The sequence below is a fragment of the Rothia sp. CCM 9417 genome (genome assembly GCF_048513575.1).
Classification (GTDB): Bacteria; Actinomycetota; Actinomycetes; order Actinomycetales; family Micrococcaceae; genus Rothia.
Genome location: NZ_JBLXXT010000001.1, coordinates 171,854 through 228,071, shown reverse-complemented (window position 1 = coordinate 228,071; position 56,218 = coordinate 171,854). Strand labels below are relative to the sequence as shown.

The 56,218-nt window shown below is 55.3% G+C and carries 54 protein-coding genes (1 of these 54 only partly in view); 12 read left to right on the top strand and 42 right to left on the bottom strand.

All coding sequences use genetic code 11. From position 1 onward, the window contains the following. Together ACN082_RS01055 and ACN082_RS01050 are read right to left on the bottom strand one after the other, a co-directional pair. On the bottom strand, window positions 1-997 hold the 5' portion of the coding sequence (locus tag ACN082_RS01055; protein WP_419099002.1) for a glycosyltransferase 87 family protein. The gene continues 197 nt to the left of window position 1, outside the view; the window shows 997 of its 1,194 coding nt (coding positions 1-997); it begins with the start codon at window positions 995-997; the stop codon falls past the left edge of the window. A 42-nt stretch (window positions 998-1,039) separates the two neighbouring features. Beyond that, window positions 1,040-1,879 (bottom strand): HAD family hydrolase, encoded by an 840-nt coding sequence (locus ACN082_RS01050; protein ID WP_419099001.1) that lies wholly within the window; start codon window positions 1,877-1,879, stop codon window positions 1,040-1,042. A gap of 244 nt (window positions 1,880-2,123) precedes the next feature. On the opposite strand from ACN082_RS01050, the gene ACN082_RS01045 reads away from it, so the two are divergent. Then, complete coding sequence (locus ACN082_RS01045) at window positions 2,124-2,822, top strand: metal-dependent transcriptional regulator (protein ID WP_419099000.1); 699 nt, start codon at window positions 2,124-2,126, stop codon at window positions 2,820-2,822. Here the strand turns inward: ACN082_RS01045 and ACN082_RS01040 are convergent. From ACN082_RS01040 to serS, 4 genes are all read right to left on the bottom strand, one after another. Continuing rightward, window positions 2,819-3,679, bottom strand: a complete 861-nt coding sequence (locus ACN082_RS01040; protein WP_419099439.1) for a metal ABC transporter permease — start codon at window positions 3,677-3,679, stop codon at window positions 2,819-2,821. The genes ACN082_RS01045 and ACN082_RS01040 overlap by 4 nt on opposite strands. After that, window positions 3,675-4,424 carry a metal ABC transporter ATP-binding protein gene (locus ACN082_RS01035; RefSeq protein ID WP_419098999.1) on the bottom strand — a complete coding sequence of 250 codons (750 nt, stop codon included), beginning with the start codon at window positions 4,422-4,424 and terminating at the stop codon, window positions 3,675-3,677. Before ACN082_RS01035 ends, ACN082_RS01040 begins: the two co-directional genes overlap by 5 nt. A gap of 8 nt (window positions 4,425-4,432) precedes the next feature. Beyond that, window positions 4,433-5,389 (bottom strand): metal ABC transporter substrate-binding protein, encoded by a 957-nt coding sequence (locus tag ACN082_RS01030; RefSeq protein ID WP_419098998.1) that lies wholly within the window; start codon window positions 5,387-5,389, stop codon window positions 4,433-4,435. 211 nt (window positions 5,390-5,600) lie between these two features. Then, window positions 5,601-6,902 carry a serine--tRNA ligase gene (gene serS / locus ACN082_RS01025; protein ID WP_419098997.1) on the bottom strand — a complete coding sequence of 434 codons (1,302 nt, stop codon included), beginning with the start codon at window positions 6,900-6,902 and terminating at the stop codon, window positions 5,601-5,603. Between the two features lie 145 nt (window positions 6,903-7,047). Between serS and ACN082_RS01020 the strand changes: the two genes are divergently transcribed. After that, entirely contained in the window at window positions 7,048-8,208 is a 1,161-nt protein-coding gene (locus tag ACN082_RS01020; protein ID WP_419098996.1) for a diacylglycerol/lipid kinase family protein, read from the top strand. Here the strand turns inward: ACN082_RS01020 and pheA are convergent. Then, window positions 8,205-9,158, bottom strand: a complete 954-nt coding sequence (pheA, locus tag ACN082_RS01015) for a prephenate dehydratase (RefSeq protein WP_419098995.1) — start codon at window positions 9,156-9,158, stop codon at window positions 8,205-8,207. The two genes, ACN082_RS01020 and pheA, sit on opposite strands and share 4 nt — an antisense overlap. Before the next feature lie 144 nt (window positions 9,159-9,302). Further along, window positions 9,303-12,521, bottom strand: coding sequence for a DUF3427 domain-containing protein (locus ACN082_RS01010; protein ID WP_419098994.1), 3,219 nt, complete (start codon window positions 12,519-12,521; stop codon window positions 9,303-9,305). Window positions 12,522-12,745: 224 nt separating this feature from the next. Here ACN082_RS01010 and ACN082_RS01005 point away from each other — a divergent pair, with 224 nt between their 5' ends. The 3 genes from ACN082_RS01005 (at window position 12,746) to ACN082_RS00995 (ending at window position 15,235) form a co-directional block, all read left to right on the top strand. Continuing rightward, window positions 12,746-13,435 (top strand): DUF6318 family protein, encoded by a 690-nt coding sequence (locus ACN082_RS01005; RefSeq protein ID WP_419098993.1) that lies wholly within the window; start codon window positions 12,746-12,748, stop codon window positions 13,433-13,435. A 331-nt stretch (window positions 13,436-13,766) separates the two neighbouring features. Continuing rightward, complete coding sequence (locus tag ACN082_RS01000; RefSeq protein ID WP_419098992.1) at window positions 13,767-14,417, top strand: hypothetical protein; 651 nt, start codon at window positions 13,767-13,769, stop codon at window positions 14,415-14,417. A gap of 419 nt (window positions 14,418-14,836) precedes the next feature. Next, window positions 14,837-15,235: a hypothetical protein gene (locus ACN082_RS00995; protein ID WP_419098991.1), complete on the top strand. Its 399-nt coding sequence runs from the start codon at window positions 14,837-14,839 to the stop codon at window positions 15,233-15,235. Between the two features lie 102 nt (window positions 15,236-15,337). Here ACN082_RS00995 and ald read toward each other — a convergent pair whose 3' ends face one another. From ald to ACN082_RS00970, 5 genes are all read right to left on the bottom strand, one after another. After that, entirely contained in the window at window positions 15,338-16,423 is a 1,086-nt protein-coding gene (ald, locus tag ACN082_RS00990; RefSeq protein ID WP_419098990.1) for an alanine dehydrogenase, read from the bottom strand. Between the two features lie 133 nt (window positions 16,424-16,556). After that, window positions 16,557-16,982, bottom strand: coding sequence for a DUF3151 domain-containing protein (locus ACN082_RS00985; protein WP_419098989.1), 426 nt, complete (start codon window positions 16,980-16,982; stop codon window positions 16,557-16,559). A gap of 216 nt (window positions 16,983-17,198) precedes the next feature. After that, a complete protein-coding gene (locus ACN082_RS00980; RefSeq protein ID WP_419098988.1) occupies window positions 17,199-18,404 on the bottom strand; it encodes a Fic family protein in 1,206 nt (401 codons plus the stop codon). Between the two features lie 240 nt (window positions 18,405-18,644). Continuing rightward, the gene (fbaA, locus tag ACN082_RS00975; RefSeq protein ID WP_419098987.1) at window positions 18,645-19,670 is read right to left on the bottom strand and encodes a class II fructose-bisphosphate aldolase; all 1,026 of its coding nucleotides are present in this window, start codon (window positions 19,668-19,670) and stop codon (window positions 18,645-18,647) included. Between the two features lie 373 nt (window positions 19,671-20,043). Then, window positions 20,044-21,654 (bottom strand): SLC13 family permease, encoded by a 1,611-nt coding sequence (locus ACN082_RS00970; RefSeq protein ID WP_419098986.1) that lies wholly within the window; start codon window positions 21,652-21,654, stop codon window positions 20,044-20,046. Between the two features lie 379 nt (window positions 21,655-22,033). On the opposite strand from ACN082_RS00970, the gene ACN082_RS00965 reads away from it, so the two are divergent. After that, window positions 22,034-22,912 (top strand): hypothetical protein, encoded by an 879-nt coding sequence (locus tag ACN082_RS00965; RefSeq protein WP_419098985.1) that lies wholly within the window; start codon window positions 22,034-22,036, stop codon window positions 22,910-22,912. A gap of 92 nt (window positions 22,913-23,004) precedes the next feature. On the opposite strand, the gene ACN082_RS00960 is transcribed toward ACN082_RS00965, so the two are convergent. The 6 genes from ACN082_RS00960 to ACN082_RS00935 all read right to left on the bottom strand — a co-directional run bounded on the left by ACN082_RS00960 (window position 23,005) and on the right by ACN082_RS00935 (window position 26,871). Beyond that, the gene (locus ACN082_RS00960) at window positions 23,005-23,691 is read right to left on the bottom strand and encodes a TrmH family RNA methyltransferase (RefSeq protein ID WP_419098984.1); all 687 of its coding nucleotides are present in this window, start codon (window positions 23,689-23,691) and stop codon (window positions 23,005-23,007) included. Between the two features lie 220 nt (window positions 23,692-23,911). Further along, window positions 23,912-24,493 (bottom strand): orotate phosphoribosyltransferase, encoded by a 582-nt coding sequence (gene pyrE / locus ACN082_RS00955; RefSeq protein ID WP_419098983.1) that lies wholly within the window; start codon window positions 24,491-24,493, stop codon window positions 23,912-23,914. Window positions 24,494-24,630: 137 nt separating this feature from the next. Then, window positions 24,631-25,584 carry a hypothetical protein gene (locus ACN082_RS00950; RefSeq protein WP_419098982.1) on the bottom strand — a complete coding sequence of 318 codons (954 nt, stop codon included), beginning with the start codon at window positions 25,582-25,584 and terminating at the stop codon, window positions 24,631-24,633. After that, the gene (locus ACN082_RS00945) at window positions 25,581-25,889 is read right to left on the bottom strand and encodes a hypothetical protein (RefSeq protein ID WP_419098981.1); all 309 of its coding nucleotides are present in this window, start codon (window positions 25,887-25,889) and stop codon (window positions 25,581-25,583) included. Before ACN082_RS00945 ends, ACN082_RS00950 begins: the two co-directional genes overlap by 4 nt. Then, on the bottom strand, window positions 25,886-26,488 hold the full coding sequence (locus tag ACN082_RS00940) for an ATP-binding cassette domain-containing protein (protein WP_419098980.1): 603 nt from the start codon (window positions 26,486-26,488) through the stop codon (window positions 25,886-25,888). Before ACN082_RS00940 ends, ACN082_RS00945 begins: the two co-directional genes overlap by 4 nt. Further along, window positions 26,485-26,871, bottom strand: a complete 387-nt coding sequence (locus tag ACN082_RS00935; RefSeq protein WP_419098979.1) for a GntR family transcriptional regulator — start codon at window positions 26,869-26,871, stop codon at window positions 26,485-26,487. The genes ACN082_RS00940 and ACN082_RS00935 overlap by 4 nt, the downstream gene beginning before the upstream one ends. Window positions 26,872-27,053: 182 nt before the next feature. Here ACN082_RS00935 and ACN082_RS00930 point away from each other — a divergent pair, with 182 nt between their 5' ends. Beyond that, window positions 27,054-27,470 (top strand): hypothetical protein, encoded by a 417-nt coding sequence (locus ACN082_RS00930; protein WP_419098978.1) that lies wholly within the window; start codon window positions 27,054-27,056, stop codon window positions 27,468-27,470. Between the two features lie 30 nt (window positions 27,471-27,500). On the opposite strand, the gene ACN082_RS00925 is transcribed toward ACN082_RS00930, so the two are convergent. Both ACN082_RS00925 and ACN082_RS00920 read right to left on the bottom strand, forming a co-directional pair. Then, complete coding sequence (locus ACN082_RS00925; RefSeq protein WP_419098977.1) at window positions 27,501-28,970, bottom strand: anthranilate synthase component I family protein; 1,470 nt, start codon at window positions 28,968-28,970, stop codon at window positions 27,501-27,503. A 42-nt stretch (window positions 28,971-29,012) separates the two neighbouring features. Continuing rightward, a complete protein-coding gene (locus tag ACN082_RS00920) occupies window positions 29,013-29,342 on the bottom strand; it encodes a rhodanese-like domain-containing protein (RefSeq protein WP_419098976.1) in 330 nt (109 codons plus the stop codon). Between the two features lie 221 nt (window positions 29,343-29,563). Between ACN082_RS00920 and pgm the strand changes: the two genes are divergently transcribed. Continuing rightward, on the top strand, window positions 29,564-31,201 hold the full coding sequence (pgm, locus tag ACN082_RS00915; RefSeq protein ID WP_419098975.1) for a phosphoglucomutase (alpha-D-glucose-1,6-bisphosphate-dependent): 1,638 nt from the start codon (window positions 29,564-29,566) through the stop codon (window positions 31,199-31,201). Between the two features lie 59 nt (window positions 31,202-31,260). Here pgm and ACN082_RS00910 read toward each other — a convergent pair whose 3' ends face one another. Continuing rightward, entirely contained in the window at window positions 31,261-31,758 is a 498-nt protein-coding gene (locus ACN082_RS00910; RefSeq protein ID WP_419098974.1) for a hypothetical protein, read from the bottom strand. Between the two features lie 242 nt (window positions 31,759-32,000). Between ACN082_RS00910 and ACN082_RS00905 the strand changes: the two genes are divergently transcribed. Beyond that, window positions 32,001-33,488, top strand: coding sequence for a peptide MFS transporter (locus ACN082_RS00905; protein WP_419098973.1), 1,488 nt, complete (start codon window positions 32,001-32,003; stop codon window positions 33,486-33,488). Between the two features lie 97 nt (window positions 33,489-33,585). Here the strand turns inward: ACN082_RS00905 and mnhG are convergent, their stop codons facing one another. The 6 genes from mnhG to ACN082_RS00875 are packed head-to-tail and all read right to left on the bottom strand — an operon-like array spanning window position 33,586 to window position 40,152. Further along, on the bottom strand, window positions 33,586-33,939 hold the full coding sequence (mnhG, locus tag ACN082_RS00900) for a monovalent cation/H(+) antiporter subunit G (protein WP_419098972.1): 354 nt from the start codon (window positions 33,937-33,939) through the stop codon (window positions 33,586-33,588). Continuing rightward, window positions 33,936-34,328 (bottom strand): monovalent cation/H+ antiporter complex subunit F, encoded by a 393-nt coding sequence (locus ACN082_RS00895; protein WP_419098971.1) that lies wholly within the window; start codon window positions 34,326-34,328, stop codon window positions 33,936-33,938. The genes mnhG and ACN082_RS00895 overlap by 4 nt, the downstream gene beginning before the upstream one ends. Then, window positions 34,325-34,906, bottom strand: a complete 582-nt coding sequence (locus ACN082_RS00890; protein WP_419098970.1) for a Na+/H+ antiporter subunit E — start codon at window positions 34,904-34,906, stop codon at window positions 34,325-34,327. The genes ACN082_RS00895 and ACN082_RS00890 overlap by 4 nt, the downstream gene beginning before the upstream one ends. Further along, window positions 34,903-36,519, bottom strand: coding sequence for a Na+/H+ antiporter subunit D (locus tag ACN082_RS00885; RefSeq protein ID WP_419098969.1), 1,617 nt, complete (start codon window positions 36,517-36,519; stop codon window positions 34,903-34,905). The genes ACN082_RS00890 and ACN082_RS00885 overlap by 4 nt, the downstream gene beginning before the upstream one ends. 3 nt (window positions 36,520-36,522) lie before the next feature. Continuing rightward, on the bottom strand, window positions 36,523-37,035 hold the full coding sequence (locus ACN082_RS00880) for a Na(+)/H(+) antiporter subunit C (protein ID WP_419098968.1): 513 nt from the start codon (window positions 37,033-37,035) through the stop codon (window positions 36,523-36,525). A 3-nt stretch (window positions 37,036-37,038) separates the two neighbouring features. Next, window positions 37,039-40,152, bottom strand: a complete 3,114-nt coding sequence (locus ACN082_RS00875; protein WP_419098967.1) for a Na+/H+ antiporter subunit A — start codon at window positions 40,150-40,152, stop codon at window positions 37,039-37,041. A 295-nt stretch (window positions 40,153-40,447) separates the two neighbouring features. On the opposite strand from ACN082_RS00875, the gene ACN082_RS00870 reads away from it, so the two are divergent. After that, complete coding sequence (locus tag ACN082_RS00870; RefSeq protein ID WP_419098966.1) at window positions 40,448-41,779, top strand: uracil-xanthine permease family protein; 1,332 nt, start codon at window positions 40,448-40,450, stop codon at window positions 41,777-41,779. Window positions 41,780-41,857: 78 nt separating this feature from the next. Here the strand turns inward: ACN082_RS00870 and ACN082_RS00865 are convergent, their stop codons facing one another. From ACN082_RS00865 to ACN082_RS00850, 4 genes are read right to left on the bottom strand one after another with little or no spacing between them, the layout of a single operon-like run. Beyond that, the gene (locus tag ACN082_RS00865; protein ID WP_419098965.1) at window positions 41,858-42,667 is read right to left on the bottom strand and encodes a glycerophosphodiester phosphodiesterase family protein; all 810 of its coding nucleotides are present in this window, start codon (window positions 42,665-42,667) and stop codon (window positions 41,858-41,860) included. Window positions 42,668-42,693: 26 nt separating this feature from the next. After that, window positions 42,694-43,527, bottom strand: coding sequence for an HAD-IIB family hydrolase (locus tag ACN082_RS00860; RefSeq protein ID WP_419098964.1), 834 nt, complete (start codon window positions 43,525-43,527; stop codon window positions 42,694-42,696). Window positions 43,528-43,538: 11 nt separating this feature from the next. Continuing rightward, entirely contained in the window at window positions 43,539-44,060 is a 522-nt protein-coding gene (locus tag ACN082_RS00855) for a YbhB/YbcL family Raf kinase inhibitor-like protein (RefSeq protein ID WP_419098963.1), read from the bottom strand. Between the two features lie 58 nt (window positions 44,061-44,118). Beyond that, window positions 44,119-45,063 carry a carbohydrate kinase family protein gene (locus ACN082_RS00850; protein WP_419098962.1) on the bottom strand — a complete coding sequence of 315 codons (945 nt, stop codon included), beginning with the start codon at window positions 45,061-45,063 and terminating at the stop codon, window positions 44,119-44,121. 239 nt (window positions 45,064-45,302) lie between these two features. On the opposite strand from ACN082_RS00850, the gene ACN082_RS00845 reads away from it, so the two are divergent. Further along, window positions 45,303-46,748: a glyceraldehyde-3-phosphate dehydrogenase gene (locus ACN082_RS00845; protein WP_419098961.1), complete on the top strand. Its 1,446-nt coding sequence runs from the start codon at window positions 45,303-45,305 to the stop codon at window positions 46,746-46,748. A gap of 211 nt (window positions 46,749-46,959) precedes the next feature. On the opposite strand, the gene ACN082_RS00840 is transcribed toward ACN082_RS00845, so the two are convergent. The 7 genes from ACN082_RS00840 to ACN082_RS00810 all read right to left on the bottom strand — a co-directional run bounded on the left by ACN082_RS00840 (window position 46,960) and on the right by ACN082_RS00810 (window position 53,776). Continuing rightward, the gene (locus tag ACN082_RS00840) at window positions 46,960-48,117 is read right to left on the bottom strand and encodes an ABC transporter permease (RefSeq protein WP_419098960.1); all 1,158 of its coding nucleotides are present in this window, start codon (window positions 48,115-48,117) and stop codon (window positions 46,960-46,962) included. A 37-nt stretch (window positions 48,118-48,154) separates the two neighbouring features. Further along, complete coding sequence (locus ACN082_RS00835) at window positions 48,155-48,796, bottom strand: ABC transporter ATP-binding protein (RefSeq protein ID WP_419098959.1); 642 nt, start codon at window positions 48,794-48,796, stop codon at window positions 48,155-48,157. Window position 48,797: 1 nt separating this feature from the next. After that, window positions 48,798-49,676, bottom strand: a complete 879-nt coding sequence (locus ACN082_RS00830; protein ID WP_419098958.1) for a hypothetical protein — start codon at window positions 49,674-49,676, stop codon at window positions 48,798-48,800. A gap of 768 nt (window positions 49,677-50,444) precedes the next feature. Next, window positions 50,445-51,371 carry an ABC transporter substrate-binding protein gene (locus tag ACN082_RS00825; protein ID WP_419098957.1) on the bottom strand — a complete coding sequence of 309 codons (927 nt, stop codon included), beginning with the start codon at window positions 51,369-51,371 and terminating at the stop codon, window positions 50,445-50,447. A 4-nt stretch (window positions 51,372-51,375) separates the two neighbouring features. Beyond that, window positions 51,376-52,032: an ABC transporter permease gene (locus ACN082_RS00820; RefSeq protein ID WP_419098956.1), complete on the bottom strand. Its 657-nt coding sequence runs from the start codon at window positions 52,030-52,032 to the stop codon at window positions 51,376-51,378. Continuing rightward, a complete protein-coding gene (locus tag ACN082_RS00815) occupies window positions 52,029-52,703 on the bottom strand; it encodes an ABC transporter permease (RefSeq protein ID WP_419098955.1) in 675 nt (224 codons plus the stop codon). The genes ACN082_RS00820 and ACN082_RS00815 overlap by 4 nt, the downstream gene beginning before the upstream one ends. Next, window positions 52,700-53,776 carry an ABC transporter ATP-binding protein gene (locus tag ACN082_RS00810; RefSeq protein ID WP_419098954.1) on the bottom strand — a complete coding sequence of 359 codons (1,077 nt, stop codon included), beginning with the start codon at window positions 53,774-53,776 and terminating at the stop codon, window positions 52,700-52,702. The genes ACN082_RS00815 and ACN082_RS00810 overlap by 4 nt, the downstream gene beginning before the upstream one ends. Before the next feature lie 189 nt (window positions 53,777-53,965). Between ACN082_RS00810 and ACN082_RS00805 the strand changes: the two genes are divergently transcribed. Further along, a complete protein-coding gene (locus ACN082_RS00805) occupies window positions 53,966-54,769 on the top strand; it encodes an exodeoxyribonuclease III (protein WP_419098953.1) in 804 nt (267 codons plus the stop codon). 73 nt (window positions 54,770-54,842) lie between these two features. Here ACN082_RS00805 and ACN082_RS00800 read toward each other — a convergent pair whose 3' ends face one another. From ACN082_RS00800 to ACN082_RS00790, 3 genes are read right to left on the bottom strand one after another with little or no spacing between them, the layout of a single operon-like run. Further along, window positions 54,843-55,409 (bottom strand): hypothetical protein, encoded by a 567-nt coding sequence (locus ACN082_RS00800; protein WP_419098952.1) that lies wholly within the window; start codon window positions 55,407-55,409, stop codon window positions 54,843-54,845. Further along, window positions 55,396-55,983 carry a hypothetical protein gene (locus ACN082_RS00795; RefSeq protein WP_419098951.1) on the bottom strand — a complete coding sequence of 196 codons (588 nt, stop codon included), beginning with the start codon at window positions 55,981-55,983 and terminating at the stop codon, window positions 55,396-55,398. The genes ACN082_RS00800 and ACN082_RS00795 overlap by 14 nt, the downstream gene beginning before the upstream one ends. Before the next feature lie 4 nt (window positions 55,984-55,987). After that, complete coding sequence (locus tag ACN082_RS00790; protein WP_419098950.1) at window positions 55,988-56,218, bottom strand: helix-turn-helix domain-containing protein; 231 nt, start codon at window positions 56,216-56,218, stop codon at window positions 55,988-55,990.

The following is a 56,218-nucleotide window of genomic DNA, read 5'->3' as shown; positions in this document are numbered from 1 at the left end:
TGCCTGCCCCTCTGTGGCGAGCTAGAACAGCTATCTCCATGAAAGCCCACGTCCAGTGGTGGAGCCACGAAACAGGTGAGAGTAGGCAGGTGGCAACACCGATTAGAGCGGTGGCTGCCAGGAAATCGTCAGTCTTGATGAAGCGATCTGCCAACCAAAAGGTTGCGATTAGGAGTCCCACCAGAAGGGGCGCAAGCAGGAACAGAGAGTGGGTCTCGAAGAGCCGCTCGCTGATCCCCTGCAGTGAGCTATTGCCAGAGGTCGCAAAATTCTCGCCTAAATCAACAACTGTTTCTAGCTCTAACAGCCGCGAACTGAAGTAGTTGAAGGTGGTAGCGGGAAGAAAAACAGCGCTCACCACAAGGGTTACAAGGCCGGTAGCCGATGTGACCAGGGCAGGTTTCCAGCGGGCGGTCAGCACAAAAAAGAGAATAAAGAGGGCTGGTGTGAGCTTGATTCCGGCAGCTATGCCCAGAAGCACCCCGCGCGGTAGGTAGCGCGACGGAGGGCGAGTCATGTCAGCTAAGCAGAGAGCGACCAAGATGAGGTTGATCTGCCCGAAGATAAGGTGCTGGGCAACAACATTGGAGAACAAAGAACCTGTGAAAAGAACGGTAAACCATAGCAGGTAAGACTTAATCGCCAGGTTGGGTCGGACATACCTCAGTGAGCTTGCCAGGATAAAGCCGAGGGCTAGTGCGTTGAGGAAGGTCCACACGCCTAAGCCCAGAGGCTCAGGGAGCCAGCTTAGCGGGGTCAGTAGGATAGCGGCAAAAGGGGTGTAAACAAAGGGGAGACCCTGGGGTACATACTCACCGACGATGTTCTCCGCATAGATGTTGGCACCCTCGAACAGGTAGGACCCAACACCCCGGTAAACACCGTAGTCAACCGGCCCATAGACCAGTGTAGAAGACAGCAGAGCGATTCGCGCTCCGGCAACAGCGAGAGCCAACAGACAGATAGCGATTAACCCGTATCTGCTTCTAAGCGTCATGGTTCCACCGTATGCTCCGGGTAAAGCACTGCATTTTCTCTCTTAGAGTAACTCCCGGATGATAGGCACCACGCCATCGTCATAGACCGATAAAGTCACATCTGTAGCGAGCTCCGCGACCTCGGGCAGGGCCTGACCCATAGCCACACCACGGGCAGCCCATTGAATCATTTCGCGGTCGTTGAGGCCGTCGCCAATAGCGATGGTGTGCTCTGGCTTGACGCCCAATCCTTGCCTGATCTCTTCGAGGGCTGTTGCCTTAGAGACATCTTCTGGAGAGATATCTAGCCAGGCGCTCCAACCTACAGCGTAATTGACCCCGCTGAGGCCCAGGTTGCTAATGACTTCCTTAAAATCGGCAGGAGTGTCCTCAGGTGAACAAACAACTACGCGCACCGCTGAGTCCATAGCGGCCATCTGGGTACGGCTTACTTTAGTGGTCTTAACCCCAAAGGACCAGTCTTCAAAATTATCAGTAGCATAAACGGTGCCGTCGGGGGCCTCCAAAGCCAAAGATGCCTGAGGCAGACGCTCCTTGATGGTTGTAATGGCTGAGGAAGGATCAAAACTGACCTTGTTAACGACCCGATAGCCCCCCTCTGCCCCTGGATCTATGCTCACAGTAACAGCCCCATTGGAGCATACGGTATAACCCCTATCAAGGCCTATGAGCTGAGCAATAGGCAGGGTAGCGCCTAGGGAGCGGCCGGTGGAGATCACTACATGGTGCCCGGCCTCAGCTACCTGTCTGGTCGCTTCTTTGACGGCTTCACTCATCTTCCCATCGTGGTTAACCAAGGTCCCATCCACGTCAAGGGCCACCAGGTAGTGGACCCCCGGCTCTTTCCGCCAGTCAGACTTCCGCAAGGGCAGGGTTTTCATATCTTTAATGCTGTCTATCACTCTATCTCCGTCTCTCAGGTCAGGTTCTTGCACCGGGTGCATCGCCTTGCCACTGGGTAGGCCCCCTATCAGCTGGCCCCAGCCACTAGCTATGCCAGCAAGGTTCATGGCCTCTTTAGCCGCCCACCCCTGACCAGACTATACAGAAAATCTCTCCTGTGAAAATAGAAGCAAGGCAGGGCCTAAAGGTTTATGGGGGGCCAGAGGCCTTAAACTAGAGAACATGTCTTTAGCTGACCTTTCTGAGAGCACCCAAAACTACCTAAAAATTATCTGGAGCATTACCGAACATTCTTCAGAACCGGCTAGTACCTCCGTAATAGCCTCCCGAGCCGGAGTACGGCAATCGTCTGTCTCGGATGCCATCAAACGCCTGCGCCAAGCCGGGCTGGTCCAGCACCAACCCTACGGCGCTATTGAGCTCACCGAAGAAGGCCATCGCTACGCTCTCTCTATGATTCGCAGGCACCGCCTCATAGAAACTTTTCTGGTAGAGACTCTGGGCTACAGCTGGGATCAGGTTCACGATGAGGCAGAAGTACTGGAACACGCAGTCTCAGATACCCTCATCGAACGCCTGGATCAATTTTTAGGGCACCCCAGCCGAGACCCTCACGGGGACCCCATCCCCTCCGCTTCAGGGGAGATGACCCACCCACCGATGGCTCCGCTGAGCCACTACGCAGGTTCCCAGGAGTATAGGCAAGAACTGCCCTTAACCCTTAAGGTTGAGAGAGTCTCCGACGCTAACGCTCAGACTCTCAGGGCCTGCACCCATCAAGGGGTCATTCCCGGTACTCTTCTGACCTTACGTGAGACAAACACGGGAGGCCAGCTAACCGTTCATAACGGTCAGGGCCTCCCGCTCAGACTCAGCCCAGCAGAGACAGAGGCGATCTTCGTGTCTCTGCCAGCAAGCTAGGCTACAGTTGCCATTTTGCGAGCCCGCCAGTGAGCCAGAATTCCGTGCCTAGGGGCAAACAGGTAGGTGATCCCAAAAATCGTTCCTAGAGCTAGGACTACGGTACCTCCTACGGAAACATCAAATAGGTAGCCGCAGAAGAAACCCAGTAGAGCCCCGCTTACCGATACCGCGATAGAGATAATGAACATGGAATTGAATTTATCGGTCAGTAAGCGGGCAGTAGACCCTGGAATGACCAGTAGAGCCACCACCAAAACAACTCCCACGATCTGAAGAGCCAGTACCGAAGTCACTGCCAGGGCCACCAACAAAATAGCTGAAAGGGCACGCGGGTTGAGCCCGATAGCGTGAGTGTAACCAGGGTCAAAGGCGTAGAGAATCAAATCCTTACGCTTAATCATAAGAATCGAGATCACCAGAGCAGCAAGCACTACTACCTGCACTAGATCTAGCCATGACACTCCCAGCACATTGCCAAAGAGCACTGAGTGCAGATCAACCTGAGAAGGGAAGGCAGATAGTAGGACCAGCCCGAGGGCAAACATGGTGGTAAAGACGATGCCTATAGCAGCATCTTTACGAACCCGCCCCCCAGATGAGACGGATCCGATTAAAGCCACAGCAGTAAGAGCTGCCAGAACCGCACCAATGGCATAGGGGATACCCAAAATGTAGGATATCGCTACACCCGGTAGAACCGCATGCGAAATACCATCACCCATGAGTGAAAGCCCCATCAGCACTAGCCAGCAGGACAGCAAGGCACAGACCGTGGCGGCTACCACCGTTACGAGTAGCCCCCGTTGCATAAAACCATAGCTCAGAGGCTCGATAATGAGTTCGTACATGCTAATTTGCTCCTGCCTGATTAAGGGGGTCTACTCCAAAAGCCCGAATAAGGTTCGACGGTTCTAGCACCTCTTGGGGGCTACCTCGTGAGATAACCCTATTGCGCAACAAGACAGCGCTATCCGCTAAATCCGCTAAATTAGCTAGGTCATGGGTGGAAATAAGAATACTGGCACCCGAATCGCGGAGTTCTTTGAAGAGACTAATCAGCATAGCTTCACTCTTTTTATCGACACCGGCAAAAGGCTCATCCAGGAGCAGGATCCGGGCCCCTTGGGCTAAGCCTCGAGCAACAAAAGCTCGTTTTTTCTGCCCGCCGGAAAGGTTGCCAATCTGGCGGTGGGAAAGCTGCTCAAGCCCTACTCTCTCCAAAGCCTGATCAACAGCCTGGACATCCTCTTTTTTGAGCCGCCGGGTCAGCCCCAAGCGCCCATAGCGACCCTGGCTGACGATATCCCGAACCGATAGCGGGAAGCTAAAATCAATGTCCTCGCTCTGGGGTACGTAACTGACCAAGCCCTGGCGGCGGGCCTGGCGGGGGCTCAGCCCAGCAATACGGACTGACCCTGATGCGGGTACCAGACCCATAATGGACTTAAAGAGCGTGGACTTACCCGATCCGTTCATGCCTACCAGCCCACAAATATGCCCAGCCGCCAGACTCAAGGAAGCATCACTCAGGGCAGCTACCTGCCCGTAGTGCACGGTGACATTGGAGATTTCTAACATATCCTGTGTGTTCTCTACCATGACCAGCCCTAGTCCTTTGAGCCCAGGGCATCAGCGATGAGCTGGGTATCATAACGGATCAAGTCAAGGTAGGTCGGCACCGGCCCACCTTCCTCAGAAAGAGAGTCAACATAGAGTGTTCCGCCGAATTTAGCATGGCTTTCAGCAGCGACCTGCTCCATGGAACGCGCGGAGACAGTTGATTCGCAGAAAACAGCGGGCACATTATTAGTAGCGACCTCCTCAACTATCTGGGCAATACGCTGAGCACCAGTCTGCCCGTCAGAGTTAACTGCCCAGAGGTAGGCTTCTGTTAAACCGGCATCGGCCGCCAGGTAGGAGAAAGCACCTTCACAGGTAACCAGCATGCGCTGATTGCTGGGGAGCTGGGACAGGGAATCCACCAGTTCCTGGTGAACCTCCTCCAGTTGCCCCTTGTAAGCCTTAGCGTTGTTTTCAAAGTCATCGGCGTGTTCAGGGGCGACCTCACTCAGGGCCTTGACGATGTTATCCACATAAACCTGAGCAGCTACCGGGCTCATCCAGGCATGAGGGTTAGGGTAGCCAGCGCCGGCATCCTCGGTGATACTGATTGGCTCGATACCTTCAGTCAAGATAGCGGCCGGTGCCTTAGAATCTTGCAGGAATTTATCCAACCAGGACTCTAGGTGAAGACCGTTAGCAATGATCAGATCGGCTTCTGAAGCTTTACGCACATCTGAAGGGGTTGGGTCATAACCGTGAATTTCAGCGCCAGCCTTAGTGAGCGATTCCACCTGAACGTACTCACCCCCGATGTTCTGGGCAATATCCGCAATAACAGTGAAGGTTGCTAGGACGTAGGGCTTTTCCGAGCTGGCCTCCCCTGGTTTTGCGGAGCAGGCTGATAGGCAGATCAGGAGGAGAGCTGCGGCCATAGCGAACAGGCTCCTGCCCCAGCTTCTGCTACTGCTCTTGGCCTTATCTGCGTGAATTGTGGAAGTCATCAGTATCTTTCTTGTCTTAAGGGCGGATCGGGGCGGTTTCCGCTGCTGAACTGCTTTGTTCACAGCTTGTACCGGCCCTATCTTTCACCGCTAACAGCATAAGTTCGTCTAGACGAACTTTTCAACGGTGACACGCCCGCACCCCGGACATCACACAACAGGGCGCCCCCTCCACAGGAGGGGGCGCCCTAAAAACATTTCACGCAAAAACCTACTTGACAGGTATTAACTCAAGACCGCCCATATAGGGGCGTAGGGCCTCGGGGATGCGCACAGAGCCATCAGCCTGCTGGTGGGTTTCTAGGATAGCGACCAGCCAGCGGGTAGTAGCCAAGGTACCGTTGAGGGTAGCCACAGGACGGGTCCCACCCTTCTTGACCTTGCCCTGGGCATCCACGGTATCGGGCATACGCTCACGCACGTTCAGGCGGCGGGCCTGATAGGTGGTGCAGTTAGAGGTAGAAGTCAGTTCCCGGAAAGCACCCTGGGTGGGAACCCAGGCTTCACAGTCAAACTTACGGGCAGCAGACGAACCCAGATCCCCTGCGGCGGTATCAATCACCCGGTAGGACAGCTCGCACTTGGCTAGCATTTCCTCTTCCCAGGCCAGCATCTGCGCGTGCATATCCTCCGCCTGCTCAAGGGGGCAGTAGACAAACATTTCTGCCTTGTTGAACTGGTGCACTCGGATAATACCCCGGGTGTCCTTACCCGCTGAACCGGCCTCACGGCGGTAGCAAGACGACCAGCCCAGGTACTTCTTGGGCCCCTTAGAGAAATCTATAATCTCATCAGCATGGAAGCCCGCAATAGCGACCTCGGAGGTACCCACCAGGTAGAGATCATCGCGTTCAAGACGGTAAATCTCATCGTCGTGCTCAACATTGAAGCCGGTGCCGTTCATGGTTTCAGGGCGCACCAGGGTGGGGGTGGTCAGCATGGTAAACCCGGCAGCGGTTGCCTGGTCCAGAGCCATCCACAGCAGGGCCTGCTCAAGGCGGGCAACGTGACCCTTCAAGAAGTAGAAGCGGGCTCCAGATACCTTGGCACCGCGAACCATATCGATGCCATCCACCAGCTCGCCGATTTCAAGATGGTCGCGGGGCTCAAAACCGTCGGCGCTAAAGTCGCGCGGCTCCCCCACCTGCTTGATGACCACGTAGTCGTCCTCGCCACCGGCAGGGATACCATCAATAATCAGGTTCCCCATGCTCGAAAGCAGCGTGTCCTGGTGGGCCTGAGCGGCCTCCGAAGCCGCCTTAGCCTGGGAGACCTTCTGCGAAAGCTCCTTAACTTCTGCGAGCAGGGCCTGCTTTTCTTCCTTGGCAGCCTTACCAATCTTCTTAGAGAAGACGTTCTGCTCAGCTCGCAGGTTTTCGAACTCTACGATGGCCTGGCGGCGGGCGGTATCCGCTTCAAGGATCTGGTCGATGAGGGTTTCGTCGGCACCTCGGGCACGCTGAGAAGCGCGGAAGGCATCGGGGTTTTCACGCAGGAGGTTAATGTCAATCATGCCTCTAAATCTACCGTAGTTACCCTTCCTTTTGCTGGCGGGGGTCACCTGATAGAACCGATATCCGCCAAGCTTTGCCCCTCTTGTAAGCCAGGGGTGGCAGAGGCGACACCTGACCTGCCATATTTTCAGTATGCTTAGTTCTATGCTATCCCGTTCCGCAACACTAACAGCCCTTGCCATTTCCTCGGCCCTGACCGCCAGCGGTCTCGCTCTTGCTGTTCGACATATCCAGCACAAAAGGCCCGATGTGCTACCGGTCTACCGACCCCTGCACCGTATGATTGAGCCGGGGCTACCCCAGCAGGTCGCAGTTATCTATAACCCCGTCAAGGAGCGTTCTGACTCGGTCAAGAAACTTATTACCGCAGCCCTCGAGCAGGCAGACTGGCCTGGTGCCCGCTTCTACGAGACTCAGGAAGAAGACCCCGGCCACGGTATGGCCAAACAAGCCTTAGAAGAGGGTGCCGAGCTTGTTCTAGCGGTTGGTGGTGACGGTACGGTACGCGCGGTGGCTACCGCCCTTGCAGGAACAGGCGTTCCTCTGGGTGTAGTTCCTCTGGGCACCGGCAACCTGCTAGCCCGCAACCTCAAGTTAGACATCACAGACCTGCGGGCCTGCATTAACCTTGCCTTGCATGGGGAAAACTTGGCCGTAGACATGATTCGTATGAGCTTTGGCAACACGGATCAGCTTGACCCGGTTGACTTCATTATCATGGGTGGAGCGGGGTTCGATGCCCAAATCATGACGGATACCAGTGAAGACCTCAAAGCTAAAATTGGTTGGCTCGCCTATGTAGAAGCCAGCATCAGACACATGTTCACCCGCCGTCGCCCGGCCATCATTACCGTTGACGGAGCGGAACCCATCCGCCGCAAAATACGTTCAGTCCTTATTGCCAATACCGGTAAAATTCAGGGCGGACTTAATCTTGCCTCCTCAGCTGAAGTCTCAGACGGCCAGCTGGAAGTCATAGTGCTCACACCCCGAACGCTCCTGAGCTGGATTCGCATGGCCGGGCAGTTCATCGTGCACCCCCGCCAAGCCATCTTCCCCGTAGTGGAACACTTTGTGGGCACCGAGGCCCAGGTAGACTTCCCGCAGGCGCCCCTACCCGTTGAGGTGGACGGGGACGTGCTGGGGGAAACCACCAGCCTCAATGCCAAAGTGCTCCCCGCAGCCGTGAACATCAAGGTCTACCCCGAGGACCTGCAGATCCGCTCACTCACCGACTTGCTCGATGCCCGCCAAGAACTAGCCGCCCAGCAAAAACGCTGGTGGCGGCAGGTTCTGGGCCTCTAAATATGGTGTTTGAGGGAGTCCGGGCGGCCCCCGGGGAAGAGGGATTCTACCCAACTACGAGCCGCGTCGAAAGAGCTTTCATCGTGCACAGGGTCAACCCTGGCAACCCGCTGATCCGCACGGGGGTAAGAGCCCAAAAATAGCACGCCCGGTGCTACCCGGTGCAGGCCGCGCAGGGCATCGCGTACCCGCGCATCGTAGAGGTGCCCGTCAATATCAATAGAGAAGAAATAGGCGCCCAAGAACTCGCCCGTGGGCCGCGACTCAATCCGCGAAAGGTTAATCCCCCGGGTAGAGAACTGCTCCAGCAGGTCCAGCAGGGCACCGGGCCGATCCTGCGGGAGCGGTATCACCAGGGTTGTCTTATCTGCCCCGGTAGGTTCCGGAGTCACAGCGTCACGGGCCACCAAGACGAAGCGGGTCACAGCCCTTTTGTTATCCCCAATATTGTGGGCCAGCACCTTCAACTCCGGGTGAGCCTCAGCAAGGGCTGGCGAGCAAATTGCCGCATCGTAGCCGCAGTTCTGCTGGAGTAGCCCAAGGGCCGCGCCCGCTGTTGATGAACCCGGCAGGTAGCCCGCTTCCGGCTTATTCTGGGCAACCCAGTTGCGCACCTGAGCCCAGGCATGAGTGTGCGTTGAGATGGTCTGAACGTCAGCCAGGGTTGTGCCGGGGCCAGCCACCAGCACAAAAGTAATAGGGACCAGCACCTCCCGGACGATGCGGAAAGACCCATCCAGGGCGGCGATAGCATCCAGGGTGGCAGTCACCCCGCCCTCTACCGAATTCTCGATGGGCACCATAGCCGCATCCGCCTGCCCCGAACGTAAGGCATCTAGCGCCGCCGGCACAGAAGACACAGGGATACGCTCAGCCTCCCGGGCACCCGGAACGGTCAACAAAGCAGCTTCAGTAAAGGTACCCACCGGACCCAAAAAGGTATAACGCATGAACCCTAGTCTAGTGGGCAAGGGCTAGGGCCTCCGTTTTTACTGAGGAGTCACCTGGGAAACAGCCAATACCGGGGCATGTTTTGCTCATAGCGCCTGCAACACCCATAAAAGACCTGCCCACCCGCAAATGACGGGCCCCAGTTATGCTGTAGACCGAGCCAGGGCAAAAAGGTCTGCCGGTATAGGACGCTCAAGCTCCCACTTAATATGCATCGGCTTTGAACCGCTATGGGACAGGTAGGTCACCGGACCTGCGAATATATAGGGAGCAGTGCCAATCCCGTCTTCTTTGGTATAGCGTATAAAAAGTAAGGGCGCCCGCCCCAGCTCACCGTGATGCTGGTAAATCTGCCCGAGGCGACTCTCTGGGTCAGTTGAATTCTGGGAGTCCCATGCGAATTCTCTTTCAGTCACCGCATAATCTTTGTACATGGTTTCGGGAGTGAAATGTTTCTCAGACTTACTGAGGTTGACCAACAAAGCGATGGTATTCGTTGCCTGTGACTCGTAGACACCCTGCACTGCGCCCGCGGGAACGGACCTCTTTTCGTTCTCGTGCAGGCCTATTGCAGCAAAAATCTCTTCACGTGAGTAATAGGCGTGTGTGCTCAGCGGAATATCTTGTGAAATAGTCAGTGATTTTTGGGGTGCATGCCTATCCGTCCCCAGACGGTAGGCCCAGATCTGTAGGAGCTCCTGAATGAAATAAGGGTGCTGGCGGAGCTCACCCAGCCCTTGGTCTAGGGTAAATTTCTTTTCTTCCTTTCCTATCTTTCCATTAGGCCAGAAGGAAAAAAGGAGCATCCAGGCAAAACGTTTCTCCCGTAGGCTAAGGTCCTTTTCCAACACATCAGTTGTCAAAAGCCGTTGATAAACAGAGGCTCGCTCTTCGTCATTAACATTAGCCAAGGACTTAATCCGATTGGAAAGATGCTCAACGACTGATCCCTTTTCATAAAGTTCTGGGATTCTGGGAATTTGCCCTGCCTGGTCCAAGAGGAAGGTAAATGTTAAACCTTTACCGTTCTTTGTCTTCCGCCCATAGATATGAGCAAGTTCAAGACCGTACTGTTCGAGGTAGGGTTCCAACAGATCCGTGACGATAACTTCAAAGTTCTTTTTCTTCTGTTCTTCAACAAATACCTTGAGGTTATCGGCCAGAACTTCGATTTTGGGGTTAAGAGCATCTTTGATGCTTTTTAGCACCTGTTCTTGAGTTTTCTTATCGAGCTGGATGCTGCAGCCCGGTGGAAGATGTGGGTTTTCGACCTCGCCGGGTGTAACTACACCAGTACGAGTTAGGGAACGCATCTTAAGGTCAAACCTAAACCCTTTGGCTTGGTTACCCACGAAATCAAGTACAACCAAGACTGCCTTATCGGGGGACCTGCGTAGACCACGGCCAAGTTGCTGTTGAAAAAGAGTCGGTGACTGAGTAGGGCGAAGCATCAACAGCGTGTCCACTTCAGGAATATCTACACCTTCGTTGAACAGGTTCACTGTGAAAACTGTAGTCAGCTCATGTTCAGGGTCTTTAAGCTGCGCGATAACCTCGCGGCGCCGGTCTGCGCTATCATTGCCAAGGAGATACGTAGCCGGTAAGTGGGCTTTATTAAACTCCTCGGCCATATACCGAGCATGTTCTCTATCTACGCAAAAGCCAATGGCTCGCATACTTCCAGGGTTAGCAATTTTTTCATCAATCTGCTGCAGGATAAGGCTTACCCGCCGCTTATTCTCGAGGTAATACCGTGACAATTCACTGTCCCGATAACTTCCTCGCTCAAAGGTGAGGCTACTAAGGTCTGTTGCGTCGTTAATGCCGTAGTAGTGAAAAGGAACCAGCAGGTCGGCTTCAAGTGCGTCCCAAAGACGAAGCTGGGTAGCAAGGCGCCCGTCAAAGTATTCAGCAGCAACGTTCTTGCCATCTGTTCGTTCAGGGGTGGCAGTAAGACCTAATAGCTCTTGAGGCTGGAAATAATTAAGAATTTTTTGATAGGTAGGGGCCGAGGCGTGGTGGAATTCATCAACGATAACTACGTCAAAGTGGTCTGGTTTAAATCGTTCGCTACCAGTGCCTGCAAGGGTCTGAATCGTTGCAAAGACCTGGTCATTATATTCGGGGACCATACCTCCGAAGTATTGCTCACCAAAGTTAGCATCACGCATGACCGTGGCAAAAGCACTCTGTGACTGGTTCAGAATCTCAGACTGGTGAGCGATAAAAAGAAGGCGCAGGCGGCGGCCAGCGTCTTCGCACAACCTCTTGTAGTCAAGAGCTGAGAAGATCGTTTTACCTGTACCTGTAGCAGCTACGGCAAGGTTCCGGTGGTGGCCTTTTTGCCTCTCCGCTTGAAGCTCATCAAGCATAATGGCTTGATGCGGGTAGGGGTGAACATCAACGTATGAAAAGTTAATCCCAAGGTTCGGCCGCGCTGATGCGCCTGTACCTATTTTTGCTTGTTCTAGCGACTTATCAAGCTTTTTGCGGTCTTCATCTGACCCTGTGTAGCTTTCAAACTGGTGGGATTCCCAATAGCTTTCAAAAGCCGCATTGAATTGCCGGAGAATACCGGGGGTAACAATATTGGATATTCTGACGTTCCATTCAAGGCCATCGGTGAGTGCAGCATGTGAAAGATTTGAACTGCCTACATATCCTGTTGAGAAGCCCGTATTACGGTGAAAGAGCCAGGCTTTCGCATGTAATCGAGTTGAATTTTTCTCGTAGCTAATCTTGACCTGTGCCCCGTATTCTTTCACCAGCTTATCGACGGCTTTACGGTCACTAGCTCCCATGTAGGTTGTAGTAATGACGCGGAAGGGGATACCCCGCTTTTTTAGGATGTTAAGTTGCGGTGCAAGAACGTTAACACCAGTTAATTTGAGGAAGGAACACAGCAGATCAACACGATCGGCGCTCTCTAGCTCTCTCTTAAGTTCGTCGCCTAGCTGAGGCTCTTTCGGGTTGTTCGTCAACAGTGCAACATTGCTCAGCGGAGTATTGGGACGACTTAGAGGCTTTTCTTGGTGCAGGGGTTTGAGTTCGGTGAGCTGAACTAGAGAACCCACTTTTTTCTGACTCTCTAGCGTTAGGACTTCGTCAGATTCAGCCTGCTCTTCTTCCAAATGGTTAAGGAGAGAGTTGATGAGCATAATGCGCTCGTGGGCCTCGGTTTGTTCAAGTTTCGCAACAACTTGTTGTGCAAGATAACGCGCTAACGAAGAAACATGCTCAGAGTCATCGGCAGGGATCTCTGACTCGATCCATTCAGACTCGATGGGGAGAGCTTGGGAGAGCATCCGACGAGTCTTAAGAGTTTCGTACAGACCGATGGGGAGAACCTGTTTATTACTCATATATGCAGCATACTTCAGCCATGCTCTGAGCCGTTACGCGGCTACTGCTATAGCCCTCAGCTAGGGGCCCTAGTTTTATGTCAGATCTGTGGATAGACCAGCTACATTGGGCGTAATCTGCTGTCAAAAACGGTCTAATCGACCCAGGTCCTTGCCAAGTCAGGTGTCCAGCACTATAAACGAACACATACACCCTAGTCACAAATATGTCCCAGGAGGACTCAATGCGCACCGCACAACGAACCCTGACCTTGACCGCTCTTGCTCTCCTGGTCCTCACAGGTTGCGGTGAACAAAAGACTGGTTCAATCCCAGAGCCCTCAGATAGCAGCTCAGCCAGTAGTGCAAGCGGTGCTAGCAGTAGCGTGAGTGCTAGCGCAACAGCTCAAGAAACTGAGCACTACTCCGGTGGATCCAAGGCCCCCGACGGTGAGTACCGCCCGGCAGACGAGTTCGGTCCGGCCCAAAACGTCCCCAAACCGGTTAAACCCGAAGGTATGAATGTTGAGACAACGGAAGGCATGGAGCTATTCATTAATTACTGGAATGATTTGCGCAACTACGCTATGCAAACCGGGGACGTCACAGAGATTACCAAGCTCGTAGATGAATCCTATACACAAGAATTAGAATTTTATGAATCACTTGATGAAATCTATAACTCAGGTGGATGGGTAATAGGCGGAACTAGGCAAATCCACTATAACAAGGACCTTCTTACTTCAGATGGGAATGGAGCCTACTCAATAGGTTGTAATTTTGACGTAGAAAACCTGGTTCTTTGGTCAGATGGAAAAGCTCAAGTATTTGATAACTCGGATTATATTTATAATGGAATTGAACTAAAGGTTAAGTTTAAAAATAATCACTGGACTGTGGTGACTGCAGACATTCTGGGGTCGCAGAATGGCTAAAAAATTCCAGATTTCATTAATCATTATTTTATTTTTATCATCCTGGGTGCCGGCTTCCGCAGAAGATAGCGGCAACTCATCGAATAACGAATTTGGAGTACATATAAAAAATAAAGAAGAAAAATTTATCAATGGGTTTTCTGGAGGCGTTAGCAATAAGATACCGCCCCCAAATCCTGTCGAACCACCAACCTCAGATATCGGCTCAGCGGTTCAGATCCTTCACTTCCGGGAGCGTAAGGACCCGAATGACAGACGTGCGCGGCTTCTAGTAAATGGTGGCCCTCAGAGTGGGAGTTATTGCTTGACCGAGGGAGATCAAATAGGCATCATGGCATTGGTTCCTCCCGATTGGGGCGATGGGGCAGATACGCCCTACAACACCCCTAGCGGACTCAGAGGTTGTGTCCCCCTCACGCCAGAAGACCTTGAAGCAGCAGGTTTAGAAGCCACAGAAGTAGACGGACAAACCGTCCTACGTGCCACACAAGTTATCCTGAGCGTAGAAGATTTCAACACCTTCCCGGTCGCCCCCGCACAAGCTCACCAAGAACGAGCACCGCACACCCTCAAAAACTACAACACCAACTTCTGGGCTGACCCTAACCCCCAAGAATTTACCCGCACCATTGCCGGGCAAGAAGTCTCCCTGCGAGCTACCCCCGTTTCATACACCTTCCATTACGGTGACGGCACAACTCTAGGGCCAATCAACTACCCCGGCTACCAGCTAGGTGAAGATATCTGGGATCAGCCCACAGACACCTCCCACAAATACACAGAGCCCGGGGACTACCAGTTCACCATTACCACCAGCTACCGCGGTGAATACTCCGTCAACGGTGGACCCTGGCAGGTTATCGATGGGACCGTCGAACGCTCCACTGACCCCCAGCTCGTCCGCGTATGGCGGGTCAAAGCGGGTCTTGTCGCAGATGATTGCGAGCAGAACCCACAAGCCTGGGGTTGCCCCGGCACCTAAATCAGTGGCCGCCACCACCCAAAATACTTCACCCCAAAACTTTTCCTAGCTTACACACAGGCTTCCTGTACTCCCCACCTAGGTTAGGGTGCCATAGTTAAAACACAAGGACGAGGAGAGAAAACCCCGCAACCTTCAAGAGACTAATAATCTCGCCGTGACGATGAGTCACCTTTTCAGAGAACGTGTGTGAACCTCTGAGGCGTCGCCCCGCAAGGGGCGGTTCATGAGAAATGTGTGTGTATGGGGAAAGGGCCGCAACCAACAGGTTGCGGCCCTTTTCTTTGGCCCCAAGCAACAACCCCCCACCTTTCTCAACATGTCGCACATCACTATACTGATGGAAAGATGCCAAAGCAGGTAGCTGCGACTAGCAAAACCCTTACCCCCGGCTACCACCTTGCACGAGAGGACAAGTGATGACGGCAGAAACTCCCACCCACGAAACCCGGATTATGTTCGGAGCATCCCCAGTCAGCTCATCCTTCGGTGCCTTAGGAATCAGCATTTTTTCATGGATGGACTACACCGACAGCAACTGGGTTGGTTTTGTCGCTATCCTTGTTTGGTTCTTAGCCATGCAAGGGATGAACATTCCGCAAAAAGGGAAGCACCTTCTTACCGGCATAGGGCTAGCCACAGTAATTGGAATTGGAAGTGCGGGAGCCGGTTTCGCGGTTCACGCGTTGGCCCTGCCAACAAGTCTTCAAGGGTCAGTTCCCGGTGTTCTCATCTGCCAGGCTATTGCCTTTATGCTAGCCTACCGATTGCTCCGTAAGCTCATGCCGGTCCTCCCCCACCAGGCACAGACTAGTTAATCACCAAGCCCCAGGAACCACTAAAACCACATAAAAACCCCCGCTACCTCGCTCAAACAGAGAGATAGCAGGGGCTTCTATCGGCAGGCCCTAAAACTAGGTCTAGCCTGCCAGGTCCGGGAAGGCTTCAGCTACCGCAGGGCAACTAATCCTGCCGGCATCGGTGTTCAGGCCAAGCGCCAGGTCAGGGTTCTGCGCCAGCGCAGCGTCAACACCTTCCGCCAGTTTCAGCACGTAAGGCAGAGTAGCGTCGGTTAGCGCAATAGTAGAGGTACGGGGCACAGCGCCAGGCATATTAGCAACGCAGTAGTGGCGGATACCCTCGACCTCAAAGATAGGATCAGCATAAGTGGTGGGGCGGGACGTCTCAAAGCAACCGCCCTGATCAATAGCTACATCAATGAGCAGGGCACCAGGCTTGAGGGTTTCAAGGTGCTCACGACGAACCACCTTAGGGGCCTTAGCGCCAGGTACCAGAATAGAGCCGATAATGACATCCGCACCGGCAATTTCACGCTCAATGTTGGCGGGGGTTGAGTGCAAGACGCGGGCTGTTGAACCGAAGAGGTCAGCTAGCTCGCGGACGCGAGGGCCGTAGCCTTCCAGAATGGTAACCTCTGCACCGAGGCCAACCGAGAGCTTAGCGGCTTGGGTACCCACGTTACCGCCACCGAGTACAACCACCCGTGCAGGCGCTACACCCGGCACACCGCCCAGGAGCAAACCCTGCCCGCCTTCGGTTCCCATAGTGTACTGGGCGGCAGCCTGAGCGGCCAGGCGGCCAGCAACTTCGCTCATGGGCAGTAGCAAGGGCAGGGCACGCCCGCTACGAACGGTCTCGTAGGCAATACCGCGAGTCTTAGCGGTCAGCAGAGCCTCAGTCAGGGGCTTGTCTGCTGCCAGGTGCAGGTAGGTGAAGAGGGTCAGGTCTTCACGCAGATACTTGTACTCGGATTCGATAGGTTCCTTGACCTTGACCAGGAGTTCAGCCTGTGACCAGGCTTGGTCCTGACTGACCAGCTGGGCACCGACCCGCTCGTACTCGTCGTTGGAGAAGCCAGCACCCAGACCAGCGTCCTTCTCAATAAAGATCTGATGGCCTGCTTGGGTGAGAGCAAGAACGCCGTCAGGGGTCAGCCCAACGCGCTGTTCCTGGGGCTTGATTTCGCGGGGTACGCCAATGCGCATGAGAGGTGTCTTCCATTCATTTTCGTCGTTGAAAAATGCTGGTTTCAGCCTACGCCTTTTCCTTTGACGCCCACAAGCCACCTCACCTTTATAACTCACTATGAAGGGCCTCTGTGCTCATCAAGACCAGACTCTACCCCTGACCTGTGAGCACAGTCACCGCCTGAGGGTCTGAATCCTTGAGGAAAGTATCAATACGCTCAGCCTCATCGGTCTCACCTATCACAGCGGCAGTTTGCCCCAGCAGCAGTAGCGCCAGAAGGAAGCCCCGGTTAGGTTGGTGGGCCACAGGGATGGGGCCGTGGCCGCGCCAACCATTACCTCGGAGGGCATCAAGCCCGCGGTGGTAGCCTACACGGGCGTAAGCGTAAGCCTCCACGGTACGGCCAGCCGCGAGCGCTTCCTCAGCCAGTAGAGCCCATGCCAGTGAGGACTTAGGGAAGGCCTGGGCCAGCTCTTGCGGCGTATCACCAGCTGCGATGCGGGCATCCAGATCCGGGTTTTCCGGCAGGTAAGTGGGGGCAGGGCCATCTAGTAGGTTCTTACCGGCAAGTGACATGCGGTGCTCCTTTTGTGAAAAGTTGTAATTACACAACAGTCTACTCGCAGGCCCTAAGAGTACAGCAGCTAGCACGAGGCAGATCAACAGTCGCAGGGAAGAGGAACTCTGCCCAAGCCCGCTTTAACCGGCTGTTCACACCGGGAAACCCGACGCTTAACAGCCTGCAAGCTACCGCCCCTATGCAGGGGTGGCCGGCACCTTAGAATTACAAGGTCATTGTTCCGGGAACAGAAGCGCAAGGGCCTTCTCGCTCAGCCTAATACGTAGAGGCCGGGATGAAACTCGCTGGGTAAGCCCCTGCTCCTCTAACTCTGTGATGTACTTTCGGGTGGTGCTCCTTGACTTACCTATTACCTCGCTCAAAGTATCCCAATCCAGCCCTCGTTCACCACCAAAGAGGTGAACTTGGCCAAGAATAAAGAGCGTAGAAACGGTATCCTGCGGTAGCTCAGCAGACTGCGACAAATGGTGTACATGAAATTTAAGGCCCTCCATGAGATACTTTTTGTCTACAAAATCGTCAATAAGCCTCTGTTGGGCATCCCGGATAAAACCGAGCATAGTCTGGACAAAAGAAGTGGCGTCAGCCATGTTGAGCGGCTCTTCCACCTCCGTAAAGGCCTTATAGTATTCGGCTCTCCTCTGGTTGATGAGGTAAGAGAGCGTCAGCACGGTATAAGCAGAAAAAACTTCCTGGAGCTGAACGCTCAGTAGGAACCTACCCAATCTGCCGTTGCCGTCGTAGAAAGGGTGTACAGCCTCAAACATGAAGTGCGAGACCACCCTCGACAGGAGAGAAGGCGCTTCATCATCTGCAAGGTGATCCAGCATGGCTTGGAGCTGTTTATTTATGTCCTCTTCGGTGGCGAACCCGGCATGAATACCTTTATCTGCACCGTCATAGACATATACCGGATTTAGCCTAAACAGGTCCCCATCAGGCCTGTCTTCTGTTGCAATCTCAGCACCAAATAGGCGGTCATAAATCTCCCGAATCTCTTCTAAAGTTGTAGGAGCTTTAACCTGGCCGTCTGAAAGTTCCAGATAGAGCCTAGCAGTTTGCCGGAATTTCCTATTCTCACCAGGCTCCGCTTCAAGAGCCTGCTGGATCTCGTGCCGGGTGGAGCGAACCCCCTCAATCTCATGGCTTGCAGTAATCTCCTGGGTAATAAGCTCATAAAGATAGCTACGCCGGGCAGCTAGGGGGATATCCGCCGCAAGTACTTCTAAAGTGCGTTCATTCAGTAAGACTTGCTCTTGCAAGAGTAAGAGCTGAGGGGTCACAGTGTAGAACAGTTTGTTCCCGTTCATCTCAAAGTTGGTCTCGAACCCATTGCTTCGCCTGCGCTGAGCTTCCTGCTCTGCTGTAGAACGGTCATCTTGGTGGAAGACAGATTTAAGGGACTTATACTTCTTCATCTGGTTTACCTCCTACCTCTTAAAAACCGATCTTTTTACGTTTTAGCACCTATCTTAGCTAACTCTTAAACGTAAAAACACCGCTTTTTACGTTTAAGGGTCGCCAGGGCATACAGCTAAAACGTAAAAGCAGCGGTTTTTACCAGAAAGAAACCGAACAGATAAAGGCGCCTGCCGCCCCTCTACAGGGGCGGCAGGCGCCTTAGCTCACCTCGGTAAGCGAGTCTCTACCGGCAGAGACTACTTAAGGGAGGTGCCAACAGAGCCGAGCTGCTGAGCGGCTTCAACCACACGAGCGGTCATACCAGCCTCAGCTGCAGCACCCCATACGCGGGGGTCGTAGGTCTTCTTGTTGCCAACTTCGCCATCTACCTTGAGCACACCATCGTAGTTGCGGAACATATGATCGGCTACAGGACGGGTGTAGGCATACTGGGTGTCGGTGTCGATGTTCATCTTGATAACACCGTAGGAAACTGCATCTGCAATCTCCTGCTCGGTGGAACCTGAGCCGCCGTGGAAGACCAGGAAGAAGGGCTTTTCGCCCTTGCCGTACTTAGCGCCGACCTCGGTCTGGATTTCCTTGAGCAGTTCGGGGCGTAGGTGGACGTTACCGGGCTTGTAGACGCCGTGGACGTTACCGAAGGTCAGAGCTGCCATGTAGGTGCCCTTTTCGCCCAGGCCGATGGCCTCAACGGTCTTGATGGCGTCCTCAACAGTGGTGTAGAGGGAATCGTCGATAGCGCCCTCAACGCCGTCTTCCTCGCCGCCCACAGCGCCGATTTCAACTTCCAGAACCTGACCGGTTTTAGCGGTGCGAGCGATCAGTTGCTGAGCGATTTCCAGGTTCTCTTCCAGGGAGATAGCGGAGCCGTCCCACATGTGTGAGTTGAAGATGGGGGCTTCACCGCGAGCTACGGCCTTCTCTGACTCTTCGAGCAGGGGCAGGACGAATCCGTCCAGCTTGTCCTTGGGGCAGTGGTCGGTGTGCAGAGCAATGTTGACGTCGTACTGCTTAGCAACTTCGCGTGCGTACGCGGCAAAAGCAAGTGAGCCAGCAACCATGTTCTTCTTGGTGGAGCCCGACCAGTAGGCTGCGCCACCGGTAGAAGCCTGGATGATGCCGTCTGAGCCTGCCTCAGCGAAACCGGCGATGGCTGCGTTGAGGGTCTGTGATGAGGTTACGTTAACGGCGGGGTAGGCAAAGCCCTTAGAGCGGGCGTTTTCGAGCATTTCTGCGTAGACTTCGGGGGTTGCAATAGGCATGCTGACTCCTCATATGTTGGGTTGGGCCACCCGGTTGGCGGCCTGCTGTGAGTTGGTGCCCGCTCCCCCGACCCGTCTAAGGTGCAGAGGTGGGCGCCTGCCTGGTTCCCAGTTTACCAAGGGTAGCGGTGCAATGGGGAGCTTTCCCACATTAATTTCGGGCATAAACCCACTCAAAACAATGTGTTTGGGGGGTAAATACCAGGCACCTTCCCCCTCTAATCGGCGATAAGTGGAAAATAATGTTGTTTTTTATGGGTTTGCCTGCCAGGCCACCAACCGCCAGGCAAGATCACAAAAGCAGGGAACCCTCCAGCTACCGGACCTCCGAATTCAGGGCAGGCAGCTAGAGGGCTCTAGCCTCGGGCTCAACCTATAAGCCAAAGACCCAGACAGCTAAAGTCATGGTCACTGCGGTGATGGCCACAATACAGAAAATGTTCAGCCAAAGACCGCCCTTGACCATCTGCCCAATGGTCACATAACCAGACCCGTAGGCGATGGCGTTGGGCGGGGTTGCAACAGGCAGCATAAAAGCGCAGGTTGCCGCCAAGGCAACAGGAATAGCTAGAACCATAGGCGCCTGGCCCATACCCATCGCAATACCACCGGCAACAGGCAGGAAGGTAGCTGCCGTTGCGGTATTGGACGTCAGCTCGGTCAGGAAAATAACACCGGCGGTTACCATCAAGACAAGGAACACTAGAGGAACTGCGCCCATACCTCCTACCAGTTTGCCAATCCAATCAGTGAGGCCCGATCCGGTGAACTGGGATGAAAGGGCTAGCCCCCCGCCAAAGAGCAAGAGAACGCCCCAGGGAAGTTTAGTGGCTGTCTCCCAATCAATCAGGCGTACACCTTTCTGAGCTGTCCCACCGGCAGGGAGGGCAAAGAGGATAAGGCCCACCAGCACCGCGATACCTGCATCTGTGATAGGAGCTGGTTTAGACCAGATGAGGGGAACAAAAATCCAGGCCAGAGCTGCGGCGATAAAGATAATGAGCACACGCAGTTCGCCGGACCCCATGGGGCCTAGCTTGGCGTATTCCTGGGCAATAAGTTTCTTGCCTCCGGGGATTTCGCTGATTTCTGGTTTAAAAAATACTTTAGTTAGCAGGAACCAGCAGCAAAAAAGGGTAACTATGGACAGGGGAACGCCCACCAGCATCCACTGACCAAAGCCAATCTGGATACCGTGGGTATCTGCCATATAACCGGCTAGAAGGGTATTAGGAGGGGTTCCGATGAGAGTTCCCAGGGACCCAATAGAGGCCGCATACGCTATCCCCAACATCAGAGCGGTCCCAAAATTGGAGTTGATAACAGCCTGCTTGACCTGCTGGCTCTCTGCGGCAGCGCCCTCCTCAATCTGTATCTGGGTTGACCCGCTTGCCTGGGCTATCAGCATGAGCACTGAAACTCCGATGGGGATCATCATGACAGCGGTAGCGGTATTGGAAACCCACATGGACAGAAAACCGGTGGCGATCATGAAACCGGCTACCATGGTTGACGATTTGGTGCCCATAGATTTAAGAGTGAGCAGGGCAATACGGCGGTGAAGGTTCCAGCGTTGCATGGCAAGCGCCAGCAGAAAGCCACCCATGAAAAGGAAGATGATGCTGTTGCCGTAGCTAGCTCCTACCTCATTAATTTTCACCTCTGGGTTCAGGACAGGGAAAACGACTAAAGGTAAGAGCGCGGTGGCGGGGATAGGTAGTGCTTCTGTCATCCACCAGATACCCATGAGCACAGCCATGGCAGCGGTGAGACGGGCAGGGTGGGATAGGTCCGCTGGCATCGCGAAATAGATTACGAGGGCAAGAAGCAGACCACCCAGAAGTCCCAGCAAGCGCTTAGTGCGTTCCTTGGCTTCGACCTCTGGTGCCTGAGAGCCTCGGGATCGGTGGATCTGATCGATGGACTGGGTGGGGGTGGCACTGTATTTCTGTAGGTGATCACCCGTAATATGGGGTTTGTTCATGCTGAGACCTCACGTCTTTGTGTGTTCAGGGAAGCGACCCTTGCAGACTGCTGGTAGCCAGCTACGAGAGTGCAGATTATCAATCTACCCGATATCTGCCTTTGTGAAGTGGACGCGGGGCATGTCATCTCCTCCATGACTGGCGACCTTTAATTATCAGCCCCCTTCTGGTGTATCTGAGCTCGCTACTGACTCCCGGACCGGTGGCACGCACGCTAACCTCTCAGCAGAAGCCTTCTGGGGGGTAAGAAATAAACGACAATAGGAATCAAAGGCCTTGAATTATCCTCTGAGTAGATTAGAAAAACGCTCTTTAAGGTATCGCTGGCACAAGCTGGCCTTCACTTTATCTGTCTTACTCACGTCTCTAACTGTTTGTATGGCCTTAGCGATTGCTGGAGTTTTCCTCTTCTTCCCAGAAATGAGCAGCGCTCTTGATACAAAGGCCCTGGATGAGATTTATCAGTTCGTAGTGCTGGCACTTGTTTTTCCTTTTGCCCTGGGATTTATTCGCCTACTCAAGTCCGCGCAATCAAAAACCAAGGGCTGCCTAGTTGATAGCCAGCAATTTCCCCAGGTGTTAAGTACCCTTGAGGGGCTAGCTCACGATGCCGGTTTAGAGCGGACTCCTCTGGTGGTTGTGGTTCCGGGTCTTGAGGGACTGTCTCATTCTCTGCAAGCGGGAGGCGAATCGGTTATCCTCATTCATTCAGACCTCCTCAATGCCCCTCGCCCAGATGGTACCCTGGGTGCGCTCCATTTTGCCTTGGCCCGGGAAGTCGGTAACCTTTCGGCTAACCATCAGGCACTCTGGTACGAGTTTTCAACTACGGTCAGCCAATCCATCCCGTTCTTGAAGAACCTGTTGAATTGGACAGAGACCTATACCGCGGATCGTTACGGGGCGGCTTTGGCCCCGGAATATGCGGCAGACTATTTTGGGGTCTTGGCTCTTTCAAAGGACTGCTGGCTGGACTTTCACCCCTCTCAAACAATTAAGAGGGCTGGCAGGGAAAAGATTTTTAACCTGATGGCTGCTTGGACGAACCCAGCCCCGCCGCTACCTTGGCGTATGCTTGCGCTAGCCCACCTGGGAGTTTTTAGGGGAGATATGGTTGGTCCTCCTCATATCAGCACCCAAGATCTTGAAAAATATCATGCGCCCCTATTCTCTAAACCTGCCATCCTTGAGCAAGGTGCTGAGGGCCAGATGGTAGCCCAGGGTAGCCTGCGGGACCATTTTGCCCATAGCAACTAAGTCAAACGGTTTTTCTTCTGGAAGACAGTTTTCTTCCCTGGCTCATAATTTATGGTAATCATGAAGTCAGCCATCCTCGATACATAAAACCGCTAGGAGACTTTCTGCCCGAAAACGTGCCTGCGGATCCAGGCGTGCATAGCAACCGCCGCCGCAGAAGCCGCGTTCATGGAACGAGTTGAGCCAAACTGCTCAATGGAGAGGGTAGCAACCGCCGCCTCATGAATCTGAGGCGATAGCCCAGGGCCTTCCTGCCCAAAGACCAGCACGCATTTCTTGGGCAGGTCGTAGGTTTCAAGCTGTTGGGAATCAGGGAAAATATCAATCCCAATAACAGCAACACCCTGGGAGTCTGCCCAGGCCAGAAAGTCTTCGATGGTGGGGTGATGGCGCACATGCTGGTAGCGGTCGGTCACCATGGCACCGCGGCGGTTCCAGCGACGCCTACCAATAATGTGGACCTCCCGTGCGAGAAAAGCATTAGCGGTGCGGACCACGGTTCCGATGTTCAGGTCGTGTTGCCAGTTCTCGATAGCTACGTGGAATTCATGCCGGTGCTGGTCGAGGTCTGCAATGATTGCTTCCATGCGCCAGTAGCGATACTTATCTACCACGTTACGGCGGTCACCCTCGCGCAATAGTTCGGGGTCCCAGTGGTCCCCTTCGGGCCAGGGACCCTCCCAGGGGCCGACGCCAACCTCTCGTTCGGGTTCGCTAACCTCACTACTGGGCTCAGCAACCTTGGCGGGGGCCTCTGCTTCAGTGTTCTTCTCGTTCATACGTGTTTACTACAACTCCAGGGCTAGGCGTTCAGGGTAGAGCCTATAGGAAAAGGGCAAAATTGTATCCGCGCAACCCTGGCTCGGGACTGGCGTATAAGGGTTACCAGTGGGAAGGCGGTGGACGCACCAGAAGCCGACTGGCTCGGGGCTGGCGTTTAAGGGTGTCGGCGGGGCGCGTCCAGCACATCTTTGTCTGCTTTTATCTGCCTTTAAAGGTTTAGTCCAGACCCAAGTCGCTCTTGGAGTAGGCGTAGAGGCAGGGCACACCCGCAACTTCTTCGATATGCTCCTTGGCGCCGGTGGCTCGGTCAACGATAACGGCGACAGCGACAACTTCAGCCCCCGCATTACGGAGGGCTTCAACGGCAGTAAGGGCTGACCCACCGGTGGTGGAGGTGTCCTCCACAGCGACCACGCGGCGACCTACCACGCTGGGGCCTTCAACCTGGCGCCCCATACCGTAGGACTTCTGGGCTTTACGAACAACAAAGGTGTCGATAGCGCGGCCCTGATCACCTGCGGTGCGCATAATAGCGTGGCCCACCGGGTCAGCACCCATGGTCAAGCCACCTGCTGCCTCAAATTCAATACCGGCCTTATCAAGAAGGTCGAGCATGACCTGGCCGACTAGGCGGGAGGCTTCGTGGTGCAGGGTAATGCGGCGCAGGTCAACGTAATAGTTAGCTTCTTTGCCGGAGGCTAGGGTTACTTTTCCGCGAACTACAGCCAATTCGCTGATGAGCTGGCGGAGGCGTTCGCGGGCGGCTTCGATGGGGAGATTTTCGGAGAGGGTAGTCATGGGTTTTAGTCTAGTAGATGGGGTGGGCGGGGCTTGTTTTTGGGTAGGAGAATCCCGGCAGGTGAAAAATTATTCAGCCCCGGCCACTCAATAAAGCACCGCCCCGGATCAGGAAGGCCGGGACGGGCAAAGAGGGTCTAGCGCAGGGAAGTTCTGGCCCAGGTCATAGTTGCGACCAGATAAGACACCGCGGCAGCTCCCAAGAGTAACCCGTAATGTCCAATAATAGAAGCGAGTTCAGGGACATTGACAATATTGGTGTGCTCGTCGAGAAACCCACCACTTGCCTCGGCAACTTCCCAGCCGTTAAAGCTGGAATAATTGGACTCAAATTGCTCCCAGAGGGTACTGATTCCCATGTCCCAAAGGTGTCCACCGAAAAGGTTACGGCTGATGGCTAGCGCCCCTATAACGGTCAAGATGAGAGCCACGGAGCCTGTGACCTTGCCCCACCGCAGGTAGAGGGCTGCCACAGCGATTCCAGCGACCTGAACCGCAATCAGCACCACCAACCAGGTTGCCAGGTAGCTGCCCAGAGCGTAGAAACGCCCCGGGGTTGAGTAGCTCTGCCAGAAGGCGAAGGGCCAGGGGTCCAGCTCTGGGTTAAAGACCTGCCAGCCCCTACCGTAACCGTGTGTCACGAGCTCGATAACAGATGTCAGTGCGTAGATAAGCGTTGCAAGGCTAGCCCGGAAAAGGGAGAGCAGGGTAAAACCGCCCAGGTAGCTCCACCGGGTTCGTCCCATGGTGAGGACGAGCTGTGCATGAGAATAAAAACCCAGAAGGGAAGAGACTCCTAGCACCACGGGGACGATAGTGGTGTGCAAAGAATTTGCGTTGATAAAGCCACCGTAGGCACCAAACGACATTCCGGTGAGCAGACTGTTGATGCCAACAAGGAGCATAATCAGCGCGGCAATCCCGATGGGCAGTAGTAGCGGAAGTAGGGTTGCCATTGTTTTCTGGTTGCGTAGCATGTGGAAGACAGCCCAGCTCCCCTGAATTCGGGCGGAGCGTGCCCGCCTTTTCTTCTCAGCTCCGGGGGCGTGGAGCCCTGTTTCCTCAGCCCAAACTGGGTTTATTGCGGTCATGAGAGCTCTCCTTGTGTAATCTGGTCAGTGTTTTTCCGGCTATGGGCGGCAACGGTGTCCTGGAGTGAGACCGGCTGGACACCAACGCCCAGCTTGCCCGCAAGTTCCTCGTTCTCTGCTGTGAGAGCGGCAGCCACTACAAGACTCCGCATAGAGCCGATTGCGCGGTCGCGCACCACAAAGCCCCCCAGGGAGGTCTTGGCAAGGTAAACAGAAACAGCGTCCTGGTTCCCCGCAACCTCGTGGGCGGTGTAGGTAGCGTCCTCAGCGTCACCGGTAAAGACCAGTTCACCCCGGTCAATCAAGATGACGCGGTTGAGCAGGGGGAGATTTCGTCGAGCAGGTGGGTGGAAATAATAAAGGTGCGCGGGTGGGCGCTAAAGTCTTCGAGCAGGCGATCGTAGAAGAGGGCGCGTGCTACCGGGTCAAGGCCGGTGTAGGGCTCGTCCATCAGGGTCAGGTCTGCGCGGCTGGCAAGGGCAACCGCGATACCCAGGGCTGATTTTTGCCCGTCCGAGAGCCTGCGGGCACGGGCCTTGAACGGAATCTCAAAATCAAGCAGTAGCGATAGCGCCAGGGACTGATCCCAGTTGGGGTGAGCCAGCCGGCCCATCTTGAGCACCTGGAAAACCCGCAGGTCATCAGGGTAGCTCTGGTTGGTTCTTTGCAGGTGGGTTCTAGCGATAGTGGTGGCATTAAGGCTCTGCCCAAAGAGCTCTATCTGTGAGCCCTTATCGGGCAGGGTCTGGCCGGTCAGTGCCGTCAGCAGGGTTGTTTTACCGGCACCATTCCTACCTGCTAGGCCGTAGATGAGGCCTTCTTCGATCTCCAGGTTAATACCGTCCAGGGCCTTGGTGCCCCGGAAGGTTTTGCTGAGGTTCTGTGTGCGGGCGATGGTGTTCATGCGTTCTCCCCTGTCTTGCTAGCGGCCTCACTCAGGCCAGCTTGCAGGGCAGCGAGTACCTCGTCACTGCTGAGCCCCAGCACCCTGGCTTCTTCGACCAGAGGGGTGATATAGCCTGCGATAAATTCTTTGCGCCGAGCAGAGCGCAGAATGTCTTGTGATCCTTGAGCCACAAACATGCCGATACCTCTCTTCTTGTAGAGCACCCCTTGGTCTACCAGGAGGTTGACGCCCTTACCGGCTGTTGCCGGGTTGATGCGGTAGAAGGCCGCAAATTCGTTGGTCGATGGGACCTGTGATTCTTCGGGGTAGGTTCCCGCGAGGATCTGACCGCTAATGTGGTCCGCAATTTGTTGGAAGATGGGTTTATCACCGGTGAGCATGGGCACCCCCTTTCTCTGTATGCACCAAACCACGCTAGTTGGTTCATTGGTTAGTTAGTTATGTAACTAACCTAAGGCATGGACTCAGTTAAAGCAATACAAGGCTCTCTACAAAAGAAGAATAAAATAAACGGAGACTCCACCGGGAGGCGCAGGCCCACCGCTGGCCTACTATAAAAACCATGAACCTTTTTGCACACGATACCAGCGAAACCACCGGCCAAAAGATAACCCGCTACACCCTAGGCGCGGGCCTGACCACCATGGGGGCCCTTCATTTTAAGCGCGATAAGGTACCCAGCTTTGCCTCCATCGTTCCGCCCTGGGTTCCGGGGAGCGCAAAGCAGGTAGTCTACGCTTCTGGGGTTGCCGAGCTCGGTGTGGGGCTGGGTCTGCTGGCCGCACCGGGGGCACGCCGCATCACTGGACTAGGGGCCGCCGCCCTCTTCACTGCGGTCTACCCGGCAAACATCTACCAGTACACCCACAAGATTGATATTCCCGGCCTACTGGATTCCGACGCTAAGCGACTGCGCCGCCTGCCCCTCCAGATCCCCCTGATTGCAGCGGGTCTTTATCTTGCTCGCAAGGCCCGCTAACACCTCACAGGCTTACGCGAGCGGGCTTCTTTAGCCCAGCCTGCCCAGCTGCGGCGGCAGGGCCGCCGCCAGCTTGGTCAGCATCTCTTCGTACTCAGCATCCGGGTCTGAATCAGCCACAATAGCACCACCCGCGCTCAGACTGACCTGCCCGGAGGACGAAATCACCAGGGCCCTAATCACGATGGACAGATTGACGGCACCCGTCGCAGAAAAGAAGCCTAGAGCCCCCGAATAGATACCGCGAGCGCGCCCCTCTAACCGGTCAATGATATCCATGGTGGACGGTTTGGGTGCCCCGGTCATAGAGCCACCGGGGAAGCAGGCCAGGGCGGCTTCTACCCTGCCTACCTGCGGGCGCATCTGCGCTTGAACCGTGGAGACGAGCTGGTGTACGGTCTGGTAGCTTTCAACCCCCATGAGGACGGGGACCCGCACCGACTCCGGGTAGCTGATGCGGGAGAGGTCGTTGCGCAGCAGGTCAACGATCATGAGGTTCTCAGCCCTGGTTTTGGGGTCGTGCGCTAGCCAGTAGGCGCGGCGGGCATCCTCTAGGGGGTCATCTGTGCGTTCAATGGTGCCTTTAATGGGTTTAGTCTCCACCTGCCCCGCTGGGCTGATGGTCAGGAACCGTTCGGGTGACGAGCTCAGAATATAGAAGCTGTCGCAGTGTATAAAGGCCGCGTAGGGGGCGGGGTTATGTTGGCGCTGAAGCAGGTAGGTTGCTAGGGCCTGCTCTGGGGAAACCGGGGTGACGGCGCTGGCCTGGGTTTGGGCGGTCAGACAGATCTCGTAGCTCTTGCCGTCTGCGATTTCTTGCTGGCAGGTGCGAACATCGGCGGTGTAGTCGGTGCGGGTGGGTGGGGAGAATACCAGGCCGCTCATAGGCTGGGCATCGGCGCCTGCGGTGGGTGGAGCAGTTGATTCTTCCCCGGCATAGTCGCAAAGAGCTGCCTCGATAGCATCAAGCCAAGCTGTGTCCCCTACCAGCCAGCTCTGCCCGCCCTGATGGTCATAAAGCATGTAGCGCACAGCTTGAAGCCAGGCCCCGTCTGGGGTGGGTGAGCTATGGGTCACCGGTGAGCCTGGCTCGGTGCGTGCCCGGTATTCGTAGCCAAAGTAGCCAACGTAGCCACCCAATAGAGCTTCGTCCAGCTGGCCGGGGGCACCGTTCACGGCAGGCCCCTGCGCCAGATAGGTGCTGAGTCCCCGGTCCAAGCTACCGGGTACACGCCCTACCTCTTGGCCTGACCCGTTGAGCTCACGGTAGACGGGCTCACGGGCATCGTCACTGATAAGAACCCGCCCCTCTGCCGGCACCACCCCCAGGTAGGAGTAGCGCGACATAGGAGATTCTGGGCGGGCGGAATCCAGCCAGAAGGAATAGCGCGAACCTGCCGAGATCAGCCGGTAGGCCCGGGCACAGTCTACGGCAAAGCCCAGCGGCCTAACCTGGATGCTAGCACCGGGCACATAGCGGGGGTGGTTCGGAAAGTTCACCCGGATAGTCTAACTCCCTTTAGGGCACCAGAGACCCACAAGCTAGCGGACCTGCGGCTCCTGCCCGTTCTCAGAAACCATAGGGAGTTCAGCGTCCTGCCAGGCACCCATACCGCCAATAACGTTAATGGCATCGAAACCGTACTGGTTCAGGTAGGCCACGGCCCTCAAGGAACGGCCTCCGGCACGGCAAATAACGTACACATCCTCATCGAGCGGAACGTCACCGTAACGCTCGGGAACCTCACCCAGGGGAATATGCTGGGCACCCTCAATATGGCCCTCTACCCACTCGTAATCCTCGCGCACATCCAAAATCTTTGCGCCATCAGGAATCTGATCCACTGTTACCTGGGGGATATCTTCGTTCACAGGTTTACCCTTTCATAGGTTTCACGTTCAGTCTCAGCTTATGCCCGGGCAAGGCCTAGCCACAAGCCCAACAAGCGCCGGGCAGCGGGACTCCTGGGCACCCAATCCCGCTAGCGGGTTCACTCTGACTAGGCAAGTTAATCCTGTAACACACCTACATTTACGCCAGTCACGGCCTAATCTGTGCCTTTTGCCAAGACCTGCGGGCTACTCTTAGAAGTATGTCCACTCGCGCAGGCACTCTTGCCACCCCAGAAGACCTTGTTAACCTCGATGCGCTCATCGGCGCCTACTATGACCTAACCCCCGATCTGAAGGACCCCACCCAACGGGTAGCTTTTGGAACATCGGGGCACCGAGGCAGCTCCCTGAAAGCATCCTTCAACGATGCTCACATTGCCGCTATCTCGCAGGCTATCGCTGAGTACCGCACCGCCCAGGGCATTAGCGGCCCGCTCTTTATGGGCAAAGACACCCACGCGCTCTCCGGCCCGGCTCAAGACACTGCCCTTGAGGTTCTCGCCGCCAACGGTGTCACCGTCCTACTTGATACCGCAGCTGGCTACGTCCCCACCCCCGCACTGTCACGTGCCATCATTGTCCACAACGCTAACCCCAGCAACAGAGCCCAGGCTGACGGCATCGTTATTACCCCCAGCCACAACCCACCCGCAGACGGTGGCTTCAAGTACAACCCCCCTCACGGCGGTCCTGCTGATTCTCACGCCACCGGCTGGATTGCCGACCGCGCTAACCAGCTCCTTGAAGGAGGCAACAAGGGGGTCAAGCGTATCTCCCTAGAACAGGCCAAGGCCGCTGAGACCAGTGGTACCTACGACTACCTAGGCGCTTACATCAACGAGCTAGGTACCGTTATTGACCTCGATGCTATCGCCGGGTCCAGCCTCACTATTGGCGCTGACCCCATGGGCTCAGCTTCAGTGGCCTACTGGCAGCGTATCGCTGAGCAGTACAAGCTCAACCTCGAAGTTGTTAACCCGATTGTTGACCCCCAGTGGGCTTTCATGACCCTGGACTGGGACGAGAAAATCCGTATGGATTGCTCTTCACCCAATGCCATGGCCTCGCTGATTGCCAACCGAGATAAGTACGACATCGCCACCGGTAACGATGCCGACTCTGACCGCCACGGTATCGTCACCCCCGACGCGGGCCTGATGAACCCCAACCATTACCTGGCAACTGCCATCGACTACCTCTACAGCAACCGCACCGGCTGGTCGTCCGCCGCAGGGGTCGGTAAGACCCTGGTGTCTTCTTCCATGATTGACCGGGTTGCCCAGTCGCTGGGTCGCAAGCTGGTTGAGGTGCCCGTTGGCTTCAAATTCTTTGTTGATGGCCTGAGCGCTGGGACCTTAGGCTTCGGTGGCGAAGAGTCAGCTGGCGCTTCCTTCCTGAACCGTCAGGGGCAGGTGTGGACTACAGATAAGGACGGTATCATTCTGGCTCTGCTGGCTTCCGAAATGACTGCTGTGACCGGTAAGACCCCGTCGCAGCGCTACGCAGAGCTAACTGACGCTTTTGGTGAGCCCGCCTACGCCCGCGTAGACGCCCTTGCAACCCGTGAACAGAAAGCTAAGCTGAGCAAGCTCTCCCCCGCCGATGTGACCGCCTCCCAGCTGGCAGGCGAGGCCATTACCGCTAAGCTCACCCAGGCACCGGGCAACGGTGCCTCCATTGGCGGTCTGAAAGTGACCACCGAGAACGCCTGGTTCGCAGCCCGCCCCTCAGGGACCGAGGACGTCTACAAGATATATGCAGAATCCTTTATCGGCCCTGATCACCTGACCCAGGTACAGAACGAAGCCAAGGCGCTGGTCGATAGCGTCATCGCCTAACCCCCGCTCGCACCTCAAGGGCCTCTTACTCCGTGCGGGGTAAGGGGCCCTTCCCCTGGCTAGTTTTCTGGCGGTAGGACAAACATGAAGCAGCTTTCCAAGGGGAAGAGATAGGTATCATCACATCGGTAGCCCCGTAACCAAGGAACGCCGTCCACTACGCGCAAGTAAAAGCCCTTAGGGAATGTGTGATCTTCTGAAAGTACCGGGGTAGCAACGTTGACGGCACTATCTGGCATAGAGTGGGTACCGCTCAGTATCGAAGTGTTGCTCTGTGCCTGCTCTAACCACTGCATACGCGCATACGGGGCAAGTTCAAGTGGACAGAGGCAGTAGCCTGTGGCCTGAGCACGCTCATAAACATGTTGTAGCGTTGCTGGCTCATCAAACCCTAAATCAGATAAGTTCACAAGTTCCACTGTGAACCGTCCAGATACAGCTGGGTCATAGTAATTAGATTCCAACAGAACCTGGGCATACTTGTTGGTTTGCACGCCAGTAGCAACCAGCTGCTCAGCCAACTCATTCACCGATTTGGGTTGTATCTCAAATTCCATGCTGCTACATTCCTCCTTGGAAACCAGCTATTTTCTGTTACTCTCAGCTTCTATCAGGGCTAAAGCAAGGGGGCTAAAGCATGGTGCAGGAGCCTTACCCTTTACACCAGCTACCTATGGATCCCGTCACTGCTCCTTGACCTAGCCTAAGGCCTTTGGCGGAGAGGATGTAAACTCACACAGTAAAGCAAGCAATGCCCGCACTTATGAGGCATCAACCCCAGCAACCAGGAGAAACATACATGTCTTCGCTCTCCGAAACTGCACACAAGACAAAACGAGAACACCCGGCCCCCTCCAGCGGAAAAACCTTCTTCGGCCACCCCCGAATGCTAGCTAACCTCTTCTCCGTAGAAATGTGGGAACGTTTTTCCTTCTACGGGATGCAGGTGCTCATGCTCTACTACCTCTACTGGGAAACTGAACGCGGCGGGCTTGCCCTGCTCAGCGATACCTCAGCTGCAGGTGTCATGGGGGCCTACGGTGGCATGGTCTACCTGATGACCATCGTTGGCAGCATCTTTGGGGATAGGATCCTAGGGCCCGAACGCACCCTATTTTCCTCAGCTACCCTCATCATGGGCGGCCACCTGGCGCTAGCCCTTCTACCAGGTGCAAGTGGTGTTATCACCGGCCTCATCATGGTCGCTATCGGCTCTGGCGGGCTCAAAGCCAATGCCTCCGTACTAGTAGGTTCTCTCTACCAGCACGAAGATCCCCGTCGTGATGGGGGTTTCACTATCTTCTACATCGGTATTAACCTGGGTGCCCTCTTCGGCCCAGCACTGACCGGCCTTACCCGTGAAACCTACGGCTTCCACCTGGCCTTCGGCCTAGCGGCGGCTGGCATGGCTATCGGCCTAATCCAATACGCTCTAACCCGAAAGAACCTGCCAGAGAGCGTCCACCAGATCTCTGCGCCCCTAAGCCCTTCCGAAAAGAAGACCTACAGCGTAGCCGCAGTTGTCATTATTGCCGCAATTCTAGCCCTGGTCTTCACCGGCCTGATCACCCCCGACAACCTGGATACCTGGGTCATGAGCCTTATAGCGGTCTGCGCTCTCGCACTTTTCTACACTCTGCTGACCTCCAAACTCACCACTGCAGAAGAACATTCACGGGTGATCTCCTTTATCCCCATGTTCTTTGGAAGCGTGGCTTTCTGGGCGCTCTTCCAGCAACAGTTCACCGTGCTTGCTATCTACTCCGAGTCCCGTATCAACTGGAACATCATGGGTCTACAGCTCACACCGGAATTCATGAACTCCATCAACCCGATCTTCATCATCATTTTCGGTGCCGTTTTCACAGCCTTGTGGACCAAGATGGGCGAGCGCCAACCCACCACCCCCCTCAAGTTCTCCCTAGCTCTTATTCTGACCGGGGTCGCCTTCTTGCTCTTTATCCCCCAGGCTGGGAACACTGAGGTTAGCTTCCTGTGGATTGTCTTGATTCTCTTCATCTGCACCCTGGGTGAACTAGCAATCTCTCCTGTAGGTATCTCGCTGGCAACCAAGCTGGCACCCCAAAACCACCGAGTAGCCATGATGGCCCTCTACTTCACATCTTCGGCACTTGGCACGGTGCTAGCCGGCTGGCTTGGGCGCTTCTACTCTATAGAAACCGAAGTAGCCTATTTCACTACACTAGGGCTTATAACCATCGCCCTAGGAGTAGCCCTGGGTGGTATGAATCGGTGGATTGTCCATAAAATGGCGGGAATCCGCTAACTCACAGCCTCCTCTTTATTCCGTGTACTCAAGAGGCATACTGGCCCGGTAGGCCCTTCAATGTTCCTACCGGGCTGGCCTGTCTCATGGGGCAAGGTTAGGGTTCGGACCTATCGACTAGAGCACGCAGATCATCGTGGCGCAGGTCGTCCTTATGGAAGTGCTTGTTACGGTAGCCAGAGCGGCCCATCATATGCCCGGAAATGGGGATGGTCAGCATCTGCAGGAGCAAAATCACCAGCAGGACCGGGAGCAGGGCCCAGGAACGGAAATGAAATCCCACCGCCAGGAGCATCAGAATCATGCCAAAAACCTGAGGCTTAGTACCCGCGTGCAAGCGCGTGAGCAGGTCCGGGAAGCGCACCAGACCGATTGCCGCGCCCAAGGACATGAGGGCACCGGCAATCATGCAGACGGCGGTGAGCACATCAAAAACCGTATCGAGACTCATTTGCGGCCCTCCTCTGACTTAACTTCGCTGTTCTTAGTTGCCGAGCGGCTCTTCTTTGAACCCGCAAGACGCTGGCGGCGGGCCTTCAAGCGGCCAGGAGCAATAACCTTAGATGCCGGTGCGGGTTCATCAGCCTTAGAGTTATCGGCAAACCGGGCGACCGTCACCGAACCCACAAAACCAATCATGGCGATAGTAACCAGCAGAATCATGTAGAACTGGCTATCGGTCAGAATCATGAGCAGGCACAAAGCCGCAGTCAAAATGGAGAGAAGCACATCGCTGGCGAGTACACGGTCCAGGAGTGCAGGCCCTTTCCAGATCCTGTAGACGGTGCCCCAAGTGGCCAGCGTCAGCATCAGGCCTGTAGCCCAGAAAACCCAGCTCATCCTTCCTCCTTAGGGGCTACGGTCATAGCCGCTTCTTCAGCTTTGAGGGCCTCGTACTCTTCTTTACTGCCAGATGCCTTGATAATGAGCGCCTCAAAATAGGCGACACTCCTGGTGAAGCGCTCAATTTCAGCGGGGGTAGAAATATTTAAAACATGGAAGTAAAGCACCGAATGGGGACGATCCACTTCAACAACCACCGAGCCCGGTATCAGCGACATGGTATGAGAAACAGCCGTCAGCAGAAGGTCAGAGCGGGTGCGCAAAGGTACCGCAACCACCGAGTTAGACAGGGGTGGGCGGAAGATAGCGGCCAGCCACATGACCTCCACACTCGCCTTGGCGATATTCCAGAATAGGAGCACCACAAACTGAGAAGCGTAGAAGATATTGAGCCGGTTGGACAGGTAAAGAGTGGGGAGCTTAAAGACGGCCATGACCAGAAATGCCAGGAGCGCACCAAAAGCCACAAAGCGGAGCGAGAAATCCTGCCAGAGGGCACACCAGACAAAGACCAGCCAGGCAAACGGCGGAAGGGCGTGAACCAGGCCCGCCAGGCTCAGGGAAGACTTCTTCACTGGTTCACCTCCTGGGATCTGTGATCAACGATTTGCTGCTGCAAGTAGTCGGAGCGGGTGGGGGCATCTGGCCCAAAGACCGAGGTGATATACATATCGGGGGTAAAGAGGTTATCCGAGGCCTTATCAGCGAGCTGAAACAGGGGACCCGAAAACACGGTAATCAGTACGCCCACCACTACCAGGCTGACGGTCGGAAGCATCATGGTTGCGGGAATAGGCTTGGCTTGGTAGTGAGCCGGGTCCTCGGAGTGCTCGGCCATGACCAGCTCAGGGGTGGGATCTTCTGCTTCCCTAGCGGGCCGCCAGAAGGCCTTGTTCCACACGCGGGCCAGAGACAGCAGAGTCAGCAGGGAGACCAAAACACCGATTCCGGCGTTAGCGTAGGCCAGAAACCCACCATTTTCTACAGAAGCCTCCAAAAAGCCCACCTTGCCGATAAAGCCCGAGAAAGGCGGGATGCCACCCAGGTTAATGGCGGGAATGAAGTAGAGCAGGGCCAGGAAAGGCGCTGTCTTAACAAGGCCACCCAAACGGCGGGTATTGGTGGACCCGCCGCGGCGTTCCACCAAGCCAACCACCATAAAGAGGCCAGTCTGAATCACAATATGGTGAGCAATGTAGAAGACCACTGTGGTCAGACCCAGTTCATTACCCAGCGAAATCCCCCAGATCATATAGCCGATATGGCTAATCAAGATGAAAGACAGCAGACGCTTGATGTCATCCTGAGCCAGGGCACCCAAGATACCCACCACCAGAGTCAAGGCCGCTACAACCCCCAGCAGGGTATCGAGCCGTCCCTCAGGGAAGAGTAAGGTCTCGGTACGGATAATCGCATACACACCCACCTTGGTCAGCAAGCCCGCAAACACCGCCGTCACCGGGGCCGGTGCCGTCGGGTAGGAGTCCGGGAGCCAGAGGGAAAGCGGGAACACCGCCGCCTTAATACCGAAAGCAATCAGGAGCATCAGGTGGAGTTGCATCTGGGTGCCCTCGGGCAGGGTGCCCAATTTGAGGGAAAGATCAGCCATGTTGATGGTGCCAACCGACGCGTAGACAAAGCCGATAGCGGTCAGAAAGAGCATGGACGAAACAACCGAAACCACCACATAGGTCACACCGGCTCGGATACGCGGGGTATTAGCGTTCATGGTGATTAGCACGTAGGAGGCCATGAGCAGGATCTCAAAACCCACGTAGAGGTTGAACAGGTCACCCGCCAAGAAGGCGTTAGATACGCCCGCCAACAGAAGCAGGTAGGTGGGGTAGAAGACAGAGATGGGCACCTCATCGTCTTCATCTTGCAGGTGCTGGCCAGTAGCAAAAACCAGCACCGCCAGTGAGATGATCGAAGACACCACCAGCATGAGCGACGACAGCTGATCCACCACCATGGTGATACCAAAGGGTGCCTCCCAGCCCGCTAGATGCACGGTCTGAGGCGGGCCAGACCAAGCCGAAGCCAGGAGCAGGCTCTCAAAAGCAAGGGTAGAAGCTACCGCAGTAAAGGCAATGACACGCTGAAGGCGCGCCTTGCGAGAGATAAAGGTGATGGCTGCCGCCAGGAACAGAATGATGACACAAAGAGGAGCAAGCTGGGCTATCTGCATGAGCTAGTCCGCCTTCTTGGGTGTGGCTGAGTAGGAGCCGGTGTGGATCAGTTTATTCTTCTCTTCAGCTTCAGTGAATTTTTTCTCACGGGTCTCTTCGTCACCGTCGAACTCGGAACTATCGACCTCTGCGGCGGCGTCCTCTTCTTTGTCGAAGCTGTCTTTGATAGCAACGCGGATATCTTCGATATCATCGGTAATTTCATCGGCGCGTGAAAGCAACCAGCTACGGTAGATGATGCCCAGGACCAGGGCAGTGACTGCGCAGGAAATCACGACTGCCGTTAGAATCAGGGCCTGCGGAAGCGGATCTGAATAGTCACCTGCGGCGGCATCTGCCTTATAGAAAGGTGCCAGACCCGCCGGTCCCCCCGCATGCAGAATCAGGATGTTTGTCGCGTTGGTCATGAGCATCAGACCGAGTAGGACGCGGGTCAGGGATCGGTCCAGAATGAGGTAGACCCCCACAGCGTAGAGCACGCCCATGACCAGGATAAGGCTGAAATCAATGACCATTTCTTAGGCCTTTCCTGCTTTGGCGCGGGCTTGTTTTTCTTTTCTGCGGCGTTCGTTCATGAGCTTCAGGTCGATGCGTTCACCCAGGCTTCGCAGGATATCTAGAACCAATCCAATCACCAGCAGGTAGACCCCGACATCGAAGATGGTGGCGGTGACAAAGTGGACCTGGCCAAAGACCGGTAGCCAGAAGTCCAAGGCATAACTGGAGAACACCGGGTCACCCCAGAATACGGGAGCCAGGGCGTAGAGGGCTGCAATACCCAGACCTGAGCCCAGGAAAGCACCCGCAGAGAGCGGTGAGGCGGCACGAAGCTCTGCTCCCCCACCGGCTAGGTAGCGCACGGCCAAAGCCAGGCCAACGACCAGGCCACCGGCAAAGCCACCACCGGGCAGGTTGTGCCCGGCAAACAGCATGTAGAGGGAAACCATGATCAGGGTGTGGAAGAGCAGGCGGGTCATGACCTCCAGCAGGATGGAACGGAACTCCGGCGGCAGGGTGCGCCCGGCCACGATGAAGGGGTCACGCTCTACCGAGGAGAACTGGCCAGCGACTCGCTGTTGCACCGTAATCTGGGTGCGCTGAGCAAAGGATTTCTCGATCTTTTTCATGGTCTGGGTGTCCGGTCGGCGGGTGCTGGCAGAGTCTGCCCGCCCGCCGATAAAGAGCAAGGAGGCAACACCGGTAGCGGCCAGGGCCAGCACGGATATTTCCCCGAAGGTATCCCAGCCGCGCATATCAACCAGGGTCACATTGACCACGTTGTAGCCGTGGCCGATCTGGTAGGCCAGCTGTGGCATCTCCACGGAGATAGGTGAAAGCGAGCGAGATGAGAGCGTGAACATGGCCAGGGCCATCATGAGACCGGCAAAGCCCAAGGCAATGATGATGCGCAGGGTTTTGTGGGCCCCGTCTGCCCCGCCCTTGATGCGGATCAGGGGGATTTTGCGGGGTAGCACGCGCATGGCCAGCACGAAAGCAACCAGGACGATGGTCTCCACCAAAAGCTGGGTGGTGGCTAGATCGGGTGCGCTCCGTAAGGCAAAGAGAATTGCCATGCCATAGCCGGTCACCGAAACCATCATGATAGCTAGGAAGCGTTTGCGGACAAAGACCACAACCAGGGCGGCCACAATCATCACAATCACAATGGACCACTGGGCCGGGGATTCGGAGACTCGCACGTTGGCCAGCGGTGGGGTTTCGTTGATGTAGAGAGCCGTGAAGGGAACAACCACGGCGGTAATCAGGATAATACCCAGGTAGAAACCCAGGGAGCCGCGCTGGGTGACACCGGTGACCCAGACCGCTAGCCTGTCCAGGGAGTCCATGAGATCGCGGTAGACAATCGAGGCATTCGGTGTTGTGGGCAGGGCGCTCTGGAGCTCTTCAATCTGCTTGCGGAAGATAAAGAGTAAGGTGCCGATTGCCATAATGGCCAGCGAAGTCAGGAGCGCCGGGGTGATGCCGTGCCAGAGGGCCAGGTGCAGGCTCAGCGGCTCAGCCTCTGCGGGGAAGGCGGTGAGGATAGACGTGATGAAGAGGTGCACCGGTTCCGGGTAGAAGCCGTAGAGCAGGCTGAGCAGGGTCAGTACCAGCGGTGCACAAAGGAAAGTATAGGGGACCGGGTGGAAGGCGGTGTCGGGGCTGAGCTTAACTCCCCGGCGGTTGCCTTCCAGAGCGCGCGGGCTGACGGGGGTATCTGCCGGGGTGGCCTCGGCACCGGCCTGGTGCGGTAGCTGGCAGTATTTGACACCCTCACGGTGCATGTAGGCGTAGGGCTTGACGGCGAAAGCACCCCAGACAAAGCGGCCCGAGTAGGCAAAGGTTAGGATAGACCCGGCGATAATCGCAATAAGGGTGACGGCCCGTTGCCAGCCCACGGTGGGGCCCAGGTAGGTTTCTAGGACGGCTTCTTTTGCCACAAAACCGGCCAGGGGCGGTAGGCCCGCCATAGAAGCGGCGGAGAGTGTGGCCAGGACAGCCAGCTTGGGCGCGTGCCGGTAGATACCGGAAAGCTTATGAATATCGCGGGTGCCGGACTGGTGGTCAATAATACCCACGGAGAGAAAGAGGCTGGCCTTGAAGAGGGAGTGGGCAACCATGAGCGCAACAGCCGCGTAGAGCGCATCGGGGGTCCCGCCCGAAATCACCAGGGCCAGGAAGCCCAGCTGGGAGACCGTACCGTAGGCCAGAATGAGTTTGAGGTCGGTCTGTTTGAGGGCGCTCCAGCCACCAAAAACCATGGTGAATGCACCAAAGATGATGAGGGTGTTCTGCCAGAGGGCAACTTCACCATAGCCGGGGGCTAGGCGGAGCAGGATATAGATACCGGCCTTGACCATAGCGGCGGCGTGCAGATAGGCAGAGACCGGGGTGGGTGCGGCCATAGCCCCGGGGAGCCAGAAGTGGAGTGGGAAAATGGCGGACTTGGACAGGGCACCGCACAGAATCAGCACCAGGGCGGTTGAGAGCATGCCCAGGCTAAGTGGGCCCTTCCCCTCTTGCGCGGCGGCCAGAACAGCAGGGCCTCGTTCTACCAGCTCACTCAGGCTGTAGGTGCCCAGGCTGTAGCCCAGCATCACAATACCCACCAACATGGCCAGGCCACCTGCGGTGGTAACGGTCAGCGCTTGGAGGGCTGAACGGCGGGCCGACAAGCGATGCCGGGAGTAGCCAATGAGCAGGTAGGAAAGAATGGTGGTGATTTCCCAGAAGATGAACATGACGACGAAGTCATTGGCAGTGATCAGCCCGAACATGGCACCGGCAAACCCAAAGAGATAGGCCGCGAACTGGCCGTTATCACCGGTGGAGTGCTTGAAGTAGCTGGCGCAGTAGAAGAGCACCAGCGAACCGACGCCCAGTACCAGCAGGCTCATAACCCAGGAGAGGGTATCCATGCGGAAGGTCAGCTCAAGGCTCAGTTGCGGGATCCACCGGTAGCTTTCCTGCCAGGGGGTTCCGCCCAGGATGGAGCCGGTGCGCGAGAGCACCAGCGCAAGCACCGCCGCCGAGGTAGCGGCCAGCAGGTAGAAGGTGGAGGTCCCCATGCGACGGTAGAGCCAGGGTGTGGCGATGGTGGCAAGGAGAAAAAGCGCAAGAACTATGGTCACAGGTGGGCCCTTGGTAGGTGCGGCGGGGTTACTTAACAGGTTAAGTTTTCAAGGGCCTATTTGTCGATTGCTGGGGTCGGGTGTCCTCTCTTCAGGTAGCGGGGGAACCTCTACATGATCCAAACGGTGGTGCAGACCCTATGGAATGGTTTTCTGGTTTCCCCTAAGCAATATCACACCGGTTACCGCCGTTCTCTTGGCCCGCAAACCAAGTGAGCACCGTACAATTACTAGCGGTTCACACACACCTCAGACCCGCACAGCCCCACTGGTGGGGCATAAGGAGCGCAGAGCATTGGCAGACAATAATTCCAGATTGGGCTTCGCCTGGACGCTACACGGCGACGGCAAAAGCATTACCCCCGGCGGGGTCGTCCACCCGCTTGAACGGCTGACCTGGGGCCGCACCATCGGTATCGGCGCCCAGCACGTTGTGGCTATGTTCGGCGCAACCTTCCTGGTCCCCCTGCTGACCGGCTTCCCACCGGCGACCACGCTCTTCTTCTCGGGTGTGGGCACCATGCTCTTCCTGCTGATAACAGCCGGGCGCGTACCCTCCTATTTGGGGTCTTCTTTCGCTTTCATTGCCCCTCTGGCGGCCGCAAGTAACCAGTACGGCCCCGGCGGTGCACTGGGCGGCATTGTTATGGCCGGTATCTCCCTCTTCATAGTGGGTGCCGTTGTTCAGATTGCTGGCACCGCCTGGCTGACCAAGCTCATGCCCCCGGTGGTTACCGGCTCCATTGTGGCTCTCATTGGCTTCAACCTTGCCCCCAGCGCTAAGAACAACTTTATGGAAGCCCCTGTGACCGCGCTGGTTACGCTGACCTCTATCATCCTCATTTCAGTACTCTTCAAGGGCATGATTGGCCGTCTATCCATTTTGCTGGGTGTAGTTATCGGTTACATGACCGCCGCCCTACGCGGAGAAGTCAAGTTCGAAAAGATTCAGGCCGCCTGGGAGAATGAGGGCCTGATCGGTCTGCCCCACTTCCAGCACCCCGAGTTCCACTGGAACCTGGCCGGTCTTTTCATACCCGTCATCCTGGTTCTGGTCGCTGAGAACATCGGCCACGTCAAGTCAGTGGCTCTGATGACCGGCGATAACCTCGATAAATACTCAGGACGTGCCCTCATGGCGGACGGTCTGGCAACCACCCTGGCCGGTGCCGGTGGCGGTTCCGGTACCACCACCTACGCCGAGAACATCGGTGTCATGGCCGCAACCAAGGTCTACTCAACCGCCGCCTACTGGGTAGCGGCTATCTTCGCTGTCCTGCTCTCTATTTTCCCCGTCTTTGGTGCCGCCGTGGCATCAGTACCTGCCGGTGTGCTGGGCGGTGCCGCCACCGTGCTCTACGGCATGATCGGTATGCTCGGTGTGCGTATCTGGGTGGAGAACCGCGTAGACTTCTCCAACCAGGTTAATCTGAGCGCCGCGTCGGTAGCTCTGATTGTGGGTATCGCCGACTACACCTGGGACATTGCCGGCCTGCAGTTCGCCGGTATCGCCCTGGGTACAGCAGCGACCCTGGTGGTCTACCATCTCATGGCTGCCCTCAACAAGCGCAGCGGTGCCCACCCCGAACCGCTCACCCCCACCGAGGCTAAAGGCGACATCCACTAGCCCCAAAAGCTGATATGCACAGCCCACAGAAAAGGCACTGAACCTATCTTGGTTCGGTGCCTTTGGGTTAAGAACTATTTACTCAGAACGCCCAAGGATTCTGGCAAGCACGTCTGTGTGGTTAGTGACGATCCCGTCAACGCCTAGTGCGATCAGTTCCCGCATGGTGCGCTGATCATCAACGATCCACACGTGGACCTCCAGGCCTGCGCGGTGGGCCGCCTCAACCAATGCCCTGTCGGCAATGCGTATGTTACGGCCAGCCAACCTGTAGTAGACCGGGATCTGCAAAGAATCAAAGGGAAGAAAAAGGTGCTTGATCAAAGGCAAGAGCGAAGCCCACAGCCCAGGCGCTACCCGCGACGCAAGATAGAAGAGGGAAACCGCAAGTTGTGAAGCACTCATGCTCAGGCTGATACCTGCCTTCTGCGCCGCGCGGTGAGCCTGACGCAGCCGACGCTCACTAAAGGAAGCCACGCGAACCCGCTCTTGGGCACCGGTTGCTAAAAGGACTGGAATGATTCTTTCAGCCGATCCCGCATCTTTGAGGTCAATGTTAAAACGGGCTTGGGGGAAAGCCCGAAGCGTACCTTCCAGCAGCGGTACGGTGCCACCGTCCTTGAGTTCAACAGCCCGCACCTGCTCCCAGGTCATGTCTTTGATAGCGCCGACGCTATCGCTAAGCCGGTCCAGGGTAGGGTCATGGAAAACCACCACAGCACCATCGGATGTGGTGTTCACATCTGTTTCAATCCAGTCAGCCCCAGCCTTGAGGGCGTCCGCAAAAGCAAGATCGGTATTCTCTGCCTGTGTTTGGGCTAAGCCTCTATGGGCGTAGATAGAGGTAGAGGCGTACCTCTTTAAGGGTGTAAATGCGTGTGCCTGCATGACCCCAGTATATTATTACGCGCAGTTCAAATAAGGTCTTCTGAAGGATGAGCGAGTATGCCTTCAATTACCTGGGCTACACCGTCTTGATCGAACCCCGGGCAGGTGCGCCCCACCTGCTCTTTTAGCTGGGGAAGACCAGATTCCATGGCGTAACCTTTCCCCGCCCAGGTTAGCATCTCCAAGTCATTGGGCATGTCGCCAAATGCTAAGACCTCATCTGATCTAATACTGTGCTCGGCCGCGAAGTCAGCCAGAACACAGCCTTTGTTCAGCCCCTTTCGGGCAAGCTCGACCAGGGGCTGGTAGGGGGCAGAGCGGGTCACAGCCGCTCGCTCCCCCACCACATCACGCACCTGGTCTAAGAGTGCAGAAGGGGCAGCCCCTTCCCGGTAGAGCAGGTATTTAACGACACCCGCCTCGGAATCAAGGGTGCACCCTATGGGGCCTTCCACGATCTTGGTAGAGTCTTCCTGCTCATGTGGCCGATACTTCCCCTGAACGTAGACCTGGTCCAGGGTCTCAGCAATAAAGAGAGAACCGGGGAAAACTCTTTCCAGTTCGCTGTGCAGGGCCTGGGTCTCGGTGCCGCTCATAGTGCGGGTTGCAAGCACCTTCCCCTGCCCAATGTCATAGGTCACCGCCCCATTAGAGCAGAAAACAAAAGAGTTCTCACCGTTCCATTCAGAACCGAGCTGCTCTAAGACGGGTTGCATCCAGCGCAGGGGCCGCCCGGTCACAAAAACGATCTGAATACCAGCATCTGCTGCCAAATGCAGAGCCTCTAAGGTACGGGGGCGGAACCTAAAGTCATGACCAATCAGCGTCCCATCCAGGTCGCTGGCAATCAGCTTGATCATGTGCAGGTGCTTTATTTCTCTTCGTGTGTCGCCGTCAGGAAGGCGCGGGCAATGCCGTGGAAGAAGAGATTAAAGTTGACGACAGCAGGGCTGGCCTTCTGGTCCAGGTCGAGTCGCTCAACGTCAACAGCGGTGACACAGAAGATATAACGGTGGGGGCCATGACCTGCCGGTGGTGCCGCGCCAATGTATCCACGGGTACCACCGTCATTGAGGTGGGTCAGCGCACCTGCTGGCAGATTTTCCGCTGCTCCGCTAGCTAGCTCAGTCACATCTGCTGGCAGATTAGAGACAGCCCAGTGCCAGAACCCGCTGGGGGTGGGGGCATCGGGGTCATAGCAGGTCACCACAAAGGACTTGGTTTCGGGCGGAAAACCTGACCAGGAAAGCTGGGGTGAGACGTCCTGCCCACCGCACCCCATGATTCCGGAGACCTGGGCCGGAGGTAGCGGCGCACCGTCCTCCACATCGGCAGAAGTCAGGGTGAAAGTCGGCAGCTCGGGCAGATCTGCGTAGGGCTGGCGGTTAAGCATGGCGGAGCCTCCTTGAAGTGGGCGGGTAGAAAACTATCTGCAAGGCGCGGTAACCGGCTTACTGGCCGGGATAGAGTACAGCGTCTAGTTCTTCGCGGGTGGGAGGGTTAGCTCCCTGTCGTGAAACGGTGATACCGGCGGCAACCACGGAGAAAGCCAGAATCTCTTTGAGGTCATCCTTGCTCAAGAGCTCAATGGCGGCACGGGCATCTTTCCCCTCAATGTCACGATCCAGGAGAGCCGCAAGCAGGGCGGCCATCAGAGAGTCACCGGCACCCACCGTATCGGCAACCTCTACACGGTAAGCAGGCAGGGCAAGGCCTTCGGGTGAGGTCTTGCGGGTCAGCGCCCAAGGCCCCATCTCACCGCGGGTAATAACCACCAGGGAGGCGCCCAAATCCAACCAGGCCCGGGCTGATTCTTCAAGAGCACGGTGGGGGTAAAGCCAGAGCAAATCCTCGTCAGAAGCCTTAACCACATGAGCGTAGCGGACCAGGTTTTCAGCCCGCTCCCGAGCTACAGAAACGTCGGAGACGATGGTGGGGCGGCAGTTAGGGTCATAGGAAATCAGAGCGTGAGGCGCGGCCTGGCGCACGGTTTCTAGCACCGCGCTGGCACCGGGTTCAAGCATGGCACCGATAGAACCGACGTGGACGGCGGTCGCCTTCTTTGCTACCTCTTCAAGGGTAGCTTCAGCTGCATCCAGGGACCAGTCAATGTCGAACTCGTAGTCAGTGGCACCGGTCTCACCGGTCTTGGCTTGAGCAACAGAAGTCTTCTTGGCATCTGCACCAACCGGAAGGATCACGCCGGAAGCCCGCAGGTGCTCCTCAATCAGATCACCGTAGGCATCGCTACCGTAGCGGCCAATAAACTGGGTCTCATGGCCCAAACGGGACACGCCCACAGCAACATTCATAGGGGAACCGCCGGGGTGGGCGTGGGACTCTACGCCGGGGCGCTGGACAAGATCTACGAGGGCTTCGCCAATGACAGTAAGCATAAACTTAGTTTACTCATTTCTTTGGTCTCGTGAGCAGTCTTTTTGTCATAAACTGCGCGCAGAAATAAAGAGCTTCTTAAGAACGCTAGACTGGATTTGTAGCGCCACCATATCCAGGGGTTTTGCCTGGCTGTAATCTGGTTTGGCGCCCATCAGACACTAGCTAGCAGCGCACCGTCGCGCTACTAACCGGTGAGTTCAAGGACGCTACTCATCGAGGAAGAAGAGGTCATATCACCATGTCAATCTCCGCCGAGAACGCCCACCAGCAGTGGCTAGCCGCTGAGGCTGAAGCTGAGGCAATGATTCCCCTCATTGGCAGGTTAAACCGGGAGAATAAGGTCGTTGTTTCAATCCACGGTCACAGCCTCATTAACAAGTCAGTGATTCAGATTCTCAAGGCCCACCGCTTTGCTCGTCAGCTCGACGATGTTGAGCTGAACCCCGCTGATTCCCTGGCACTTCTGCAGGCCCTCAGCCAGCTTGAACTGGGAGCCTGCTCCATCGACATCGCCAGCCTGCAAGGCGAGTTTGAGGGATCTGGTGCCTGCGACCGCCAGGAATGGTTGCGGCAAACCCTAGCCCCGGTTGTTGGCAAGAAAGGTCAGATCGAAACTTCCTCACAGGACGTTGTTCTCTATGGTTTTGGTCGAATTGGCCGCCTGCTGGCGCGTATCTTGCTAGAGCGTTCAGCGGGTGCAGGGCCCAAGCTCCGTGCCGTGGTCGTTCGTAAAAACACCGATAACGATATCTACAAGCGCGCTTCCCTCCTGCGCCGCGATTCGGTTCACGGGGCCTTCAAGGGTACGATCCGGGTCGATGAAGAGAACTCCACTATCATTGCCAACGGCACCCCCATCCGCTTTATCTACGCATCCGACCCGGCGGAAGTCGACTACACGGCCTATGGTATTGAGAAGGCTATCGTGGTCGATAACACCGGCCGTTGGCGTGATAAAGAGGGCCTCTCCCGCCACCTTGAAGCCAAGGGGGTTTCACGCGTCCTGCTCACTGCACCCGGTAAGGGCGTCAAAAATATTGTCTGCGGTGTAAACGACAGCATCATCGAGGATTCGGACGCGATCCTCTCTGCCGCCTCCTGCACTACTAACGCTATTACCCCGGTGCTGGCAGTCATGGACGAGGTCTACGGGGTTAAGCGTGGGCATGTGGAGACGGTTCACTCCTTCACCAATGACCAGAACCTCATTGATAACTTCCACAAGGGTGACCGCCGTGGCCGCTCCGCTGCGCTCAACATGGTTATTACCGAGACCGGCGCTGCTAAGGCTGTTTCTAAGGCCCTGCCCCAGCTTGAGGGTAAGCTGACCGGCAATGCCATTCGTGTGCCCACCCCCGATGTGTCTATGGCGATTCTGAGCCTGCAGTTGGAAAAGCCCGTAGGTTCTAAGGACGAGCTCAACAACCTGCTGCGGGAGCGCTCCTTGCGTTCTCCCCTGCGCCGCCAGATTGACTACACCGACTCACACGAGGTTGTCTCTACCGACTTTGTAGGCTCCCGTGCCGCCGGCGTGGTCGATGGTCTAGCCACCATTACCTCCGGGGACGAGAACGCCATTCTCTACGTCTGGTATGACAACGAGTTCGGCTACTCCTGCCAGGTCATTCGTGTGCTCGAACGCATGGTCGGTGGCCGTCTTCAGGCCTTCCCCGAGAGCGCATAAGCGCCTGAAGTCGCTGAATATAGATGGATAGGGTGGGCTCACCAGCTGGTGTTAGCTGGTGGGCCCATTTCTTTTTCTCTGCCTACCTGAGCTGAGCCCGGCGGTTCTGCGCCCGATCCCCTACCGGCGACTGCAGGGGTGTTTACTAGCAGAACAGGCTTCTTTCCCGCCGGACACACCCCCTGTCTCACCCTTCAAAGGTTAACTAATCCTATAAATCTCGGAATACCCGGTCCATGTCGAAACGCGCAATCTTTAGGGCAGGCACCAGACCAGCCAAGATAAGGACTAGCGGGTAGAGAACCAGCATCAGCAGAAGTAGATTCCATGCAGGAAACACCACGTGGGTTAAACCTAAAAAGTTATCTTCTTGGGAGACTAGGTAAGAAGAAAGAGTCCAGCTGCCAGCCCAGCTAACCGCGGTAGCAAGCAAAGCTAATATTATTCCGAGCATGCCCAACTGACCTAAAACAATCACAAAAAGGTCTTTAGTGCTGTAGCCCAACATTTTAAGAAGAGCAAGCTCTTTAGACTTATGCCCAACCCAGGAAGAGCCAATAAGGAAACCCAGTATCATAACCATAGCGATCGAGAGCCCCAAAAGGATGTAAGAGAAGTACTGCAAAGCTCGCAGTAACCCGTGCAGGGTTGGCATCTTTTCTGACAAACTGGTCACCCCAAAGCCTTTCTGGCCCAAATCATTCTGGACAGCCAAGACCTGAGAAGCGTCCTCGACCTTGACATAGGCTAGTGAATAATTGACGTAATCAGAGCTAGAAGCCAGGGTCTCAAGAGTCTCGTATGAAACATAACTGGGCTGAGGCCCAGCAGCACCCACCACTGAGTTATCTGCCGTAGCAATCACCCTCATAGGAATATTAACAAGCTCCCCTTGACCGGGCGCTATCTCTTTCTGCAGTGCTACCTGAATTTCACGCCCTACGAGATTCTCAGTAGTTCCACCGACGATATTGTGCGGAAGAATAATTTCCCCCTCCCCTGGACCCTCTGGAGAAACTGTTCCTGAGATGATTCCCGGAGCTAGCTCAGGAATCCAGGGAGTAGCCGGAATTTCACCAGGATTATTCTCGGAGGGCCAGGTTGCGGGGTCTTCAAGTGATAAAGACCTCTGGTACCAGGGATAAATACCTGCAACGCCAGCAGTATCTTGAATAATCTGCAGGGTTTGATTATCCAGATTGATCTGCGCATTAGGCGTGTAGGCAGTTACCTCAATGAGACTGAGGGCTGAAAGCTTTTCAGCTTTCTCCCTATCTACCTGAACACTCCCCTCAATAAAAGTAAGGGTTATAACCGAAAGTGAAGTAAATAAAACCGCAAAAATAATACCGATTGAATATGTTTTCAAAAGTCTCGATGAGTCTTTAATAATTAATTGAAGATAGTTATGAACCATTGTTCTTCACCTCCAGTGTGAAATCAGCAGATTCCTTCACGGCAGGGCTATGACTAGCAATAATTGCGGTATATCCACTTTCTACATATTCACGAGTGAGCGATACTAACCTACCCTCAAGACCTTCGTCCAACCCGCTGGTAAACTCATCTATAAATAGGACTTCAGGTTTTTTCAAAATTGCGCGCGCAAACGCGAGTCGCTGAGATTCACCGCCCGATAAGTGCTTGGCATCTTTATCAATTGACCCTAGGAGACCAACATCGTCAAGAACTTTTTCAATCTCTTGCTGACTCTGCTTTACAGGGGATCCGATCCGCAAGTTATCGACAACGCTCATATTTTCAATCAGGTTATTCGTTTGCAAAACCCAACCAATTTTATTTTTCAAATAATTAGACCTGCCACCGCTCCCGACAATTGGGGTGCCATCATATGCAACAAATCCCTCAGAAGGTTCTGTCAAAAGCCCCAAAACCTTTAATAAAGTGCTTTTACCAGACCCAGAAGGACCCCATACACAGTAAATTTTTCCAGGTATAAAATCGTAGCTAAACCCTTCAATTACAGAAATAGATTTATCTCCAACCTCATAACTCTTGGAGATATCATTTGCCTGAATTTTGACCACTTCAAATTCCCCTCTGGTAATAAACTTCGGTCAACATGAGCGAGCAAACTTCTAGACCGTTTACCTCAACAGCAATGTAACTAGGAGATTTTCGACAACGTTTCAATGAGCGGTCATGCTCCATCATCAACTGCCTTTGCTCATACGTTAGAGGGTTAATATTAACGTATGCGAGTGAACTTAATAAATATCGATCAGGAATGGTTAAAGCATCTTCACCAAAGACCCAATCATCAAGTTTCTCCCTAACGTCTGGAAACATTTTCTTAACTTCATCTTCATTTGAGAATAAATAGGTTTGTGCAAGTGCCGTAACAACCAATCGCTCCTGATTTTCAGTCACGACAAACTCTCCAAGAGGCCTGCGCTCGAGATAGGGATTGATATCTAACCCAACCTCAGCTAAATCCATGTACCTTGAAAGGTTTTCCTGCCCTACAACCTCAGGGAGTTCTGAAAAAAGTTCAGAGACCAATACTCGAGCGGTTTGAGCATCATCTTCGATGCCAGCACGCTTGAGAGCAGCGTATGCGTAGACTCTCACGAGCTTGTTCTGTTTTGGATCTTGAGAAATATTCTTCAGAGTTTCAATTTGCTCTTCCGTGAGAAGTTGGGGAAACTTTTCTTGTAATAGTTTGGAATACCTGTATGCCCCTAAAGCAGTATCTCCCGGCTGAGTGGGTTTTCCGCTTGGTTGTTCAGGAATAACCACCTCTCCATTATTTTGAAAAAACTTCTTTGAGTCCTCAACTATACTTTCCGGGGTGTATGCATTCTTAATTCTATCTTGACGGGCAGCCTCAATCGAAATGAATTGATAGCCAATTACGCACAACATGACGCCCAATAACACTGCCACTAGGGAACGAACTATTTTCATTTCTTGTATCCTATGAGTAGCTTGGTCCTGCACACTCAATGTGCAGGACCAAGCGTAACTTAGCAGAAAGAGTTAGATACGTGTGCTTGCAACGCGGATATTTCCGTAGTAGAAAGCGGACGCTGATACGTCCATTCCAACATAGAGAGAACCCCATCCACCACAGACAGTCCCAGACAGATAAGAACCACGGGCTCCGTTGTGGTTAGTCCATACCAGAGTATTGTTGCCAGACCGACTACTCTCAATGCTGATACCGCGAATTGACACCGATCCCAGGCCAATTTGATAGAAGCTAGTTGTATTCTTAATCCAAACCGGGGATGCATCCATCACAGCGCTAGTCTGAAAGCTACCACAGCCACCTTTGGCGATTGGCTGAATCCACGCATTTGCAGTGATTCGCTTACCATTATCAAACCGCACAGTGCCTGAATTTGATGTCTGAGTCTGATGCCCTCCCGGGCCACTGATTCCAGCTACGCTCGAAGGTGCGGAAGCCTCACCTTCTTGTGCAACAGCAGGGTTCAAAAAGCCCAGGCTAAGTGCTGCAATAGCTACGACCGTCCGTAACAGACGGGGGGGGGTGTGAAGAGGTGATAAGGGACATGATGCTCTCCTTAGTTTTACTTCAAATGACTTATGCCATTTGATGTAATCCTAGTCACATTATTCGATGGGTGTCAAGACCTCCAAAAACATTTTTCTATCTAAGCCCTCCCTCGCCAAAGCTAACATCACTAGTGGATTCATCTCTTCGCAACACACCTAGGAGAAGTTGGCCTTCACCCAGTCGCTAGCAGCGACCTGGGGGGATGCCTTCTCCTCACCCGAAACCCTGGTGTTGAGCTCAATCAGGGCTTGGGTAGTGATGAGAGCCGACACTTCATCAAGCACCTTGGCCGCCGCGACCGACAGCGTAGCGGCATGTGCCACCGGTAGAACCTGCTGGGGCAGAATCAGGTTGAGGGGGTCTGCGAGCACCACAAACCCGTTGGCTTTAATAGCCGGGTCGGTGGAATAGAGGTTGACCATATCAACTGTCCCATCTGCCAGGGCGGCCACGGTCAGCGGACCAGCCCCATCGTTGATGGGTTCGAAGGAAGAGGGAGTAAAACCGTATTTTTCTTTCAATCCGGGCAAGCCATAGGTGCGCTCGGCAAATTCAGGCGGTGCCCCCAGGGCCAGCTTACCGCTCAAACCCGCTAAATCTTCCAGACTGTTCAGCCCGCGTTCCTGTGCGGTCTGTGCTGTGACAACCAGGGAGTCCTTGTTCTGGGCCGGGGCCGCCGAGAGAACCGCCAGTTCATGGGGTAGGGCCTGGGGCAGGGCCTCGAGAACTTCCTGTGCTGTTTGTGCCTTAGCCTGCGCGTCAAAGTAGAGAAGCAAGTTCCCCGAATAGTCGGGTACCACGGTCACGGTGCCCTCAGCCAGCGCCCCAAGGTAGGCCTCGCGGGCACCGATAGCAGGCGCTGTTTGGGCCTCAAAGCCACGGATGTTCAGAGCCGCCGCATAGATTTCAGCAATAATCTGAGACTCCGTGAAATCAGCCGAACCAACTGTGATGGTGCCTGCCTGAGCCCCGCTACCAAAGGCGCTAGAACCGTCCAGGCCGCAGGCGCTCAGACCCAGAGTACCGGCGGTCAGGCCTAGCCCGGTGAAGAAAGAACGGCGGGAGAAAGAGAATGAAGTCATGTTTTTACCTTAATCCGGGATAGGTCAGTAGGCGCTGAATCAAAGCCAGCAGGGCATCGACAACAAGAGCGAGCGCTGCCACCAGAATGACGGCGGCAACCATGCGGGCGTAGTCGCGGACGGCTAGGCCATCAATGAGGTAGCGGCCCAGGCCACCCAGGTTGATGTAGGCGACCACGGTGACCGTAGCAATAACTTGGAGGGCAGCGTTGCGGATGCCACCAAAAATCAGTGGTAGGGCGATGGGTAGTTCTACCCGGGTCAGAACCTGCCAGGCGGTCATGCCCTGAGCGCGGGCGGCATCAATGGTGATGGGATCTACGGCGGAGATACCGGCATAGGTGCCAGCAAGTAAGGGCGCGATAGCCAGGATGATGAGGGCTAGGGCTGGGGCGGTGAAGCCCAAGCCCAGCCAGAGGGCGAAGAGGGTGAGCAGACCCAGGGTGGGCAGGGCCCGGAGCGCTCCAGTAGAAGCAACCACCAGGTTCTCACCTTTACCGGTATGCCCGACCCAGGCTCCTAGGGGTAGGGCGATAGCGGCCGCTATCAGCAGGACGACTAGCGAGTATCCTAGGTGTTCAGCCAGGCGTTGCCAGATACCTCCGGCGCCGGACCAGGCTCCGGGGGCGGTGAACCAGTGCCCTACTTGTTCGAAAATCATGCCTTCCTCCAGTGGGTCAGGCCGTTACCGGCGAGGGCAAGGGCTCGGTCCAGAATCAGGGCGAGCACTACTGTCAGTAAAATTCCGGTGATAATTTCTGCGGGTAGGTCACGGCGGAGTCCGTCGGTGAAGAGGGTGCCTAATGACTGGATACCAATGACAGCACCTACCGAGACCATAGAGATATTGGCGACCAGGGCGACCCTTAGGCCTGCAATCATGACCGGCAGGGCCAGGGGGAACTCCACCTTGAGAAACCGCCTGGCAGGGGTGTAGCCCAGTGCGGTGGCGGCTTCGAGGGTAACGGGTGAGACAGATTCAAAGGCGTCTACAGCACTTCTGACCATCATGGCAAGTACGTAGATGGTCAGAGCAACATAGACATTTACGGGGGAAGTGATAGAGGTACCCAGTACCAGGGGCATGAGCACAAATAATGCCAGAGAGGGGATGGTATACAGCAGGGCTGAGCCGTTGATGACTAGGCCCCGGCGTAGCTTACCTACTGGGGTGTACCCTTCGGTGGAGCGCCCGTCTTTACGGCGGCTGAGTGCTAGGCGGGCTAGGGGTAGTGATAGGAGGAACCCGAAGATCAGTGGAATAAGTGCCTGGAGCAGGTGCAGGAGGGTGAGCCGGCTTAGATAGCCCAGGTTATCGAGGGCCCAGCTCATGCGCTGCCCCCCTCGCCCTTAATCCCGTAACGCTGGATTCGCTCCTGCCGGGTTGCGTGGAGAACGTCTTCTGCTTTGAGTAGGCCTAGTAGATGACCAGTTTGGTCTACAGCTACGCCCCAACCTGAGGGAGAAGAGAGTGCCGAGTCTAGAGCATCGCGCAGGCTACCGCCCTGTATAAAGAGTGAGCCCCCGGGGAAGCATTTTCCTGCGGCCTCCCAGCCGTCTGGTTTGCCGTCGGTGACGCGTAGCTTCCAGCTCTCTGCGGTGACCTCGGGTGAGGTCAGCGGGTAGAGAGTGAGGCCGTCTGCTTGGGCAAAGGTGAGCCGCCTGGTTCCTCTGTCTCGCCCCACAAATGATGCCACGTAGTCATTGGCAGGTACGCGCAGGATTTCTTCGGGGGTGCCGAACTGGGCTATGTGGCCGCTTTGGGCAAAAACAGCTACATAGTCGCCCAGCAGGATTGCTTCGTCAATGTCGTGGGTGACAAAGACGATGGTTAGGTTGAGCTCCTTTTGTAAAGCAAGCAGGTTCTCTTGGAGTTCGGCTCGTACGACGGGGTCGATAGCGCTAAAGGGCTCGTCCATGAGCAGGATGGATGAGTTGCCTGCTAGGGCACGGGCTACGCCTACCCGCTGGGCCTGCCCGCCTGAAAGCTGGGCGGGGTATTTTTTAGCCAGTGAGGGGTCAAGGCCAACGGTTTCAAGTAGAGCCAGTGCTTTTTCTCTGGCTTGACGGGCGGGGGTGCCCTTGAGCCGGGGTACGGTGGCGATATTATCGACAACGGTCTGGTGGGGCATGAGCCCAGCCTGCTGTAAAACATAGCCAATCGAGCGGCGCAGCTGGTGCTCGGGTTGGTCGGTATTGGGCTGGCCGTTAACCAGGATCTGTCCGCTGGTGTGCTCAACCATGCGGTTGATCATGCGCAGGGAGGTTGTTTTACCGCAGCCGGAGGGGCCAACGAAGACGGTTATTTTCCCCTGGGGTATGGACAGGTTAAGGTTGTCTACTACCGCAGTGTTTCCGTATTTTTTAGTGACCGCTATAAATTCGATTGCCGGTGTCTGGGCCATGCTTACTCGTTTCGTGGACGACCTGGTCTGTCTCACCACCCTAGTACCTATCAGAGCCCAGGTAAACTAAGTAAACTTTCATTTTTGCCAGAGGCTAGCTCTACCTCACCCCTTGCCCCCTCAGAGCTAAACCCATTGGCCGGGCAGGGGTAAAGGCTGGTGGCTAGTAGCCCTGTTAGGCTTAAACTCATGAAGATTGCCACCTGGAATGTGAACTCGATTCGTGCCCGCGTTGACCGTGTAGAGGAGTGGTTAGAGCGTAGCGACGTGGATGTGCTCGCCCTTCAAGAGACCAAGGCTACCGATGAGAATTTCCCTTTTGAGATTTTTGAGTATTCGGGCTATGAGGTAGCTCATTTTGGGCTTTCGCAGTGGAACGGTGTGGCGCTTGCCTCGCGTGTAGGGCTTGAAGATATTCAGCGCACCTTTGCGGGTCAGCCTGCTTTTGGTAAGCCGGGGCAGGAGCCCCAGGTGGAGGCCCGCGCTTTGGGTGCTACCTGCGGTGGGGTTCGGGTGTGGAGCCTGTATGTGCCCAATGGGAGGGGTGTGGACGACCCGCATATGGCCTATAAGTTGGAGTGGCTGGGTCAGCTCCGGCAGGAGGCGCTGGGCTGGTTGGAGCAGGATTCGGGCGCCCAGTTTGCTCTGGTAGGTGACTTTAACATTGCCCCGCTTGATGAGGATGTGTGGGATATTGATTTCTTCCGCCAGAATCAGATGACCCATGTGACGGAGCCGGAGCGCGCGGCCTTCCAAGCCTTTTTAGATCAGCCTTTGGGTCTGGTCGATGTGGCCCGGCCTCATACCTCTGTGCCTTATACCTACTGGGATTATACTCAGCTGCGTTTCCCTAAGAATGAGGGTATGCGGATTGATTTTCAGCTCTATTCCCCTGCACTGGCGGCCCGTGTGGTGGGTGCGGAGATTGACCGCCAGGAGCGTAAGGGTAAGGGCGCTTCGGACCATGCCCCGGTGGTTGTGGAGATTAACTAGAAACAGGAGCACCCCGCCAACCCGGGAGATATGCTAGCGCTACGGGGTGGGCGGGGTGCTCTTCTTTCAATTCTTAGATGGTGGCGTCTACGTCCTCTTGGAGTTTGAGGCTACGGCTTAGGGCCCCTTCCATAAATCCGGCTATTAGGAAGATAACCACTGCATAGAAGATTGGCCAGTTGAGCCAGATACCGTTGATGGTAATCCTGCCGTAGCCTACGTAGTAGTTCTCTACGCTCCAGAGAACAATAATATTGTGGACAAGAGCATAAGCAATCCCCCACCACAGCACCATCATACGGAGCTGGTAGAAGTAGCGCACTGACTTCTGAGTAAATTGTGCAGCTACGTTAAAGTTGGCTGATACCCGGGCCATCTGAAGAGCAAAGATACTTGCTCCCAGGGAGGGTAGGGCGTGGTCCACCCAAGCAAAAACTTTGACAAAGAGCGGTAGCGAGGCTGTGTCCAGGGTTGTTATCTGTCCCGGCGCCGACTCATAGGTCACCCACAGAGCTTCCTGTGAGGGATAGGGCCAGTAAAGGACCATAGTCACTGGGAAAATAAAGGCCAGAAGGATAAAGCCCAGTAACGGTAGGCTGAATGATTCTTGGAAGCTGTTGGCTGTTTTAGATGGTTGCATCGGAGTCCTCCTGGAGAGTGAGACCGCGGCGCAGGGCGCCTTCTATAAAGAAGAGAGTTGCCACAAAGAGTAGGGTCAGCAGACCCTGGTCAGAGAAAAAGGTGCTTTCGCTGTGGATGTCCGGCAGATCATAATCATTTGCCACAGCCCGCGTTAGAAAAGCTGTCAGGAGCGAGTAGACGATCATTCCCCCTAGCAGGACTATCTGGGCCGCCCTCAAAAGAGCAAGAGCTTGGGTACCAAAGTGTGCCTTAGTGTAGAAAATACGAGCCAACCTGTAGAGCAGGGCTGTTACTACCAGGTACATGCTAAATTTCCAGGCAAAAGCCGCCCAGGCAAGCACTCTAGTACCTTGCCCAAGCGGGGCGTCTTCCACCCAGTTGATTCCACCGTCAAGTTGCGGGTTGTAGCGGTGTAGAGGGGAAGGAATCCCAGCCTCTGGCCACTGCATGACAATGAGCCATATAAAAAGCACGAACACAACAGCGCTATAGACCAGCGGAAGAGAGAAAGCGTGTTCCTCAGGTTGTGGGTTCTGTGCTTCCAAACCTAGATAGTTTTTGATTTGCCTCATAGGACTAGTTCCTTTCCTCGTCGATTGTAAAGAGGTCACCCGGGGCGCAGTCCAACACCTGGCAGAGAGCAGTCAGTGTGGAAAACCGCACCGCCCGTGCCCGGTTATTTTTAAGAATCGATAGGTTAGCCACAGAAACCCCCACCTTTTCTGAGAGTTCAACCAAGCTCATTCCTCTGTCCAAGAGCAAACAATCCAAATGGCATGTCACGCGGTGTTCTTCAAGGGGTGGCAT

What these genes read in the sequence shown, in the direction of transcription:
- ACN082_RS01050 (WP_419099001.1), bottom strand. Translation starts at nt 1,879, where the DNA reads ATGAAAACCCTGCCCTTGCGGAAGTCTGACTGGCGGAAAGAGCCGGGG.
- ACN082_RS01045 (WP_419099000.1), top strand. Translation starts at nt 2,124, where the DNA reads ATGTCTTTAGCTGACCTTTCTGAGAGCACCCAAAACTACCTAAAAATT.
- ACN082_RS01035 (WP_419098999.1), bottom strand. Translation starts at nt 4,424, where the DNA reads ATGGTAGAGAACACACAGGATATGTTAGAAATCTCCAATGTCACCGTG.
- ACN082_RS01030 (WP_419098998.1), bottom strand. Translation starts at nt 5,389, where the DNA reads ATGACTTCCACAATTCACGCAGATAAGGCCAAGAGCAGTAGCAGAAGC.
- serS (WP_419098997.1), bottom strand. Translation starts at nt 6,902, where the DNA reads ATGATTGACATTAACCTCCTGCGTGAAAACCCCGATGCCTTCCGCGCT.
- ACN082_RS01020 (WP_419098996.1), top strand. Translation starts at nt 7,048, where the DNA reads ATGCTATCCCGTTCCGCAACACTAACAGCCCTTGCCATTTCCTCGGCC.
- pheA (WP_419098995.1), bottom strand. Translation starts at nt 9,158, where the DNA reads ATGCGTTATACCTTTTTGGGTCCGGTGGGTACCTTTACTGAAGCTGCT.
- ACN082_RS01010 (WP_419098994.1), bottom strand. Translation starts at nt 12,521, where the DNA reads ATGAGTAATAAACAGGTTCTCCCCATCGGTCTGTACGAAACTCTTAAG.
- ACN082_RS01005 (WP_419098993.1), top strand. Translation starts at nt 12,746, where the DNA reads ATGCGCACCGCACAACGAACCCTGACCTTGACCGCTCTTGCTCTCCTG.
- ACN082_RS01000 (WP_419098992.1), top strand. Translation starts at nt 13,767, where the DNA reads ATGGCATTGGTTCCTCCCGATTGGGGCGATGGGGCAGATACGCCCTAC.
- ACN082_RS00995 (WP_419098991.1), top strand. Translation starts at nt 14,837, where the DNA reads ATGACGGCAGAAACTCCCACCCACGAAACCCGGATTATGTTCGGAGCA.
- ald (WP_419098990.1), bottom strand. Translation starts at nt 16,423, where the DNA reads ATGCGCATTGGCGTACCCCGCGAAATCAAGCCCCAGGAACAGCGCGTT.
- ACN082_RS00985 (WP_419098989.1), bottom strand. Translation starts at nt 16,982, where the DNA reads ATGTCACTTGCCGGTAAGAACCTACTAGATGGCCCTGCCCCCACTTAC.
- ACN082_RS00980 (WP_419098988.1), bottom strand. Translation starts at nt 18,404, where the DNA reads ATGAAGAAGTATAAGTCCCTTAAATCTGTCTTCCACCAAGATGACCGT.
- fbaA (WP_419098987.1), bottom strand. Translation starts at nt 19,670, where the DNA reads ATGCCTATTGCAACCCCCGAAGTCTACGCAGAAATGCTCGAAAACGCC.
- ACN082_RS00970 (WP_419098986.1), bottom strand. Translation starts at nt 21,654, where the DNA reads ATGAACAAACCCCATATTACGGGTGATCACCTACAGAAATACAGTGCC.
- ACN082_RS00965 (WP_419098985.1), top strand. Translation starts at nt 22,034, where the DNA reads ATGGCCTTAGCGATTGCTGGAGTTTTCCTCTTCTTCCCAGAAATGAGC.
- ACN082_RS00960 (WP_419098984.1), bottom strand. Translation starts at nt 23,691, where the DNA reads ATGAACGAGAAGAACACTGAAGCAGAGGCCCCCGCCAAGGTTGCTGAG.
- pyrE (WP_419098983.1), bottom strand. Translation starts at nt 24,493, where the DNA reads ATGACTACCCTCTCCGAAAATCTCCCCATCGAAGCCGCCCGCGAACGC.
- ACN082_RS00950 (WP_419098982.1), bottom strand. Translation starts at nt 25,584, where the DNA reads ATGACCGCAATAAACCCAGTTTGGGCTGAGGAAACAGGGCTCCACGCC.
- ACN082_RS00940 (WP_419098980.1), bottom strand. Translation starts at nt 26,488, where the DNA reads ATGAACACCATCGCCCGCACACAGAACCTCAGCAAAACCTTCCGGGGC.
- ACN082_RS00935 (WP_419098979.1), bottom strand. Translation starts at nt 26,871, where the DNA reads ATGCTCACCGGTGATAAACCCATCTTCCAACAAATTGCGGACCACATT.
- ACN082_RS00930 (WP_419098978.1), top strand. Translation starts at nt 27,054, where the DNA reads ATGAACCTTTTTGCACACGATACCAGCGAAACCACCGGCCAAAAGATA.
- pgm (WP_419098975.1), top strand. Translation starts at nt 29,564, where the DNA reads ATGTCCACTCGCGCAGGCACTCTTGCCACCCCAGAAGACCTTGTTAAC.
- ACN082_RS00910 (WP_419098974.1), bottom strand. Translation starts at nt 31,758, where the DNA reads ATGGAATTTGAGATACAACCCAAATCGGTGAATGAGTTGGCTGAGCAG.
- ACN082_RS00905 (WP_419098973.1), top strand. Translation starts at nt 32,001, where the DNA reads ATGTCTTCGCTCTCCGAAACTGCACACAAGACAAAACGAGAACACCCG.
- mnhG (WP_419098972.1), bottom strand. Translation starts at nt 33,939, where the DNA reads ATGAGTCTCGATACGGTTTTTGATGTGCTCACCGCCGTCTGCATGATT.
- ACN082_RS00895 (WP_419098971.1), bottom strand. Translation starts at nt 34,328, where the DNA reads ATGAGCTGGGTTTTCTGGGCTACAGGCCTGATGCTGACGCTGGCCACT.
- ACN082_RS00885 (WP_419098969.1), bottom strand. Translation starts at nt 36,519, where the DNA reads ATGCAGATAGCCCAGCTTGCTCCTCTTTGTGTCATCATTCTGTTCCTG.
- ACN082_RS00880 (WP_419098968.1), bottom strand. Translation starts at nt 37,035, where the DNA reads ATGGTCATTGATTTCAGCCTTATCCTGGTCATGGGCGTGCTCTACGCT.
- ACN082_RS00865 (WP_419098965.1), bottom strand. Translation starts at nt 42,667, where the DNA reads ATGCAGGCACACGCATTTACACCCTTAAAGAGGTACGCCTCTACCTCT.
- ACN082_RS00860 (WP_419098964.1), bottom strand. Translation starts at nt 43,527, where the DNA reads ATGATCAAGCTGATTGCCAGCGACCTGGATGGGACGCTGATTGGTCAT.
- ACN082_RS00855 (WP_419098963.1), bottom strand. Translation starts at nt 44,060, where the DNA reads ATGCTTAACCGCCAGCCCTACGCAGATCTGCCCGAGCTGCCGACTTTC.
- ACN082_RS00850 (WP_419098962.1), bottom strand. Translation starts at nt 45,063, where the DNA reads ATGCTTACTGTCATTGGCGAAGCCCTCGTAGATCTTGTCCAGCGCCCC.
- ACN082_RS00845 (WP_419098961.1), top strand. Translation starts at nt 45,303, where the DNA reads ATGTCAATCTCCGCCGAGAACGCCCACCAGCAGTGGCTAGCCGCTGAG.
- ACN082_RS00830 (WP_419098958.1), bottom strand. Translation starts at nt 49,676, where the DNA reads ATGAAAATAGTTCGTTCCCTAGTGGCAGTGTTATTGGGCGTCATGTTG.
- ACN082_RS00825 (WP_419098957.1), bottom strand. Translation starts at nt 51,371, where the DNA reads ATGACTTCATTCTCTTTCTCCCGCCGTTCTTTCTTCACCGGGCTAGGC.
- ACN082_RS00820 (WP_419098956.1), bottom strand. Translation starts at nt 52,032, where the DNA reads ATGATTTTCGAACAAGTAGGGCACTGGTTCACCGCCCCCGGAGCCTGG.
- ACN082_RS00815 (WP_419098955.1), bottom strand. Translation starts at nt 52,703, where the DNA reads ATGAGCTGGGCCCTCGATAACCTGGGCTATCTAAGCCGGCTCACCCTC.
- ACN082_RS00810 (WP_419098954.1), bottom strand. Translation starts at nt 53,776, where the DNA reads ATGGCCCAGACACCGGCAATCGAATTTATAGCGGTCACTAAAAAATAC.
- ACN082_RS00805 (WP_419098953.1), top strand. Translation starts at nt 53,966, where the DNA reads ATGAAGATTGCCACCTGGAATGTGAACTCGATTCGTGCCCGCGTTGAC.
- ACN082_RS00800 (WP_419098952.1), bottom strand. Translation starts at nt 55,409, where the DNA reads ATGCAACCATCTAAAACAGCCAACAGCTTCCAAGAATCATTCAGCCTA.
- ACN082_RS00795 (WP_419098951.1), bottom strand. Translation starts at nt 55,983, where the DNA reads ATGAGGCAAATCAAAAACTATCTAGGTTTGGAAGCACAGAACCCACAA.
- ACN082_RS00790 (WP_419098950.1), bottom strand. Translation starts at nt 56,218, where the DNA reads ATGCCACCCCTTGAAGAACACCGCGTGACATGCCATTTGGATTGTTTG.